The 57251-nt window shown below is 66.8% G+C and carries 51 protein-coding genes and 1 other RNA gene (1 of these 52 running past the window's edge); 30 read left to right on the forward strand and 22 right to left on the reverse strand.

Annotated features, from left to right (window positions below):
• Positions 1-227: transposase (locus tag H162_RS31445; RefSeq protein WP_040787835.1), on the forward strand; the 227-nt coding region annotated here is incomplete at its 5' end.
• A gap of 22 nt (positions 228-249) precedes the next feature.
• Here the strand turns inward: H162_RS31445 and H162_RS0120975 are convergent.
• From H162_RS0120975 to nhaR, 4 genes are all read right to left on the reverse strand, one after another.
• Positions 250-1809: an ATP-binding protein gene (locus H162_RS0120975; protein WP_020655461.1), complete on the reverse strand. Its 1560-nt coding sequence runs from the start codon at positions 1807-1809 to the stop codon at positions 250-252.
• An 8-nt stretch (positions 1810-1817) separates the two neighbouring features.
• A complete protein-coding gene (locus tag H162_RS0120980) occupies positions 1818-2621 on the reverse strand; it encodes an alpha/beta fold hydrolase (protein ID WP_026354901.1) in 804 nt (267 codons plus the stop codon).
• Positions 2622-2726: 105 nt separating this feature from the next.
• The gene (locus H162_RS0120985) at positions 2727-4067 is read right to left on the reverse strand and encodes a hemolysin family protein (protein ID WP_020655463.1); all 1341 of its coding nucleotides are present in this window, start codon (positions 4065-4067) and stop codon (positions 2727-2729) included.
• A 47-nt stretch (positions 4068-4114) separates the two neighbouring features.
• Positions 4115-5023, reverse strand: coding sequence for a transcriptional activator NhaR (nhaR, locus tag H162_RS0120990; RefSeq protein ID WP_020655464.1), 909 nt, complete (start codon positions 5021-5023; stop codon positions 4115-4117).
• 107 nt (positions 5024-5130) lie between these two features.
• On the opposite strand from nhaR, the gene H162_RS0120995 reads away from it, so the two are divergent.
• The 4 genes from H162_RS0120995 (at position 5131) to H162_RS0121010 (ending at position 8271) form a co-directional block, all read left to right on the forward strand.
• Positions 5131-6195 carry a DUF475 domain-containing protein gene (locus H162_RS0120995; RefSeq protein ID WP_020655465.1) on the forward strand — a complete coding sequence of 355 codons (1065 nt, stop codon included), beginning with the start codon at positions 5131-5133 and terminating at the stop codon, positions 6193-6195.
• Positions 6196-6344: 149 nt separating this feature from the next.
• Entirely contained in the window at positions 6345-6920 is a 576-nt protein-coding gene (locus tag H162_RS0121000; protein WP_020655466.1) for a TerD family protein, read from the forward strand.
• A 55-nt stretch (positions 6921-6975) separates the two neighbouring features.
• A complete protein-coding gene (locus tag H162_RS0121005; protein ID WP_020655467.1) occupies positions 6976-7671 on the forward strand; it encodes a TIGR00266 family protein in 696 nt (231 codons plus the stop codon).
• Between the two features lie 15 nt (positions 7672-7686).
• A complete protein-coding gene (locus tag H162_RS0121010) occupies positions 7687-8271 on the forward strand; it encodes a TerD family protein (RefSeq protein ID WP_020655468.1) in 585 nt (194 codons plus the stop codon).
• 87 nt (positions 8272-8358) lie between these two features.
• Here the strand turns inward: H162_RS0121010 and H162_RS0121015 are convergent, their stop codons facing one another.
• From H162_RS0121015 to H162_RS0121035, 5 genes are all read right to left on the reverse strand, one after another.
• A complete protein-coding gene (locus tag H162_RS0121015; protein WP_040787838.1) occupies positions 8359-8574 on the reverse strand; it encodes a helix-turn-helix transcriptional regulator in 216 nt (71 codons plus the stop codon).
• A gap of 2 nt (positions 8575-8576) precedes the next feature.
• Positions 8577-9017: a hypothetical protein gene (locus H162_RS0121020; RefSeq protein WP_020655470.1), complete on the reverse strand. Its 441-nt coding sequence runs from the start codon at positions 9015-9017 to the stop codon at positions 8577-8579.
• Positions 9018-9112: 95 nt separating this feature from the next.
• On the reverse strand, positions 9113-10000 hold the full coding sequence (locus H162_RS0121025) for a bile acid:sodium symporter family protein (protein WP_020655471.1): 888 nt from the start codon (positions 9998-10000) through the stop codon (positions 9113-9115).
• Between the two features lie 222 nt (positions 10001-10222).
• On the reverse strand, positions 10223-11965 hold the full coding sequence (gene ggt / locus H162_RS0121030; protein ID WP_026354903.1) for a gamma-glutamyltransferase: 1743 nt from the start codon (positions 11963-11965) through the stop codon (positions 10223-10225).
• A gap of 31 nt (positions 11966-11996) precedes the next feature.
• Positions 11997-12401 (reverse strand): hypothetical protein, encoded by a 405-nt coding sequence (locus H162_RS0121035; protein WP_156885728.1) that lies wholly within the window; start codon positions 12399-12401, stop codon positions 11997-11999.
• A 173-nt stretch (positions 12402-12574) separates the two neighbouring features.
• Here H162_RS0121035 and pstS point away from each other — a divergent pair, with 173 nt between their 5' ends.
• The 5 genes from pstS (at position 12575) to H162_RS0121060 (ending at position 23192) form a co-directional block, all read left to right on the forward strand.
• Positions 12575-13603, forward strand: a complete 1029-nt coding sequence (gene pstS / locus H162_RS0121040) for a phosphate ABC transporter substrate-binding protein PstS (RefSeq protein ID WP_020655474.1) — start codon at positions 12575-12577, stop codon at positions 13601-13603.
• A gap of 56 nt (positions 13604-13659) precedes the next feature.
• The gene (locus H162_RS0121045) at positions 13660-14310 is read left to right on the forward strand and encodes a winged helix-turn-helix transcriptional regulator (RefSeq protein WP_020655475.1); all 651 of its coding nucleotides are present in this window, start codon (positions 13660-13662) and stop codon (positions 14308-14310) included.
• Between the two features lie 67 nt (positions 14311-14377).
• A complete protein-coding gene (locus H162_RS0121050) occupies positions 14378-17077 on the forward strand; it encodes a bifunctional diguanylate cyclase/phosphodiesterase (protein ID WP_020655476.1) in 2700 nt (899 codons plus the stop codon).
• 212 nt (positions 17078-17289) lie between these two features.
• Positions 17290-22722, forward strand: coding sequence for a DUF4347 domain-containing protein (locus tag H162_RS35005; RefSeq protein WP_084677081.1), 5433 nt, complete (start codon positions 17290-17292; stop codon positions 22720-22722).
• 137 nt (positions 22723-22859) lie between these two features.
• Positions 22860-23192, forward strand: a complete 333-nt coding sequence (locus H162_RS0121060) for a hypothetical protein (protein WP_020655478.1) — start codon at positions 22860-22862, stop codon at positions 23190-23192.
• 22 nt (positions 23193-23214) lie between these two features.
• Here H162_RS0121060 and H162_RS0121065 read toward each other — a convergent pair whose 3' ends face one another.
• From H162_RS0121065 to ftsY, 11 genes are all read right to left on the reverse strand, one after another.
• Positions 23215-23508: a hypothetical protein gene (locus H162_RS0121065; RefSeq protein WP_020655479.1), complete on the reverse strand. Its 294-nt coding sequence runs from the start codon at positions 23506-23508 to the stop codon at positions 23215-23217.
• A 131-nt stretch (positions 23509-23639) separates the two neighbouring features.
• Positions 23640-24764 carry a TIGR03118 family protein gene (locus H162_RS0121070; protein ID WP_020655480.1) on the reverse strand — a complete coding sequence of 375 codons (1125 nt, stop codon included), beginning with the start codon at positions 24762-24764 and terminating at the stop codon, positions 23640-23642.
• A 74-nt stretch (positions 24765-24838) separates the two neighbouring features.
• On the reverse strand, positions 24839-25456 hold the full coding sequence (locus H162_RS31450) for a TorF family putative porin (RefSeq protein ID WP_020655481.1): 618 nt from the start codon (positions 25454-25456) through the stop codon (positions 24839-24841).
• Between the two features lie 11 nt (positions 25457-25467).
• Complete coding sequence (locus tag H162_RS31455; protein WP_020655482.1) at positions 25468-26859, reverse strand: S8 family peptidase; 1392 nt, start codon at positions 26857-26859, stop codon at positions 25468-25470.
• Positions 26856-27518, reverse strand: coding sequence for a zf-HC2 domain-containing protein (locus tag H162_RS0121085; protein ID WP_020655483.1), 663 nt, complete (start codon positions 27516-27518; stop codon positions 26856-26858). Before H162_RS0121085 ends, H162_RS31455 begins: the two co-directional genes overlap by 4 nt.
• Positions 27515-28093 (reverse strand): RNA polymerase sigma factor, encoded by a 579-nt coding sequence (locus tag H162_RS0121090; RefSeq protein WP_020655484.1) that lies wholly within the window; start codon positions 28091-28093, stop codon positions 27515-27517. The genes H162_RS0121085 and H162_RS0121090 overlap by 4 nt, the downstream gene beginning before the upstream one ends.
• A gap of 125 nt (positions 28094-28218) precedes the next feature.
• Positions 28219-28614, reverse strand: a complete 396-nt coding sequence (gene arfB, locus H162_RS0121095; RefSeq protein ID WP_020655485.1) for an alternative ribosome rescue aminoacyl-tRNA hydrolase ArfB — start codon at positions 28612-28614, stop codon at positions 28219-28221.
• 65 nt (positions 28615-28679) lie between these two features.
• Entirely contained in the window at positions 28680-29570 is an 891-nt protein-coding gene (gene rpoH, locus H162_RS0121100) for an RNA polymerase sigma factor RpoH (protein ID WP_040787840.1), read from the reverse strand.
• A 484-nt stretch (positions 29571-30054) separates the two neighbouring features.
• Positions 30055-30975, reverse strand: coding sequence for a permease-like cell division protein FtsX (gene ftsX / locus H162_RS0121105; protein WP_020655487.1), 921 nt, complete (start codon positions 30973-30975; stop codon positions 30055-30057).
• Complete coding sequence (locus tag H162_RS0121110; RefSeq protein WP_020655488.1) at positions 30972-31631, reverse strand: cell division ATP-binding protein FtsE; 660 nt, start codon at positions 31629-31631, stop codon at positions 30972-30974. Before H162_RS0121110 ends, ftsX begins: the two co-directional genes overlap by 4 nt.
• Before the next feature lie 5 nt (positions 31632-31636).
• The gene (gene ftsY, locus H162_RS0121115) at positions 31637-32758 is read right to left on the reverse strand and encodes a signal recognition particle-docking protein FtsY (protein ID WP_026354906.1); all 1122 of its coding nucleotides are present in this window, start codon (positions 32756-32758) and stop codon (positions 31637-31639) included.
• Between the two features lie 230 nt (positions 32759-32988).
• On the opposite strand from ftsY, the gene H162_RS0121120 reads away from it, so the two are divergent.
• Positions 32989-33183, forward strand: coding sequence for a hypothetical protein (locus H162_RS0121120; RefSeq protein ID WP_020655490.1), 195 nt, complete (start codon positions 32989-32991; stop codon positions 33181-33183).
• 106 nt (positions 33184-33289) lie between these two features.
• On the opposite strand, the gene H162_RS0121125 is transcribed toward H162_RS0121120, so the two are convergent.
• Positions 33290-34987, reverse strand: coding sequence for a thiamine pyrophosphate-binding protein (locus H162_RS0121125; protein ID WP_020655491.1), 1698 nt, complete (start codon positions 34985-34987; stop codon positions 33290-33292).
• 204 nt (positions 34988-35191) lie between these two features.
• On the opposite strand from H162_RS0121125, the gene H162_RS0121130 reads away from it, so the two are divergent.
• The 4 genes from H162_RS0121130 to H162_RS32805 all read left to right on the forward strand — a co-directional run bounded on the left by H162_RS0121130 (position 35192) and on the right by H162_RS32805 (position 38961).
• Positions 35192-36409, forward strand: a complete 1218-nt coding sequence (locus H162_RS0121130) for a zinc metalloprotease (protein ID WP_020655492.1) — start codon at positions 35192-35194, stop codon at positions 36407-36409.
• An RNA gene (gene rnpB / locus H162_RS32810) (RNase P RNA component class A) lies at positions 36408-36747 on the forward strand. The genes H162_RS0121130 and rnpB overlap by 2 nt, the downstream gene beginning before the upstream one ends.
• Positions 36748-36840: 93 nt before the next feature.
• The gene (glpK, locus tag H162_RS0121135) at positions 36841-38331 is read left to right on the forward strand and encodes a glycerol kinase GlpK (protein ID WP_020655493.1); all 1491 of its coding nucleotides are present in this window, start codon (positions 36841-36843) and stop codon (positions 38329-38331) included.
• 66 nt (positions 38332-38397) lie between these two features.
• A complete protein-coding gene (locus H162_RS32805; RefSeq protein ID WP_020655494.1) occupies positions 38398-38961 on the forward strand; it encodes a hypothetical protein in 564 nt (187 codons plus the stop codon).
• Between the two features lie 11 nt (positions 38962-38972).
• Here H162_RS32805 and H162_RS0121145 read toward each other — a convergent pair whose 3' ends face one another.
• Complete coding sequence (locus H162_RS0121145; protein WP_020655495.1) at positions 38973-39923, reverse strand: AAA family ATPase; 951 nt, start codon at positions 39921-39923, stop codon at positions 38973-38975.
• A 632-nt stretch (positions 39924-40555) separates the two neighbouring features.
• Between H162_RS0121145 and mraZ the strand changes: the two genes are divergently transcribed.
• The 15 genes from mraZ to ftsZ form a co-directional block, all read left to right on the forward strand.
• Positions 40556-40984: a division/cell wall cluster transcriptional repressor MraZ gene (gene mraZ / locus H162_RS0121150; protein WP_026354907.1), complete on the forward strand. Its 429-nt coding sequence runs from the start codon at positions 40556-40558 to the stop codon at positions 40982-40984.
• Positions 40971-41954, forward strand: coding sequence for a 16S rRNA (cytosine(1402)-N(4))-methyltransferase RsmH (gene rsmH, locus H162_RS0121155; RefSeq protein ID WP_371846867.1), 984 nt, complete (start codon positions 40971-40973; stop codon positions 41952-41954). Before mraZ ends, rsmH begins: the two co-directional genes overlap by 14 nt.
• The gene (ftsL, locus tag H162_RS0121160) at positions 41951-42223 is read left to right on the forward strand and encodes a cell division protein FtsL (RefSeq protein WP_020655498.1); all 273 of its coding nucleotides are present in this window, start codon (positions 41951-41953) and stop codon (positions 42221-42223) included. The genes rsmH and ftsL overlap by 4 nt, the downstream gene beginning before the upstream one ends.
• Entirely contained in the window at positions 42220-43995 is a 1776-nt protein-coding gene (locus H162_RS0121165) for a peptidoglycan D,D-transpeptidase FtsI family protein (protein ID WP_020655499.1), read from the forward strand. The genes ftsL and H162_RS0121165 overlap by 4 nt, the downstream gene beginning before the upstream one ends.
• Positions 43995-45530, forward strand: a complete 1536-nt coding sequence (locus H162_RS0121170; protein WP_020655500.1) for a UDP-N-acetylmuramoyl-L-alanyl-D-glutamate--2,6-diaminopimelate ligase — start codon at positions 43995-43997, stop codon at positions 45528-45530. The genes H162_RS0121165 and H162_RS0121170 overlap by 1 nt, the downstream gene beginning before the upstream one ends.
• A gap of 1 nt (position 45531) precedes the next feature.
• On the forward strand, positions 45532-46902 hold the full coding sequence (locus H162_RS0121175) for a UDP-N-acetylmuramoyl-tripeptide--D-alanyl-D-alanine ligase (protein WP_020655501.1): 1371 nt from the start codon (positions 45532-45534) through the stop codon (positions 46900-46902).
• 2 nt (positions 46903-46904) lie between these two features.
• Entirely contained in the window at positions 46905-48074 is a 1170-nt protein-coding gene (gene mraY, locus H162_RS0121180) for a phospho-N-acetylmuramoyl-pentapeptide-transferase (RefSeq protein ID WP_020655502.1), read from the forward strand.
• Positions 48074-49591 (forward strand): UDP-N-acetylmuramoyl-L-alanine--D-glutamate ligase, encoded by a 1518-nt coding sequence (gene murD / locus H162_RS0121185; RefSeq protein WP_020655503.1) that lies wholly within the window; start codon positions 48074-48076, stop codon positions 49589-49591. Before mraY ends, murD begins: the two co-directional genes overlap by 1 nt.
• Entirely contained in the window at positions 49591-50808 is a 1218-nt protein-coding gene (ftsW, locus tag H162_RS0121190) for a putative lipid II flippase FtsW (RefSeq protein ID WP_020655504.1), read from the forward strand. Before murD ends, ftsW begins: the two co-directional genes overlap by 1 nt.
• A complete protein-coding gene (murG, locus tag H162_RS0121195; RefSeq protein WP_020655505.1) occupies positions 50805-51887 on the forward strand; it encodes an undecaprenyldiphospho-muramoylpentapeptide beta-N-acetylglucosaminyltransferase in 1083 nt (360 codons plus the stop codon). The genes ftsW and murG overlap by 4 nt, the downstream gene beginning before the upstream one ends.
• Complete coding sequence (gene murC / locus H162_RS0121200; RefSeq protein WP_020655506.1) at positions 51884-53272, forward strand: UDP-N-acetylmuramate--L-alanine ligase; 1389 nt, start codon at positions 51884-51886, stop codon at positions 53270-53272. The genes murG and murC overlap by 4 nt, the downstream gene beginning before the upstream one ends.
• A 9-nt stretch (positions 53273-53281) precedes the next feature.
• Positions 53282-54262, forward strand: coding sequence for a D-alanine--D-alanine ligase (locus H162_RS0121205; RefSeq protein ID WP_026354909.1), 981 nt, complete (start codon positions 53282-53284; stop codon positions 54260-54262).
• Positions 54263-54268: 6 nt separating this feature from the next.
• The gene (locus tag H162_RS0121210) at positions 54269-55093 is read left to right on the forward strand and encodes a cell division protein FtsQ/DivIB (protein WP_020655508.1); all 825 of its coding nucleotides are present in this window, start codon (positions 54269-54271) and stop codon (positions 55091-55093) included.
• Positions 55094-55107: 14 nt separating this feature from the next.
• On the forward strand, positions 55108-56340 hold the full coding sequence (ftsA, locus tag H162_RS0121215) for a cell division protein FtsA (RefSeq protein WP_020655509.1): 1233 nt from the start codon (positions 55108-55110) through the stop codon (positions 56338-56340).
• A 131-nt stretch (positions 56341-56471) separates the two neighbouring features.
• Positions 56472-57251, forward strand: the 5' portion of a protein-coding gene (gene ftsZ, locus H162_RS0121220) for a cell division protein FtsZ (RefSeq protein WP_026354910.1). Its footprint extends 420 nt past the window's final position; only the first 780 of its 1200 coding nucleotides appear in the window; the start codon lies at positions 56472-56474; its stop codon lies beyond the right edge, outside the window.

The following is a 57251-nucleotide window of genomic DNA, read 5'->3' on the forward strand; positions in this document are numbered from 1 at the left end:
GTCCTCGCATGTCCAAGGCGGGCCCGGCGCATCTGCGCAAGCTTCTGTACATGCCTGCTGTTGTGGCCAGGCGCTGCAACCCACACATCAAAGCCCTGAACGACCGGCTGCTTGCCAAAGGCAAGTCCAAGATGGCGGCTATCGGTGCAGCAATGCGCAAACTGGCGCACCTGTGCTTCGGCGTTGTCCACTCCGGCAAGCCCTACGACCCAGAATTTGCGATGTAGGGCTTGACGGTGAAGACGGTATCTACGGTTCTCCGGCCAGCAGCTCCCGCAGCCGCTCCACATCGATCGGCTTGGTCAGGTGATGATCGAACCCCGCCTCGAACGCCTGCTGGCGGTCGCGGTCCTGGCCCCAGCCGGTCGCCGCGATCAGGGTCATGCCCTGTCCCCCGGGCGTCCCGCGCAGGCGCCGCGCCAGGTCGTAGCCGGTCATGTCCGGCAGCCCGATATCGAGCAGCGCCACCTCCGGCCCGAAGCTGGCGGCCGTTTCCAGCGCCGCCGCCGCCGTGTGCGCCACCCGCGCCTCGCAGCCGAACAGCTCCAGCGCCATGGCCAGCATGTCGGCCGCATCGGCGTTGTCGTCCACCACCAGGATGCGCGCCGGCGCCAGGCGGCGTTGGTCCGCCGGGGCCTCGTCCACGCGGGCGTCGTCCAGTGCCAGCGGCAGCAGCACCGTGAACGTGCTGCCTTGCCCCGGCCCGGCGCTGTCGGCGCGGATGCCGCCGCCGTGGAGCTCCACGATGCTGCGCACCAGCGCCAGCCCGATCCCCAGTCCGCCGCGCGAGCGCTCCAGCGCCGGCTCCAGCTGCGAGAACATGTCGAACACGGTTCCCAGCGCCTCGGGCGGAATGCCGATCCCGCTGTCGCGCACCGTGATCGCGGCCTGTCCGGCCTCGCGGGCCAGCTTGAGCTCGACCAGCCCGCCGTCCGGCGTGTACTTGGCCGCGTTCGCCAGCAGGTTCAGGACCACCTGCGACAGCCGCGTGGCGTCGCCGTCGACGACCACCGGCGCCTGGGTGAGCGACAGCCGCAGCGTGTGATGCGCGGCCTCCATGGTGGCCGCCATGTCCTGGGCGGCGCCGCGCACCACCGCGCCCAGTTCGACCGGTGCGCGGCGCAGCTGCATGCGGCCCTGGGTGATGCGCGAGATTTCCATCAGGTCGTCCACCAGGCGCGTCAGGTGGCGCAGCTGGCGGTCCACCGCCAGCAGCAGGCGCCCATCCAGGCCGTTCTCCGAGGTCAGCTTCAGCACGTCGAGCGCGCTGCGCATCGGCGCCAGCGGATTGCGCAGCTCGTGCGACAGGGTGGCCAGGAACTCGTCCTTGCGCCGGTCCGCCATCGACAGCTGGGCGTTCAGCGCCTGCAGCTGGATGTCGGCCGCGCGGCGCGCCTCCAGCGCCGCCTCGGCCGTCTTGCGCGCGGACAGCAGCTCGCGCTCGTAGGCGCGCCGGTCCGCGACCTTGAACAGCGCCCACTGGTCGAAGCTGGCGTCCCCCTGCTGGCGGCGCACGATGTTGACCAGCACCGGCAGGCGCTCGCCGTCCAGGTTGCGCAGGTCGACCTGGATCTCGGCCACCGAGCCCTGCACCTGCAGCAGCGGCAGGCAGTGGGTGTGGAAGAACAGGCGCGCGCCGACCGGCAGCAGCTCGGCCATGCGGCGCTTGCCGGCCAGCGCGGCTTCCTCGTGGCCGAACCAGTGGCAGGCGGTGGCGTTGGCGCGCAGGATCAGGCCGCTGGCGTCGGTCAGCAGGAGGGCGCAGGGCGCGCCCTCGAACAGGGCGTCGCTGTCGGGCAGCGCTTCCACCTGTGGACTCAGCGCAGCGCCTGCGCCAGGAAAGCGTCGATGGCGCGCGAGCTCTCCGTCGGCGCGCTCATGTGCGGGCAGTGACCGACGTTCTCGATCACCGTCAGGGTGCTGACCGGCAGGTGCCGGTGCAGCCAGTCGCCGACCTGCAGCGGGGCGATCAGGTCGTCGCTGCACTGCAGGATCAGCGCCGGCACCTGCGAGCGCGGCACGTCCTGGCGATGGTCGGACAGGAAGGTGACGCGTGCGAAGTGCTTGGCGATGTCGGGATCGTTGCGGCAGAAGCGGCTGGTCAGCTCGTCGCGCAGGTGGGGGCTGCCGGGCGCGCCCATGATGGCCGGCGCCAGGCTGCTCGACCAGCCCAGGTAGTTCGCCTCCATGGTCTCGAGCAGTTCGTCGATGTCGGCGCGGCTGAAGCCCCCGCGGTAGTCGCCGTCGTCGATGAAGCAGGGGGAGGGGCCGACCATCACCTGGGCCATGAAGCGCTGCGGCGCCTCGATCGTGGCCAGCAGCCCGATCATGGCGCCGACCGAATGGCCGACGAACACCACCGGGCCGGCGGCGCATTCGTCGAGGATCTCGAGCAGGTCGGCGGCATGGCCGTGCAGGCTGGCGTAGCGCTCGCGGTCGTAGGCCGCCAGGTCGGAGCCGCCGCTGCCCACCAGGTCGAAGGTGACGATGCGGAACCGCTCCGCGAAGGCGGGCGTGAGATAACGCCACATGGTCTGGTCGCAGCCGAAGCCATGCGCAAACACCATGGTGACCGGACCGGCGCCGGAGATGTGGACGTTATTTCGAATCTGAACGGACATGAACGTTCCTGGAAAGAGCTTCGAAATGGCAACAAATCCAGAATATCATGAAATTCCGGCAATGCAGGGCGCGTGGGAGCTTATCGTGCGCGGCCGTCTTCCGGTTCAGTCGAGATCGTCGTTTTCGTCGCCACGCCTGAGCCGCGGGATCACCTTCACCAGCAGGATGCGCGGCCCGTTCATCTTCTTGACCACCACGTCGAACTGCGGGAACTCGATGCGCTGCCCCTGTTTCGGGATGTCGCCCAGCTTGGCCATCAGCAGGCCGCCGACCGATTCGACGTCGTCCAGGCCCATTTCCTCGTTGTCGATATCGATGCCCAGCAGGCGCTCGAGCGAGAAGATCGGCAGGCTGGCCTTGCCGATATAGGTGCCGTCGGCCTGCTTCAGCCAGTCGTTCTCGTTCAGGCGGAATTCGTCGCGGATCTCGCCGACCATCGCGCCCAGCAGGTTGTCCAGGGTGATGAAGCCGACCGGGCGCTTGCCCTTCTCGCCGATCAGGGCGAAGTGCGGCGCGCCGCTGCGGAAGCGCCGGAAGATGTCCTGGGCCGGGGTGCGCGCCGAGATGGTCTCGACCGGGCGCAGGAACTGGGTCAGGTCGGTGACGGCCCGTCCCGCCTGCAGGGCGAAGTACAGGTCCTTCAGGTGGATCACGCCCAGCACTTCCTCGCCGTCGACGTCGAAGAAGGGATAGCGCGAGAAACGGTTGCGGCGCACCGTCTCCAGGTTCTGTTCCAGGCTGCGGCTGGCGTACAGCGCGCTCACTTCGTTGATCGGGCGCATCAGGTCGGACACCGCGAGCTGGCTGAAGTCGAGCGACTGCGCCAGGATGTTGCGCTCGTCATGGGTGAACTTCTCGCCCGGCTGGCTGGTGCGCAGGATCATCTTCAGCTCCTCCAGCGAGTAATGGACCTCGTGGCCGCCGGCGCCGGCCAGGCCGGCCAGGCGCAGCACCATGTTGGCGCTGGCGTTGAGCACCCAGATCGCCGGATACATCGCCCAGTAGAAGCCGTACAGCGGCAGCGCGCACCACAGTGCCACGGATTCCGGCACGCGGATCGCGAGCGATTTCGGCGCCAGTTCGCCCACCACGATGTGCAGGAAGGAGATCACCGAGAACGCCACCACGAAGGACACGCCGTGGATCACTTCCTGGGAAGTGACGCCGGCCAGGGCGAAGACGGGTTCGAGCAGGCTGGCGAAGGCCGGTTCGCCGACCCAGCCCAGGCCCAGCGAGGCCAGGGTGATGCCCAGCTGGCAGGCCGACAGGTAGGCGTCGAGCTGGCCGTGCACCGTGGCCAGGATGCGTCCGCGCATCCCTGCCGCCTTGGCGATGGCGCGGACACGGGTCTTGCGCAACGTGACGATACTGAACTCGGCCGCCACGAAGAAGCCATTCAGCGCCACCAGGAAGATGGCGAGAATGACGAATAAAAGGTTTTCCATAAACGCGTAAAGTTAACAAAAGGCAAAAGCCAGGACCATTGTACCGCTCATCCGCCGGACAGAACGCCCTTGTGCACGGCCGACAGGATCGCCTCCACTGCCGGGTGCTTGATCTTGCGCTCGTTCGAGATGGCGTAGAAGTGCTCGCGCACCTCCAGCACCTGTCCGGCAATTTCCGCGCCGAGCTGCTCCCTGACGTCGGCCTCCATCGAGGCCGGCGCGAAGAACAGGCCGAGGCCGCGCCGCCCGAAGGTATTCAGCAGGGCGTTGTCCTCGAACTCGCCGACCACGTCCGGCCGCACGGCATGGCGCTCGAACCATTCGTCGATCCTTCCCCGCAAGGCATTATTGCGCGTCGGAAGCAGGAAGGGCGCGCCGCTCAATGAAGCGGGGAAACCCGGTGAGTAGGCTTTCGCCAGCGCCGGCGCGCCGGCGACGATCATCCCGCTTTCCGACAGCAGGTGGCTGAACACCCGCAGGGTGGTGCCGGAGCGCACCGCGCGGTCGGTCAGCACGACGTCGAGTTTATGGAGCGCCAGGTCCCCCAGAAGTGCCTCAAACTGGTCTTCATAACATACAAGGCGTATCCGTTTGTCTAGCTGAGTGGTAATCTCCAGCAGGCGGTAGGCGGTGAGCTTGGGCAGCGAGTCCGAAATCCCGACGGTCAGGCGGATGCGCCCGCTGTCGGATTCGTTCAGGGCTTCCTGCATCTGCTCGCCGAGCAGGAAGATCTGGTCGGCATAGGACAAGGCCATGCGTCCGGCCTCGGTCAGGATCAGGCGCCGTCCCTGCTGGGTGAACAAGGCCTTGCCGAAGGCCTGCTCGAGCAGGGTCAGCTGGGTACTGACGGTCTGGACCGCGAGGTGCAGGCGTTCGGCCGCGCGCGTGATGCTGCCTTCCTTGGCGACCACCCAGAAGTAATACAGATGGCGGAAATTCGGGGGACTATGGTTCATGTCTTCCGTTTTTTAGAAGTAATTGTTCGATTATCTTCGCTTTTTCAATATCGTGCCCAGCCCTACACTCAGGGCTGTCAAATTTTTAACCGAGGGGGAAACACAATATGAAGCATTTCACAGGGTCATTCATCGTAAGCGTCATCTGCTTGACGCTCGCCGCATGGTGGGGTTACGACCATGGCGGCGTCGCCGGTGCGATCACCGCGCTGGGCGTTGCGGCCATCCTGTCCATCATGGAAGTCTCGCTGTCGTTCGACAATGCCGTAGTCAACGCCTCGGTCCTCAAGGGCTGGAATGAATTCTGGCTGAAGCTGTTCCTGGGCCTGGGCATGATCATCGCCGTGTTCGGCATGCGCCTGGTGTTCCCGCTGGTGATCGTGGCGGTGGCCGCCGACCTGGGCATCATGGACGTGTGGAACCTGGCGCTGACCGATCCGAAGTCGTTCTCCGGCCACCTGACCGAGCACCATGCTGAAGTCGCGGCATTCGGCGGCATGTTCCTGCTGCTGGTGTTCCTGAACTTCCTGCTGGATGACGAGAAGGAAACCCACTGGCTCGGCAACTTCGAGGGCAAGCTGGCCTCGCTCGGCAAGGTGTCCTCGATCTCGGTGATGATCGCGATCGCGGCCTTGATGTTCAGCATGACCTATGTCGAGGAAGCGCAGAAGATGGTGGTCCTGGTCGCCGGCCTGTGGGGCATCCTGGTCTACGTCGGCGTCGACATGCTCAGCAGCATTCTGGAAAAGAGCGAAGCAGAGGGCGGCGATGTCGGTGACATGGTCAAGCGCGGCGGTATCGGCGGCTTCCTGTACCTGGAAGTGCTGGATGCATCGTTCAGCTTCGACGGCGTGATCGGCGCCTTCGCGATCACCAGCGACGTCGTGATCATCATGCTGGGCCTGGCGATCGGTGCGATGTTCGTGCGTTCGATGACCGTGTTCCTGGTCAAGAAGGGCACCCTGGACGAGTTCGTCTACCTGGAGCACGGCGCGCACTATGCGATCGGTATCCTGGCCGTGATCATGCTGGCGAGTATGAAGTGGCACGTGCCTGAGCTGGTGACCGGCCTGACCGGTGTGGCCTTCATCGCGGCTTCGCTGTGGAGCTCGATCCGCTACAAGAAGCAGCAGGAAGCGCTGGAAGCCGCCGGCGAGAAACAGCTGGCGTAACGGTAACAAGTAACAAGGCAGGACATGCGGTGGCGCGGCCGGTACGGCAGCCCACCGCCGCAGGACCCGCGGCGAGCGGCAGAACACCAGCTCGCTGCGTGTATCACCCGGTGTTCAAGAGAAGTTTTACTTTTTAGGAGATCCACATCATGGCAATCAGTCTGCAAAAAGGCGGCAACGTCAACCTGTCGAAAGAAGCACCTGGCCTGACCCAGCTCAAGGTCGGCCTCGGCTGGGATACGCGCGCTACCGATGGCGCCGCCTTCGACCTCGACGGCGCCGTGTTTTTGCTGAATACGTCCGGCAAGGTTCGCTCGGACAGTGATTTCATCTTCTACAATAACCTGAAGTCGGCCGATGGCTCGGTGGAGCACTCGGGCGACAACCGCACCGGCCAGGGCGAAGGCGACGACGAAACCGTGTCGATCGACCTGAGCAGGGTGCCGGCCGATGTCGACAAGGTGGTGCTGGGCGTGACCATCCACGACGCGGAAACCCGCCGCCAGAACTTCGGCATGGTCGGCAAGGCCTTCATCCGCTGCGTCAATGCCGCGAATAATTCCGAGATCGCCCGCTACGACCTGTCGGAAGACAGCTCGACCGAAGCGGCGATGATCTTCGGCGAGGTGTACCGCAATGGCGCGGACTGGAAGTTCCGCGCGATCGGCCAGGGCTTCAACGGCGGCCTCGGACCACTCGCCAAGAACTACGGCGTCAACGTTTAACACAACAAGGAGGCGGCCTGCCGAGGGCGGGCCGCCATGCGAAAGGAAGTCCACCATGCCAGTATTTACCGTGACCGGGGATGTCGATCCCTTCCTGCACGTCTCGATGCGCCAGGGCGAAACCATCTATTGCGAATCGGATGCGATGGTGATGATGGAATCGACGCTCGACCTGAAGGGCAAGATGAAGGGCGGCCTGGGCAGCGCCCTGATGCGCACCTTCGCCAACGGCGAGTCGTTCTTCCAGCAGCACATCGAGGCGACCCGCGGCGCCGGCGACTGCCTGCTGTCGCCGACCCTGCCGGGCGCGATGCAGATCGTCGATGTCGGCCCGAACAACTACATCATCAGCGACGGCGCCTTCGTCGCGGCCAGTTCGGGCGTCGACCTGCGCGTGCGCACCCAGAGCGTGGGCAACGCCCTGTTCGCGCAGAGCGGCGGCTTCTTCGTTACCGAGACCTCGGGCAGCGGCCAGGTGGTGGTGTCGGGTTTCGGTTCGATGTCGGTGCTCGACGTCGAGCCGGGCAAGGATGCGATCATCGACAACGCCCACGTGGTGTGCTGGGACAGCACGCTGCGCTACGAGATCTCGATCACGACCGGCACCAGCGGCGGCTTCCTGGGTAACCTGATCAACAGCCAGACCAGCGGCGAGGGCATGGTATTGCGCTTCTCGGGCAAAGGGAAGGTTTATGTGTGTTCGCGCAACCGGAATGCATTCAAGGCCTGGATGCAGGCTCCGGCGCGCTAAAAGGAGGAATCATTTATGTCAGTTAATCTGCAAAAAGGCCAGAAGATCTCGCTGGACAAGGAAGCCGGTGCTTCCCTGAGCCGTGTGACGATGGGCCTGGGCTGGGACGCGGTCAAGTCGAAGGGCTTCTTCGGCTTCGGCGGCGGCAAGTCCGAAACCGTCGACCTGGACGCCTCCGTGGTGATGTTCGACGAATCGAACCGTCCGGTGGACGTGGTCTGGTTCCGCCAGCTCAAGAGCCGTGACGGCAGCGTCAGCCACAGCGGCGACAACCGCACCGGCGCGGGCGACGGCGACGACGAGCAGATCACGGTCGAGCTCAACAACGTGCCGGCCAACATCAAGGCGCTGGTGTTCACCGTGAACTGCTTCACGGGCCAGAACTTCTCGCAGGTCGACAACGCCTACTGCCGCCTGATCAACAGCGGCAACGGCCAGGAAGTCGCGCGCTTCAACCTGTCGGTGCAGGGTTCGCACTCGGCGCAGATCATGGCCAAGCTGTACCGCCACAGCGGCGAGTGGAAGATGCATGCGATCGGCGAAAACGGCATCGGCCGTACCTTCGACGACCTGATGCCGCAGATCACGCCGCACGTGTAAGCGCTCGAATCTGTAGTAAGTGTCTCCGCCGACTTACCGGGGCTTCGGCCCCGGTTTTTTTACGTCCGCGGATACGGTGCGCGCCGCTCACTCCGCGGCGTCGACGAGGGTGAACAGTTCTTCGACAGTCACGTCCAGCGCCCTCGACAGCTTCAGGGCGAGGATCGTCGACGGCACCATGTTGCCGGTCTCGATGGCGTTGATGGACTTGCGCGTGATGCCCGCGCGTTCTGCAAGCTCGGCCTGGGTCAGGTCGAGCCTGGCGCGCTGCACCTTCATCGTGGTTTTCAACTGCTCGGGCATGTTTAGCGGTCGTGGTACAGCAGGCTGGCAAAAAACACCGCCGTACCAGCCAGTATAGTCGTGACGGCCATCACCGCAAGCGGATAGGCAGGCTCGGCCCATGCCAGCAGCGGCGGCAGCAGGGCTTGCGCCGCCAGCATGCCGACGAAGCCGTTGCGCCAGGCACGGTGCAGGCTCGCCTGGCGCAACTCGTCGTTGACGATTGCCTGCATGTCGGCACTGGCCGGGTTTCCGCTGCTGCGTAGCGAGACGACGGCGATCACGATGAAAACGGGCAGCAGCGTGAACAGACTCTTCGACAGGCCCACCGTTTCCGGCCGAGACGAAGCGAGGGCCAGCAGGGCGCCAAGCCCCAATACGACGATGATCCCAAGGCTCAGCCACAGTTGACGGCGGGAGAGGCGAAGCAGCTTTTCCTGAGCGAGGTGGGAGATGGCGGGCATGATGGGTTTCCTGAAGAGTGATGATCGATAATGTAACACATATCACCCAAAAAGAAACCCATCAGTTACATGTGGCGGATGCAGTTCTCCAGCGCTCAGGCCGCAGTCGGCTCCGCCGCCACGGCCTTGCGCCTGCCCAGCACCAGCAGGCCGAAGGCGGTGGCCAGCACGTACATGCTGATCGAGTAGATCGCCGCCGGCACCATCAGCTGGAAGTCGCCCAGCACCGACACCGCGACGAAGATCGCCAGGGTCGAGTTGTGGATGCCGATCTCGTAGCCGATCGCGATGGCGTTCGGCTTGTCGAGGCCCAGCATGCGCGGCACGGAGTAGCCCAGGCCCAGGCTGAAGGCGTTGAAGGCGATCACGGCCAGGCCGATCGAGGCGAACGAGCTGGTCAGCGCGGTCCACTCCTTGGCGATCGCGATCAGGGCCAGCGCCGCCAGCACGACCATCGAGAAGATCTTCATCGGCTTGTCGGTGCGCGCGGCGAAGCCGGGTGCGCGGCTTTTCACGAGCATGCCGATCGCCACCGGCACCAGCACGATGCCGATCACTTCGATCACCTTACCGGTCTGCATCGGCACCACCTGGCCGCTGTTCGAGAAGGCGTCGATCGCGATGTTGGCGATCAGGGGCAGGCTGACGATCGAGAGCAGGGTGTTGATCGCGGTGAGCGAGATGTTCATCGCCACGTTGCCGCCGAACAGATGGCTGAACAGGTTGGCCGAGACGCCGCCCGGCGAGGCCGCCAGCAGCATCAGGCCGACCGCGAAGACCGGGGCCACGTCGAAGGCGAGCACCAGGCCGTAGCAGATCGCGGGCAGGACCAGGGCCTGCAGCACGAGGGCCAGCACGACCGCCTTCGGCTGGCCGAGCAGGCGCCGGAAGTCGGCCAGGGTGAGTGACAGCCCCAGCCCGAACATGATCAGGGCCAGGGCGCCGATCAACAGGGTGGGCAGCAGGGTGATGAAGTTGCTCATTGGGTGTCTCCTTGTTGTGTTTTATTGTGAGGGCGAGACAGCGGAATGCGCGGCCCCGCCGCGGGGACAGTGTAGTGCAAGCGGCGCCGCAAAAACCGCGGCTGAACTGGAGCAAGGCCTCTAGGGGCCGGCGCGCGAAGTCCCTGCCGCCAGTGGCGGTGACGACGTGTCGACGCTGCGGGACTGGCGTGCAAACGAACGCTGGCCTGCTTCCAGAGCCGCTCAGTGCCCGCGCTTCTGCACCAGCGCCGAGCCGACGCCGTGGCGCTTGCCTTCGCTGACGGCCGTCACGGTGCCGTCCGGGTTGAACACCAGCGCATTGGCCGCGCCGATCTCCTCGGGCGCGGCCTCCCAGCGGTGGCCAAAGCCTTCCAGCGCACGCGCCTGGGGGCTGCCGGGGAAGCCCGGCTCGATCGCGGTGGCCGCGCCATTGCGCTCGCTGATGCGCGGCGCGTCCAGGGCCTGGTCCATGCTCATGCCGAAGTCGACGTAGTTGACGATGGTCTGCAGCACCGTGGTGATGATGGTCGAACCGCCCGGACTGCCGATGCTGAAGGCCGGCTTGCCGTCCTTCAGCGCGATGGTCGGCGCCATGCTCGAGCGCGGGCGCTTGCCGGCTTCCGGCACGTTCGGGTGCGGCCCGCTGAAGTCGAAATCGGTCAGCTCGTTATTCAGCAGGAAGCCATAGCCCGGCACCACGATGCCGCTGCCGCCCCAGGATTCGATGGTGAAGGTGTAGGCGACCACGTTGCCGTCCTTGTCCGACACCGCCAGGTGGGTCGTGTGCGCGCTCTCGGGATGCAGGCGGTGCACGTGCGGGCGCAGGGGCACGCTCGGGTCCTGGTAGATATAGGGATCGCCCGCCGCCGCCACGGACGAAGCGGCGCGCTGCTTGACCAGCTTGCGGCGCTGCGCGGCGAATTCCTTCGACAGCAGGCCGGCCAGCGGCGCGTCGACGTATTCGGGATCGGCGAGGTAGGCATTGCGGTCGGCGAAGGCGAGGCGGCTGGCCTCGATGTACAGGTGCTCGGCCTGGGCGCGCGGCATCGCCTTCAGGTCGTAGCCCTCCAGGATGTTGAGCGCATGCGCGACCGTGGCGCCGCCGCTGCTGGGCAGCGGCATGCCGTAGATGTCGTAGCCGCGGTAGGTCGAATGCAGCGGGCGGCGGATGCGCGCTTCGTAGTTGGCCAGGTCGGCGAGCGTCATCCGGCCGGGGGCTACCCTGACGCCGGCGGCCACCGGCGGCCGGTTCACGGTGTCGACGATGGCGCGCGCGATCGGGCCCTCGTAGAAGGCTTTCACGCCGCCGGCCGCGATCTCGCGGTAGGCCTTGGCCATGCCGGGATTGCGCACCAGGGTGCCGGCCGGCAGGGCCTTGCCGTTGCGCAGGTAGAGCGCGCTGGTCGGCGCGAACAGCTGGAATTTCTTTTCGTTCCCGGCCGTCAGGTGGTGGAAGTTGTCGGTGACGGTGAAGCCGCGCGTAGCCACGTCGATGGCCGGCGCCAGCACCTGGCGGAAGTCCATGCTGCCGTAGCGGGTGAGGGCTTCGTGCCAGCCGCGCACCGTGCCCGGCACGCCGACCGCCGCGCCGCTGGCGATCGCGGTGTCGTAGTCGACCGGCTTGCCGTCCGACTGGAACACGGCGGGCGTGGCGCTGGCCGGCGCCGTCTCGCGGTGGTCGATGGTGATGACGCGCTTGTCTTTCGCCAGGTAGATGAGCATGAAGCCGCCGCCGCCGATGCCGCAGCTGAAGGGATCGGTCACGCCCAGGGTGGCGGCCGCCGCGACCGCCGCGTCGATCGCGTTGCCGCCCTTGTTCAGGATGGCGAGGGCCGCGTGCGAGGCCTGCTCGCTGATGGTGGCGACCGCGCCGCCGGTGCCGGTGGCCAGCGGCGTCTTCGCCGCCGCCGGCGCCTGCAGGACGATGGACAGCACCAGCCCGCACGCGAGCGCGAGTTCTCTCATGGGAAGCACTCCGCGATGCAAGCGCGAACGCTCACATCGAGTACATGTTGAAGGTCACCGGGTAGGACGCTGGACGGACTTCGGCCATGCCGCGCGGCGGCGCCACCAGCGAGCGGTCGAGCTCGATACGCGAGCCGCGCAGCGCCGGGTTGGTGTAGCCGGGCTGGCCCGGCACCAGGTAGAACGCCTGGGCCACGCTGCCGATGCGGATCGTGAAGCGGTAGGCGACCTGGCCGGCCCAGATGCAGCGTGCATTGTCGGGGCAGCGGCTGTCCTCGGCGCCGTCGTAGGTGACGCTCAGGCGCGGCGCCAGCATCACGCCCTGGCGCTCGGTGAGGTTGAAGCGCGCCTCGGGCAGGCGGTCATCGGTGGTGGCGCAGGCGCCCAGGGCGCCCAGGGCCAGGACGGTGGAGAGAACACGGAACAGGGAGCGCATGCTGTGTCGTCCAATCTGGTCGGGAATGGACATCATAGCAAAGTCGCAATCGCGTGGTCGCGCCGCAGCGTGTGCCGGCGTCATAAACCGGTCATATTCGACAGCTATTCTTTTCCATGTAGTCAAAAAGTAGCTGAGAAAACTCCAACAACCAGGAATAGGAATTCAAGCCAATGTTCAAGAAGATCCTCGCCGGCGCAGCCGCCGCGCTCGTGATGACGACCTCGTTCGCCGCTGACATGACCGGCGCGGGCGCTACCTTCCCGTACCCGATCTACGCCAAGTGGGCCGAGTCGTACAAGGCAGCCACCGGCAATGGCCTGAACTACCAGTCGGTCGGCTCGGGCGCCGGCATCAAGCAGATCAAGGCCAGGACGGTCGACTTCGGCGCATCCGACATGCCGCTCAAGCCTGAGGATCTGGAGAGCGATGGCCTGATGCAATTCCCGGCAATCATGGGCGGCGTGGTCGCCGTGGTCAACGTCGATGGCGTCAACCCGGGCCAGCTGAAGCTGACCGGTCCGGTGCTGGCCGACATCTACCTGGGCAAGATCACCAAGTGGAACGCTGCCGAGATCGCAGCCCTGAACCCGGGCGTGAAGCTGCCGGACGCCGACATCACCGTGGTGCACCGCGCCGACAGCTCGGGCACCTCCTTCCTGTTCACCGACTACCTGTCGAAGACCAGCGCCGACTGGAAGGGCAAGGTCGGCGCCGGCACCACCGTGAAGTGGGCGGTGGGCGTGGGCGGCAAGGGCAACGAAGGCGTGGCCGCCAACGTGCAGCGTATCAAGGGCGCGATCGGCTACGTCGAGTGGGCCTACGCCAAGAAGAACAAGCTGTCGCACACCCAGCTGAAGAACAAGGATGGCATGTTCCTGCAGCCGGACGACGAGAACTTCAAGGCCGCCGCCGCGAATGCCGAGTGGACCAAGGCCCCGGGCTTCGGCGTGGTGCTGACCGATCCGGCCGGCAAGCAGAGCTGGCCGATCACCGGCGTGTCCTACATCCTGATGCACAAGACCCAGGCTGACGCCGCCAAGGGCAAGGAAGTCGTGAAGTTCTTCGACTGGGCCTACAAGAACGGCGCCCCGGCAGCAGCCGAGCTGGACTACGTTCCGATGCCGGCCAACGTCGTCAAGCTGGTGCAGGATGCCTGGAAAGCGAACCTGAAGGACGGTTCGGGCAAGGCAATCTTCTAATCGCCTGCATGGCGAACCATCCGGCAGCTCGGCTGCCGGATTTTCTTTGGGCATCCATGACAACGGCCAATACGATCGTCCTGGTAGTCGACGACAAGCCCGCGATTGCCGAACTACTCAAGTTCTCGCTGCACGAGGACGAGTGGGTCTGGCATAGCGTGCCGAGCCTGGCGCAGGCCTGGGATTTCATCGGGCGCGAACGCCCGGAACTGTTGCTGCAGGAATCGATGCTGCGCCACGGCAGCGGCATGCGCCTGCTGGCGCGCCTGCGCGGCGAGCGCCGCCTGCGGGAGTGTCCCGTGATCCTGCTGGCGGCCGAGTGCGCCGACGGCGAGCGTGCGCAGCTGGCGGCGCTTCCCGCGCCGGCCACCGAATTCATCCCCCAGCCGCTTCCCGCCGAGGCGATCGATGCGCGCCTGCTGCGCTCAGGGCGGCTGGTGCTCGATCCGCTCAGCTGCAGCGTGCGGGTCGGCAATCACAAGGTCGAGGTGCGCCATGCCGAATACCGGCTGCTGCGTTTCCTGCTGTGCCATCCGGGCCAGGTGTTCTCGCGCGCCCAGCTGCTGGAACAGCTGTGGGAAGCGCACGACACCCTCGACCAGCGCACCGTGGATGTCCACGTGCTGCGCCTGCGCAAGGCGCTGGGACGCGCCAAGTCCTTGATCAAGACGGTGCGCGGCGCCGGTTACATGTTGGCGGCCAATTGATGTCACGAGGCTGACATCTTTGCTCATTAGACTTGCGGCGTCTTGCATTAATGAAACAAGCCGCTCCATGAGCAAACACCCCGGCCACGCACCCTTTCTCACCCACCGTTTCCTCGTCGTCGTCTGGCCGCTGCTGGCGCTGCTGGCCTGCGCCGCGCTGTGGATCGCCACCGTCCTGCGCGCCAATGCCGAGCATGCGCGCGCGGAAGGGCAGGTGCGCAAGGACGCCGGCGCCTACGCCGAAGCCTACGAGCAGTACATCACCCGGTCGGTCGGGCAGATGGACCAGATCACGATGCAGCTCAAGTTCAGCTGGGAGCATTCGCGCGACCCGGGCCTGCTGGACGAACTGCGGCGCGACGGCATGTTCACCGACAGCGCCTTCCACGTGGTCGCCGTGCTCGACAGCAGCGGCACGGTACGCTCGGCCACCAGGCCCGGGCTGGTGGGCGCCGACCTGTCGGCCGGCCAGTATTTCGCCCAGCACCGCAACCATATCTCGACCGCGCTGCGGGTCGGCGCCGCGCCGGCGCAGTTCGGCGCCGCCAACGAAGTGGTGCTGTTCACGCGCCGCCTCGACACCGACGACGACGAGTTCGACGGCATCGTGCTGATGGCGGTCGACGCCCGCTACTTCACGTCCTTCGTCAGCCCGGCCACCCTGGGCGCGGGCGGCGTGGTGACGCTGGCGAGCAGCGAAGGGCGGCTGCGCATCGCGCAGCGCAGCGACGGCGCCTCCTTCGTGGACGGGGTCGCCCTGCCGCGCCGCAGCGCCATGTGGGCCAGCGAGCGCGGCGTGCGCGTGACGGGGGGAAGCGATGGCTTCGCCGACGGCCAGGAACGGGTGCTGGGCTGGCGCCATTCGCCCGTCTATCCGCTGGTGGCGCTGGTCGGCCTGTCGCGCAGGAACAGCCTGGACGCGGCGCATACCTACTGGATCGACAGCCGCGACCGCGCCATCATGGCCACCGTCTTCCTGGCGCTGCTGGGCTTCGTCGGCGCCATGCTGGCGCGCCGCGCGGTGCTGCGCGAGCGCGAACAGGACGAGGTGCGGCGCGCCTACCGCACCGCCACCGAGAGCGGCAACGACGGCTTCTACATGGCGGCGGCGGTGCGCGGCCGCGATGGCGAGATCGAGGATTTCCGCATCGTCGACTGCAACGAGCGCGGCGCCTTCTTCTACGGCATGACGCGCAGCGAACTGGTCGGAGCCAGCCTGTCGCGGATCGACAGCGGGCTGTTCGGCGAAGAACTGCTGTCCACCTACAGCAAGGCGATGGAAACCGGCTTCTACGAGGACGACCGCATGATGCCGAGCGATAACCGCCTGAACATCAGCTGGGGCCGGCGTCGCCTGGTGCGGGTCGGGAACGGCCTGGCGGTGACCCTGCAGGACATCAGCGAGCGCAAGGCCCACGAATCGCAGCTGGAGCGCCTGGCCAACGAGGATGTCCTGACCGGACTGGCCACGCGCCATGCCTTCCTCGAGCAGATGCCGCGCGTGCTGGCCGCTGCCACCGCAAGCGAAACGGGACTGGCCCTGCTGTTCATCGACCTCGACGAATTCAAGCACGTGAACGATTCGCACGGCCACGCCACCGGCGACGTGCTGCTCAAGTCGGCGGCCCAGCGCCTGCTGTCGCTGCTGCGCCCGACCGACCAGGTGGCGCGCTTCGGCGGCGACGAATTCCTGGTGCTGCTGCATCCCTGCGACGGCGAGCGCCAGGCGGCCTCGGTGGCGGCGCGCATCGTCGAAGCCTTCGGCGTGCCTTTCCTGATCGGCGACGAACTGCATGCGGTGGGCGCCTCGATCGGCATCAGCATGTTCCCGCGCGACGGCCTGGATGCCGAGACCCTGGTGCGCCACAGCGATATCGCGATGTACGCCGGCAAGAACGAGGGCAAGGGCCAGTACCGCTTCTTCGACCCCTCGCTGTCGTCCAGCCTGAACTCGCGCACCCGCCTCAAGCAGCACATGCTGGAAGCGATCGGGGCCGACCAGTTCATGCTGTTCTACCAGCCGCGGGTCGATGCGCGCAGCGGCGAGCTGCTGAGCATGGAAGCGCTGCTGCGCTGGCAGCATCCGCAGCTGGGCCTGGTGTCGCCGGGAGAATTCATTCCGCTGGCGGAAAGCACGGGATTGATCGTGCGGATCGGCGAGATCGTCATCGACAAGGCCTGCGCCCAGCTGGCCGCCTGGCGCGCGGCCGGCGTGGCCCTGGTGCCGGTGTCGATCAATGTCTCGCCCAAGCAGTTCCTGCGCGGCGGCGTGCAGCGCCAGCTGAGTGCGGCGCTGGCGCGCCACGCGGTGCCGGCCAGCCTGATCGAGGTCGAGATCACCGAGTCGGCGATGATGGGCGACCAGGACGACATCCTGGCCGAACTGGCGGCGCTGCGTGCGCTCGGCGTCAAGCTGCACGTGGACGACTTCGGCACCGGCTACTCCTCGCTGTCGCAGCTGCAGCGCCTCAAGATGGACGTACTGAAAGTCGATCGCGCCTTCACCACCGAGCTGGCCAACTCGAAGGAGGGCAAGGTGTTCTTCCAGGCCATCGTGTCGATGGCGCATGCGCTGGGCATGTCGGTGGTCGCCGAAGGCGTGGAGACGGAAGAGCAGCTGGCCATCCTGCGCGGCCTCGACTGCAACGAGGTGCAGGGCTACTACATCGCGCGCCCGGTGCCGGCGCCGGACATGGCGCAGATGATGAAGCGCCGCTTCCTGCTGGACCTCGCCACGGAACCGGTCACGCCTGCATGCGTCGAGTAGTTAAATTGCAACATGATGCAGTATCAGGTATTTCTGTTGTGCAAGCAAACTCTGCCGGGATTTGTCCAGGCAGGTACGGTTCGGAAGAGAATAAGTCCCTGTAAATACAGGGATTTTTTTTTCGCCAATTTGTTACTAATTGCTTGAAACTGTTTTTCCTGGGAAACTTGTTCGACTATAATTTTAGTTACATTTATTCCAAGGAGACTTGCATGCGTGGCACCCGTGAAGTGATGTTTGTTGACCCGTCGGTCGCCGGTTGGGAATCGATTGTCGGGCAAGCGGGTGACACGGTCCGTGTCGTCGTGCTGGACAGCCGGCAGGATGGACTCATGCAGATCGCGGCGGCCCTGGCCACGGAACGCGGCCTGGGCGCCATCCACATCGTGTCGCACGGCGCCATCGGGCAGCTCAGCCTGGGCAGTGCCAGTGTCAGCGCCGACAACCTGGCGCAGTACGCGGCAACGCTGGCGCAGATCGGCCTCAGCCTGTCGGAATCCGGCGACATCCTGCTGTACGGCTGCGATGTCGGGCAGGGCGTGGCCGGCGACCGCTTCCTGCAGCAGCTGTCGCAGTACACCGGGGCCGATGTCGCGGCCTCGACCGGCCTGACCGGCGCGGCGGCGCTGGGCGGCGACTGGGAACTGGAAGCCCGGGTGGGGGCGGTTGAGGCCGCCAGCCTGGCAGCCAAGGGTTATGCGGGCACGCTGGCGATCGTCTCCGGTACCGACGGCAACGACCGGCTCGAGGGAACCGCCGGTGCGGACACGGTATCGGGCGGGGCCGGGGACGACACCCTGGTCAGCAGCGCCGGGGACGACACCCTGAACGGCGGCAGCGACGGCGCATATGGCGACACCGTCGACTACTCGAACGGTTCGAAAGGCGTCACGGTCAACCTGGCGGCGGGCACGGCAACCGACGGCTGGGGCAACACCGACACCCTGGTCGGCATCGAGCACATTACCGGGTCGAACTTCGCGGACAACCTGACCGGTTCGGCAGGCAGGAACTGGTTCCGCCCCGGCAAGGGGAACGATGCCGTCCAGGGCAACGGCGGCGACGACGTTGTCATGTACGAGGGCGGCGCCAACATCATCAATGTCAACCTGAAGACCGGCACCGCCTCCGGTATCGACATCGGCAGCGACACCCTGGGCGGCATCCGCAACCTCCACACCGGACTGGGCGCGGATATCATCCAGCTGTCCGACCTCGGCGGTTACGTCTTCGCGCGTAACGGCGATGACACCGTCACCGGCGGCGCCGGCAACGATCACGTCATCGGTGGCAGCGGCAACGACAAGATCAACGGCGGCGCGGGCCGTGATGCCGCCACTTACCAGGACGAGTACAACCACGGTACCGGGAAGGCCATTACCGGGGTGGGCGTCACGGTCAACCTCGTCACCGGCGTGGCCACCGACAACTGGGGAGATACCGATACTCTTGTCGACATCGAGGATGTCTCGGGGTCGCGGTTCAACGACACCATCACCGGCAACGCCGCGGACAACAGCCTGAATGGCCATCAAGGCAACGACACGCTGATCGGCGCCGACGGCAATGACTGGCTCGATGGCGGCGCCGGCAACGACAATCTGCAGGGCGGCCTGGGCAACGACGGACTCTCCGGGGGCGCGGGCGCCGACACGATCGATGGCGGCGAGGGCGCCTATGACTCCGCCAACTACGGAAACGACTACGACACGACGGTTCCGCTGAGCGGCCTGGGCGTGACGGTCAACCTGGCGACCGGCACGGCCACCGACAACTGGGGCAATACCGACCAGCTGATCGGTATCGAAAACGTGTCGGGCTCGCGCCTGGCCGACAGCCTCACCGGCAATGCCGGCAGCAACAGCCTGAATGGCGAGGGGGGGAACGACAATCTCCAGGGCGGCCTGGGCGACGATTCGTTCACCGGCAGCGCCGGTGCCGACAGGATCGATGGCGGTGACGGCAACGACTACGCCCACTACGGAAGCGACTACGACACGACGGTTCCGCTGAGTGGCCTGGGCGTGACGGTCAACCTCGCGGCCGGCACGGCCATCGACAACTGGGGCAACGCCGACACCCTGATCGGTATCGAGAACGTGACGGGCTCGCGCCTGGCCGACAGCCTCACCGGCAGTACCGGCAACAACAACCTGATTGGCAACGCGGGCAACGACACCATCTTCGCCGGCGCCGGCGACGACTGGCTCGATGGCGGCGACGGCGCCGACACCCTGCAGGGCGACGCCGGCCGGGACAGCTTCTCGGGAAGCGCGGGCAACGACAGGCTCGTCGGCGGCGACGGCCAGGACAGCGCCACCTACATGAACGACTACGGGCAAATTCCGGTCACGGGCGTCGGCGTGACCGTCAACCTGGCCACGGGCATCGCCACCGACAACTGGGGCAACACCGATACGCTGGCCGGCATCGAGGACGTGACAGGCTCGCGCTTCGGCGACACCATCACCGGCGACGCGGCGAACAACAACCTGTATGGGCACGCAGGCACCGACACGATTGTCGCCGGCAATGGCGACGACTGGCTCGATGGCGGATCCGGCAACGACAAGCTGCAGGGCGGCGTGGGCACCGACCGGATGAGCGGCGGCGCCGGCAACGACGCGCTCGACGGCGGCGACGGCCGGGACTCGGCCGATTACTGGAGCGACTATCGCGACGATGGCACCAATACCGGTCTCGGCGTGAAGGTCAACCTGGCGACCGGCGCCGCCACCGACAATTTCGGCAACACCGATACGCTCACGGGCATCGAGGACGTGGCCGGTTCGCGCTTCGCCGACACCATCACCGGCAGCGCCGCCGACAACAACCTGTGGGGCCGGGCCGGCAACGATACGATCGCCGCAGGCGACGGCAATGACTGGCTCGACGGGGAGGACGGCAGCGACAGCCTGCAGGGCGGCGCCGGCGACGACGGGCTGACCGGAGGAGCGGGCGCCGATACCATCAACGGCGGCGACGGCCGCGACCGGGTTCACTATCGTAACGACTATGGCGCGCTTCCTGTCACCGGCGTCGGGGTGACGGTCAACCTGGCCACCGGCGCCGCGACCGACAACTGGGGCAACGCCGACAAGCTCAGCGGTATCGAGGATGTCCATGGATCGCTCCTGGCGGACAGCATCACCGGAAGCACCCTGGACAACGGCCTGTCCGGCGATGACGGCAACGACACGATCGCCGCCGGCGCCGGCAATGACTGGCTCGACGGCGGCAACGGCAACGATAACCTGCAGGGCGGCGATGGCGACGATGGGCTCACCGGCGGGGCAGGGGCCGACACCATCGACGGCGGCAACGGCTACGACCGGGTCAACTATATCAACGACTTCGGCACGACCGTTCCAACTGGCCGCGGCGTGACGGTCAACCTGGCCACCGGTACCGCCACCGACAACTGGGGACATGCCGACAAGATCGTCGGCATCGAAAACGTAACGGGTTCGCGCCATGCCGACACCATTACCGGCAATGCCGGTCACAACAGCCTGAATGGCGATGAAGGCGACGACACGCTCATCGGCGGAGACGGCGACGACTCGCTCACTGGCGGCAACGGCAACGACAAGCTGCAGGGTGGCGCCGGCCGCGACTTCTTCTACGGCGGGGCCGGCAACGACACGATCGATGGCGGCGCCATTACCGACCTGATCCATTACTTCGACAGCAACACCGTCAACTATTACTCGTCGCTTTCCGGGGTCATGGTCAACCTCGCGACCGGCAAAGCGTATGATGGGTTCGGCGGCATCGATACCCTGAGCAACATCAATCGCGTGCTTGGCTCCGATTTCGACGACGCGCTGACCGGCAGCAGCCGGGCGGTACTGGAGACCTTTGTCGGCGGCAAGGGCGACGACGTCATCAACGGCGGCGCAGTCACCGACCGTTACAACGATACCAACGGCAACCGGCTCCTCTACAGCTCCGCCGAGGCCGCCGTAGTCGTCGACCTGGCGTCCGGCACCGCCACGGGGGGCGCCGGCAACGATACCCTGGCCAACATCACCCAGGTCTACGGCTCCAGCTTCAACGACACCCTGCGCGGCTCGAATACCGACCTGACCGAGCTGTTCGACGGCGGCGAGGGCGATGACCTGATCGACGGCCGCGGCGGCGACGACCAGGCGGGTTACTCGAGCTCGTTCGCGGCAGTCAATGTCAATCTGCGCACCGGTATGGCGAGCGACGGCATGGGCGGCACGGACCGCCTGGTCGACATCGAAGGGGTGCGCGGATCGAGCTTCAACGATACGCTGACTGGCGGCAATCCGGACAATGGCAGCAGCCCGGGTGAAGGCCTGGAGTTCTTCAGCGGCGAGGCGGGCGACGACTTCATCGATGGCGGCGCAGGCTTCGACCGCGCCGACTACACCACCTCGGCCGCGGCGGTCAGCGTGGTGCTGGGCGGCACGGTGGATGGCAGCGCCTCGGACGGCTTCGGCGGCGCCGACGTGCTGCGCAACATCGAAGCCGTGCGCGGCTCGTCCTTCGACGACACCCTGACCGGCAGCAACATCGCCACGCTCGAGTCCTTCGAAGGGAAGCGCGGCAATGACACCATCAATGGCATGGGCGGCATCGACCAGGTCGACTACCGCCATGCGGGCGGTGCGGTCAGCGTCAACCTGACCACCGGCGTGGCCACCGACGGCCAGGGCGGCACCGACAAGCTGTCGAACATCGAATGGGTACGCGGCTCGATCGCCAACAGCGACAGCCTGATGGGTAATTCGCTGGCCAACCGGCTCGAGGGCCTGGGCGGCAACGACTCGCTCAACGGGGCGGGCGGCGCCGACACCATGATCGGCGGCGACGGCAGCGATACCTATTATGTCGACAACGCCGGCGACGTCGTCACCGAAACCAGTGCGCTGTCGGCGGGCGGCATCGACCTGGTGGCGACCACGATCAGCTACATCCTGGGCGCGTATGTCGAGAACCTGCGACTGCAGGCGGGCGATATCAACGGCACCGGTAACACGCTGAACAACGTGATCTCCGCCGGCGCCGGCCTCAACGCCATCGACGGCGGCGCGGGCATCGACACGGTGTCGTTCGAGTACGCCACCGCCACCGCGACCTCGGGCACGGCCGGCGTGAACCTGGTCCTCGGCACGGCGGGAGCGCTGTCGACGGCCTCGGGCCTGTCGGGCGCCGATACGGTGAAGAATGTCGAGAACGTGATGGGCTCGAAGTACAACGATATCCTGTCCGGAAATTCCGGCGCCAACACGCTGAACGGCAATGCCGGCAACGATAGCCTGAACGGCGGAAGCGGCAACGACGTGCTGACCGGCGGTGCGGGAGCCGACCTGTTCACCTTCAGTTCGACCCTGAGCAACACCGCCAACCTCGACACGATCACCGACTTCGCCCTGGAAGACACGATCAGGCTGGAAAACGCCGTGTTCAAGATGCTGACGGCGACCGGCACGCTGGCGGCGGCCAACTTCAAGGTCGGCTCGGCGGCGCTCGATGCCGACGACTACATCCTGTACGAAAAGGAAACCGGCTACCTGTACTACGACGCCGACGGCGCCGGCGCCGGCGCCGCGGTCAAGTTCGCGCTCATCGGCGTGAACCTGGCCATCACCAACGCCGATTTCACGGTGATCTGACCAGGCAGGCGTGCGCCCCTGTTTCCCGGGGGCGCATCGCCAGCCAGGCAACAATCTTGTTATTTTTGTGGCAAAGCATCCCCTGAAACCCTATGATTGTCAGTCAGGCTTGTCGAGTCGATACTGGAGAGGGTCCAATGAAGCGCATTTCCTGTTTCCTGGCAGGTCTCTGCCTCCTGGCGGGCATGTCTTCCGCCATGGCGCAGCACATCGAGCTCAATTCTCCCTATGCAATCGAGAACTGCAGGGCCGGATGCTACCTGGTGAACAAGGCCGAGCCCATCTACTATGGAACGATCGCCCGCACCTACCGGATCTGCAGCGCCGACAACCAGGGCGGCGTGATCAGCGTCGACGGCCGGACCATGCGGATTCCCGGCACGGCGGGGAACGTGCGCTCATGCCGGGATATCCATGCGCTCAGCATTTCACTGACCGAAGGCGTGGTCGCCGTCGGCCTGCTGCCGTAGACGACCGCTGCGCACCCGGTCGTCAGCAGTAGATCGAGACGCCGCAGGCGGCGCTCGCCGCCATCCAGTACGACATCAGCAGGGACAGCCCGACGGCGCCGAGATAGCGGTTCTCGTGCGAAGTCAGCGCCAGCGCCGACAGCACCGGGTAGGCCAGGTGGGTGACCAGCATGAGGGTGCTCAGGCCTTCCGATTCCGGATCGCCGAAGGCGAGCATGCAGGCGCCCAGGATCGGGATCGCCGCCAGCAGCCCGACTCCATTGATCGCGCCGAAGACCAGGCTCTTCGACGTCTCGACAAACTGCTCGTAATCCATCGAGGTCTCCAGTGATTCCCGGATCAAGCCACCGGAAGCCGCTGCGATCAATCGCCGGGCGCCGCGGTACCGCTCCTTGATACCGCGGGGTGCAGGATCCGAGTCCGCATGCTGGAGAGGTGTATCCGCCATCATTGCAACTGGATCCTCCCGTACATGCCGCGTGCGCCATTGCCCGGACCTGCAGTGAAGAACAGGGCATTGCGCGGCTGGGCCTGGACGCCATTGCCGAAGGCGATGCCGTACAGGCCGTCGATCGCGATCGGCGTGCGGTCGCTCCTGCTGATGACACCGACCAGCTTGCCGTCGTGCGGGCTGAAGGCATGGATCCTGCCGTCGCCGCGGTTGGCCACCAGCAGCATGTTGCTGAAATCGCCGAAATCGGCCGGCGCGATCGTCATCCCCCAGGGGGCGTTCAGGACATTGCGGGGATCGACCAGGCGTCCGATGAAGGCGCCGCCGGTCGAGAACACGTTGATCAGGCCCAGGCCCGCGCCCGCCACGACGTCGGTGCCGTTCGCGGCGCGCTGCGCATAGCTCACGTACACGCGCTCGCCCACCGCCTGTATCCCGTAGGGCGCATAGTTGGCCGGCAGGCCGGGATCGACGAAGCCGCCGCCGGGCAAGGTCACGCGCTGGAAGGTGGCGTCATACACGTCGACCCCGCCGCGCCGGAAGTCGGTCGCATAGATGAAGTTCGCGCCCGAGGAAGCGCCGATCGCCAGGCCCTTGTAGACCGCGCCGTTGGCGCCGGTGTCGACCGCCGTCACCGCATTGGTGCGGTTGACCGCCGGCGACCAGCCGGAGATGGTGCCGCCTTCGCCGGCGAAGATGAAGGGGCTGGCGCCGGTGACGCCGTTCTGGGCCACCCGGAAGTCCTGGCTGCCGTTGAAGACGATGCCGGTCGGCCTGGCGGCGCCGCCGGTCCCGGCGGGTATCGCCACGATCAGGGTCTGCGGCACGCCATTGCCGTCGTACAGGGTGGAGGTCGAGCTGCCCTGGTTCGACACCCAGACGAAACCGGTCGGGTTGAAGGCGATGCCCCAGGCGTTGACCAGCCTCGGATCGGTGTTCGGGGCGCCGCCGGCGGCCTCCGTCACCAGGGTGGTGCTGGCGAAGGTGCTGTTCACGGTGGGCGGCATGACGATCTTGTCGTCATCGTCGTCGTCGCCACCGCAGGAAACCACTGCGACGGCGAGACCGACACCGATCAGGCCTGCCTTGAGCCAGGCGGCCGCTCTTTGATGGATGCGCATGATTGCTCCTGTCAGGTGGGGGAAGACTGAACGTTAATTCCGCCCGGGGCCCGAAAGGTTCAATCGGAGCGCCTTCAAAAGGCGACGCTGACGCTGGCCGCCAGCGCCCGCGCGCGCCGGGCGCCGCTGCCTGCTTCCCTCTGGCGCGCCAGCCAGGCCAGCTGGAAGCTGGCGTCGCCGGCGTCGAAGGCGAGCGCGAGGCGCAGGTCGACGCGCCCGCTCGGGCCGCCGCCGTAGCCGCCAAGCCGGCGCAGGTAGCCGGCATGGCCGACCAGCCGCAGCCGTTCGCCGAGCGGATGAAAGCCGTTCCATTCCAGATAGGCGCTGCGGCCGGCGCCGTAGTAGTCCGGCGAGAAGTAAGCCCTGACATTGGCGCGCACGGACGCCAGGCCGGCGTGGAACTCGTGGTAGTCGTAGCGGGAGTCGTGCACGAATGCCGTCCGGCTGACGCCGGCGTCCCAGCTCAGGCCCGAGGCCAGCCTGCGGGCGTAGCCGGCATAGGCGATCAGCTGGGCCCGCGACGGACTGGACGCCATCGACACCCGCGCCGCGAAGCCGCCCGCATACCAGCCGGCGGGGCTGTCGTAGTCGATGCGCAGCTGCGCCGAGGGGCGTCCCTCGCTGAGGGACAGGCCGCGCACGGAATATTCGGACACCAGGGACAGGTTGGCGCCGGGCTGGGCCTGCGCCATGCAGGACGCCGTCAGCAGGGCGGCGGCAAGGCAGCCGCGCGCGACGAGATGGTGCCCGCGGCCTTGCCGGTCGATGCTTCGCCCGCGCAGTATCCCGGCGCCGGCTGCCGGAGGGAAGGGGGGGACAAGGCGGAGCGCAGGGAGCATGGGCAGACGCAGGTTCCGGCGGCACGCGCCAGCAGCGCGCATGTGTCCATACTACCAGCTAACCCACCCTTGCGGCCCCGCTCTGCGGTATCGTGCTGCGCGGCCAGGCGCGCCTGCTCGCGCAGCGTCTGGTGCAGCACGGGCGCGCTGGCGCCGGGACGCAGCTCGACCAGCAGCGCGGCCAGTCCGCTGACGTGGGCCGCCGCATACGACGAGCCGGACACGAAGCCCCAGCGCCCGCCGGGCAGGCTGGTCGGGATATCGGTGCCGGGCGCGGCGATGGCGCCATGGGCTGCCGCGGGGGCGGCGGCGCTGGCCGCGATCACCCCGGGATGGGAGGCGGGAAACCCGCCCGCGGGGCGCTGCGGATCGATGGCGCCCACCACCAGCACGCCGCGCGCCAGCGCCGCGTCCAGCAAGGCCTGCAGCAGGCGGTCCGGCGGGCCGCCCAGGCTCAGGTTGATGATGCGCGCCTCATGCATCAGCGCAAAATTGATGGCCTTGCCCAGCGTAAAACTGCTGCAGCGGGCCGGCTTGCCCTCGGTCTCCCAGCAGGCGCGCAGCGCCATCAGGCGGGCGTCGGGTGCGATCCCGGCGATGCCGACGCCATTGTCGCGGCGCGCCGCGATGACGCCGGCGACCGCGGTGCCGTGCGCCTCGGCCACGGTGGCGCCAGCGTCGACCAGGTTCTCGTGCAGCGCGACCTGTCCGGCCAGGTCGGGGTGCTCGAGGTCGATCCCGCTGTCGATGACCGCCACCGTCACCTTGCGGCCGGTGCTGGCGCGGTGCAGCTCGGCGAGGCGCCAGTCGCGCGCCGCCGGCTGCAGGCGGAACAGCGGGTCGCCACCCTCCAGGCCCTGGAACAGGGAGACCGGCTGCGCCCACTCCACGCGCGGGTCGCGCGCCAGGGCCGCGAGCACGGGTTCGATCGGCTCCTTGCCGGCCCACTCCATCACGTAGCAGTCGACGCCGATGACCGGCATCGGCCAGTTGCTCACCAGCTTCAGGCCATGGGTGCGCGCCAGCTCGAGCGCCACCCGGCGCCGAGCCGCCTGGCCGCCATCGTTGGGGTAATTGCTGCCGTAGGCGGCGTCGGGCCGGTAATGCTGGGGCGGCAGACGCAGCATCACCAGCACCTGGCGGGCCACCGCGGCCTGCTCGGCATCGAGCGTCGCCTGCGGCGCGGGAAAGCCGGCGCGCGCCGCCGCGCAGGCGGCCGCGCACAGCAGCACGACGGCGCAGAGGAAGGCTTTCACGGCTGCTTCCCGCCGGCGAGCGGTTCGGCCAGCACCACCGCCGGCTCGGCGCGCAGGCGCGCCAGCGCAGGGGCGAGCGCGCCGCCCGGCACCGTGGCCAGGTAGGCATCGGTCGTGGTCGGGCCGTCGACGATGCGCACGCCGCTGGCGCGCACGATGCGGCGCAGCTCGCGTTCCGGGGTATCCGGACGGAAGACCAGCACCAGGTCGGGCAGGCTCGCCGCGCCGGCCCCGAGGGCGCGATAGGCATCCTTGTCCACTGGCGCAGGCGCCAGCAGCAGGCCGGCCAGCAGCGCGATCACGCCGAACTGGGCCGTCGCCACCCAGCGCAGCCAGTGGCCGTCGTTGGCGGCCAGGCGCCGGCGCCAGCGCCGCAGCAGCGTGACCGGCGCCGGCGCCAGGGCCGCCGCGGGCGGATCGAGCGCCGGCAGCAGGCGCGCCAGCGCGCGTTCCGGGTCGCACTCCGGCTCGGGCCGGGACGCCGCCGCGCGCATGCCGCGCAGCAGGTCGAGGTCGGCGCGGCACTGCGCGCAGTCTTGCAGGTGGCGCTCGACCAGGTCGCGCTCGGCGCTGGCCAGCGTTCCGTTCAGCAGCCAGGGCAGGGCTTCCTGGGCCGCCCGGTGCGCATCCTGTCCGGCCATGCCGGCATGCGGGCTCATGTTCGTTCCTCCAGTTGATCGGCGAGCAGCCGGGCCAGCCTGCGCCGCGCGTGGAGCAGGCGGGTCTTCACGGTGTTGACCGGGCAATCCATGACGTCGGCAATTTCCGCATAACCCATGTCATGGAAAAAGGTCAGCTGGAAAGCCGCGCGCTGGGCCAGCGGCAGCGTATCGAGCGCGGCATTGACGGCATCGCCGAGGCGCAATTGCTCGAACAGGCGCTCCGGCTGGCAGGACGGCTCGCCTTCCCATGTATCCGGGAAGGACTCGAGCGGTTCGTCGAGCGCGTGCAGGGCCTTGCAAGCCTTGCGGTAGGCAATCGCGAATATCCAGGTCGACACCTTGCAGCTGCCATTGAAGGTCGCCGCCTTCTGCCACACGGCGAGCATCGCATCGTTGGTGATCTCCTCGATCAGCTGTACATTGCGCGTCATGCGGTACAGGAAACGGCTAATCCGCGGGAAATAGAGCCGGTACAGGTTTTCGAAGGCGCAGCGGTCCCCGACCGCCACCTGGCCGATCAGCCAGGCTTCGTCCCGTAACGCCAGTTCCGAGTCGTGGTTCCGGCCGTTCACGTCCTTGTTCTCCGTTGTTTCCGGTGAATACCCCGTGGATGGGAAAAGGTTCACGGACGCAGCATCTGTGCGTCGATTGTCACACGAATCCAGGCAGCCGGAGAGGGATTCCGGCTGGACGGTTCTTATTCGCTGACCTTGCCGCGCAGCGCCTTGATCTGGCCGCTGCGGGACTTCCCGTCGAGGCGGCGGCGCTGCGAACCGCGGGTCGGTTTGGTAGGGCGGCGTACGAGCTGCACCTCGGCCGCCTTGTCGACCAGGGCCTGCAGGCGCCGCAGTGCGTCTTCCTTGTTCTGCTCCAGGCTGCGCGACTGCTGGGCCTTGAGGACGAGCACGCCTTCCTGGCTGAGGCGCGCATCGCGCAGGGCCAGCAGGCGGGCCTTGATGTGCTCGGGCAGCGACGAGGCGGCGATGTCGAAGCGCGCATGCACCGCGCACGAGACCTTGTTGACGTTCTGCCCGCCCGGACCCTGGGCCCGGATGGCGCTGAACTCGACTTCGGCCGGATCGATCGTGACCATGATTTCTCGTGAGTAAAAGAAAAAACCCCGCCGCAGCGGGGTTGCTTGGAAGGGCAGGCCGGCTGTTACACGAAGGCCGCCAGCGCACCCTTCATCTTCTTGAGCGCGGCCGATTCGATCTGGCGGATGCGCTCGGCAGACACGCCGAACTCTTCGGCCAGGGTGTGCAGGGTGGCGCCCGAACCGTCGTCGTTGGCCAGCCAGCGCGCCTCGACGATGCGGCGCGAACGCGGGTCCAGCTTCGACAGCGCGGTCTCCAGGCCTTCCGACTGCAGGCGGGTGACCTGTTCGGCCTCCAGCACCTTGGTCGGTTCCTGCAGGTCCGACGACAGGTAGGCGATCGGCGAGAACTTGTCGTCCTCGTCGTCCGACGGCGATTCGAGGGCGATGTCGCGGCCCGACAGGCGGGTTTCCATCTCGATCACTTCTTCGCGCTTGACGTCGAGCATGCGCGCCAGTTCGTCGACCTGGGCCGGCGACATGGCGTCCAGGCCCTGCTTGTTGCTGCGCAGGTTGAAGAACAGCTTGCGCTGCGCCTTGGTCGTCGCGACCTTGACCAGACGCCAGTTCTTCAGGATGTATTCATGCATCTCGGCCTTGATCCAGTGCATGGCGTACGACACCAGGCGGACGCCCTGGTTCGGGTCGAAACGCTTGACCGCCTTCATCAGGCCGATATTGCCTTCCTGGATCAGGTCGGCATGCGGGAGGCCGTAGCCCAGGTAGCCGCGCGCGATCGACACCACCAGGCGCAGGTGCGACAGCACCAGCTTTTGCGCGGCGTCGAGGTCGTTCTGGTCCCGCAGCCGTTTCGCCAGCGACACTTCTTCGTCGTGGGTCAGCATCGGCAGGCGGTTGACGGCCGAGATATAGGCGTCGATGTTGCCGAGATTGCCGGTGAAACCGAGTCCCAGAGCACGACTACTGGCCGGAACCAATGCGGATTGTGCGGACATATTCATTTCCTCGTAGGTAATCTTGCTGCATCCCAAGTTTGCCGCTTTTAACTGCTGAGCGACGCGTTTGTAGCGGCTTGGTACGTGGATGCTTTTCGCTTGCATTCGCTTTACTTGAACCATATATTAGCACTCTACTGAGGCGAGTGCTAGGAACCACCCCGGCGCTTAAGTCTTGCCAAAGTATTGCTCTAAGGCACTAAAATCTGGACGGTTTCAACTGTAGAACAGGGCCAGTATGCCCGCTTGACGCAACTCACGCGAGTCTGAAAAAGGACTGGAAAAAAACGCGGTCAGATACAGGGTACGGCGAGGAGCAGGCGTGCTCTGTTGGATGGCGCACGTTGCGATGGCCTCGCCTGTAGGACAATTTCGCGCGTTTTCGTAGGGAGGGGCAACTAAGCCTTTTCGCAGTCGGCCGCCCGCGGGAAAGGAATCGCCTGACGCGCCGCCAGCGGGCGCATCAGGCCATTCCTGAGGAAGCTCAACGCACCCGGGCCAGGTGTCTCTGCACCGACAGCATCGCTCCGATCAGCCCGAGCCCGGCGCTGATCGCCAGCAAGCCGGCAACCGGCAGGCCGCCGAGCGGCATCAGCTGGAAGTTCGATCCGTACAGCCGCGCGAACTCGGCGATCGCCCCGTTCAGCGGCGCCAGCGCCAGCGCCACCGCGCCCAGGGCCACCGCGCCGGCGCAGGCGCCGAGCAGGGCGCCGGTGTAGTAGAACGGCCGGTGGATGAAATTGTCGGTCGCGCCCAGCATCTTCGATACGGCGATCTCTTCCTTCTGCGTCAGCACCTGCAGGCGGACCGTGTTGAACACGACGGCGATCACGACGATGCCCAGCGTCAGCGCCAGCAGCAGCAGGGCCAGGCGCAGCACGCCCAGCAGGGCGGCGAGCCGCTTGACCCAGGCCGAGTCGACCTGGACCATGTCCACGCCCGGCAGGGCGCGCAGGCGCTCGGCGATCGTGTCGACCTGGCTGGCCGCGCCGGTGCTGGCGAAGCCGTCCAGCTTCATCACATAGCTGTCCGGCAAGGGATTCTCGCCCAGGGTCACCAGCACGTCGGCCAGGCCGCTGCGGTCCTTGAGGGCGGCCAGCGCTTCCTCGCGCGGCACGAAGTCGACGCTGGCCTTGCCTTGCGCCACGATCGCGCGGATCTGCGGCGCCAGCGCCTCGGCCTCGGCGCGGCTGGCCTCGGTCTTCATGAACAGGCTGATTTCCGGATCGACCGACAGCTGTTCGGACAGCGGCCGCACATTGTCGAGCAGGGTGATGCCGGCAAACGGCAGGGTCAGCGCGAACGCCACCACCAGCACGTTGAACAGGAAGCTGCCGGGCGCCTTGCGCACCGTCGCCAGGGCGGCGCCGAATGCGAAGCCGTGCTGGCGGAACCATGGGCTCATGCCTCACCTCCCACCAGCGCGCCCTGTTCGAGGCGGATCACGCGCGCCCCGCGGTCGAGCACTTCCTCGTCATGGGTCGAGATCACGCAGGTCACGCCGACCGCGTTGAAGGCGCGCAGGGCGTCGAGCACCTTGTCGGCCGCCACGCGGTCGAGGTTGGCGGTCGGCTCGTCGGCCAGGATGATCTGCGGGCGGTTGACGATGGCGCGCGCCACGGCGACGCGCTGCTGCTCGCCGCCGGACAGTTCCAGCGGCATGGCCTTGGCGCGGTCTTCCAGCCCGACCTTGTCGAGCGCGGCGCGCGCGCGCTGCTCGGCCTGGCCACGGGGCGCGCCCGTCACCAGCAGCGGCAGCATCACGTTGGCCAGGATCGAGCGGTCGTTCAGCAGGCGCTGGTGCTGGAAGATCAGCCCCAGGTTGCGGCGCAGGAAGGGGATGCCGGCCTTGCGGATGCGGCCGAGGTCCTGGCCGTTGACCAGCAGCTTGCCGCTGCTCGGGCGTTCGACGGCCGCGATCATCTTCATCAGGGTCGACTTGCCGGCGCCGGACGGACCGGCCAGGTAGACCAGCTCGCCCTTGTCGATGTTGAGCGTCACGTCGCGCAGGGCATAGGCATCGCTGGAATACTGCTTGGAAACAGACTGGAATTCGATCATGGGCCTTATCCGAGCAGCGCTTCGACGAATTCTTCCGCGTTAAACGGCTGCAAGTCCTCGAGCTTCTCGCCGACGCCGATGAAGTAGACCGGCACCGGACGGGTGCGCGCGATCGCGGCCAGTACGCCGCCCTTGGCGGTGCCGTCCAGCTTGGTGACGATCAGGCCGGTGAGCTGGAGCGCGTCGTCGAAGGCCTTGACCTGGGCCAGCGCGTTCTGGCCGGTGTTGCCGTCGATGACCAGCAGGAGCTCGTGCGGCGCGTCTTCCATGCCCTTGCCGATCACGCGCTTGATCTTCTTCAGCTCTTCCATCAGGTGCAGCTGGGTCGGCAGGCGGCCGGCGGTGTCGACCATGACCACGTCGACGCCGCGCGCCTTGCCGGACTGCACCGCGTCGAACGCGACCGCGGCCGGGTCGCCCGACTGCTGCGAGATCACGGTGACGTTGTTGCGCTGGCCCCAGACCATCAGCTGCTCGCGCGCGGCGGCGCGGAAGGTGTCGCCGGCGGCCAGCAGCACCGACTGGTCGAAGCCCTGCATGTGCTTGGCGAGCTTGCCGATGGTGGTGGTCTTGCCGGCGCCGTTGACGCCCGAGATCATCATCACCAGCGGTTCATGGCGGCCGAGCTCCAGGGGCTTCTGCAGCGGCAGCAGCATGTCGACCATGAGTTCCTTGAGCGCGGCCTTGACGGCGGCGGCGTCGAGCAGCTTGTCTTCCTTGACCTTGCGGCGCAGTTCGCCCAGCAGGTATTCGGTCGCATCCATGCCGGCGTCCGACATCAGCAGGGCGGCTTCGAGTTCCTCGTACAGGTCTTCGTCGATGCGCGCGCCGACGAACAGCAGCGACAGGTTGCTGGAGGTTTTCGACAGGCCCGCCTTCAGGCGCGCCATCCAGGATTTTTTCTTTTCGGCCTCGGTCGTGGGACGCTCGGCCGTTTCCGGGAACAGCTCGCCTTCCGGCAGGGCGACGGGAGCAGGCGCAGGCGCGGGCGCGGGCGCGGGAACCGGCGGGGGGGCGGGCTGCTCGGCGCGGGGCGCCGGCTCGGCGGCCGCAAGCTCAGGAACGCCGGGTTCGGCTGCGGGCGGGGTTTCCGGCGCAGCTTTTTTTCTCTTAAAGAAGCTAAACATAGTCTCGTGGCGGGGGGCTGCATGCAGGCCGGCGGACCGGCGCGATGAAAAAAGTAGCGAATATTTTACCAGAGCAGCAATACGAGCCCGTGCGGCGCGGGTGCCGGGGCAGCATGACACGAAAGTGTCAGATATCCGGCACAGCTCAACAGGACGCGGCTGGAAAATCAAAGCGAACTGATATACATTGACGGCAGAGAGAAAAAACCATTAATTACAACGGGGTCAACGTGAAAATCACGAACTTCCTCAAGCGCCTGGTGTTCGGAGACAAGGCCACCGACGGCAGCGCCGTCAACCTGCGCAACGTCGTTGTCTGGCTCTTCATCGCCATGGTGGCGGCCTTCCTGACCCACCCGGCGGGCGAACAGGTCAGCATGTTCGACAAACCCATCCCCCTGCCGGCCGAACTCGGCCTGGAATAAACCCCTGCCATCCTGCACGGGCGGTCTGCCGCCCGCGTGATTCCTGCCTGCGGCGCCCGCATGCGCCGGGCCGGCCGCCGGCTGCGCCGGCGGCTATCTCCCTGTCTCAGCCTTTGGCCGCCTCGGCGGTCTTGCGGATCGTCTCCAGCGTCGCGTTCGGCGTGATCAGGTTGCCGTCGTAGCGCAGCTCGATCACGGCCGGCAGCTGGTGCGCGTCGGCGTGGTCCAGGGCGCGGCGCAGCGCCGGTCCGAATGCTTCCGTCGTCTCGACGATTTCGCCGTGGCCGCCGTAGGCGCGCGCCAGCGCCGCGAAGTCCGGATTGTGCAGGCCGGTGCCGGACACGCGGCCCGGGTAGCTGCGCTCCTGGTGCATGCGGATGGTGCCGAACATGCTGTTGTTGAACACCAGGATCACGACACCCGCGCCGTACTGCACCGCGGTGGCCAGTTCCTGGCCGGTCATCATGAATTCGCCGTCGCCGGCGAAGGTCACGACGGTGCGCTGCGGCTGCACGATCTTGGCCGCCACGCCGGACGGCACGGCATAGCCCATTGCGCCGTTGGTCGGCGCCAGCTGGGTGCGCATGCCGCCGTAGCGGTAGAAGCGGTGCGCCCACGACGCGTAGTTGCCCGCGCCATTGGTGATGATCGCATCGCGCGGCAGCACGGCCATCAGTTCCTGCACCACCTGCCACAGGTCGAGCGGCGCCTTGCCTTCGCGGAAGATCGGCGGCTGGGCCTGGAAGGCGGCCAGGTCGGCCTTCGCCTCGGCGACGGTATGGCGCCAGGCGCCGGCATCGACCGGGGCCATCGCGGCCAGCATCGCGCAGGCCTGCGGCATGCCGCTGGCGATCATCAGTTCGCCCTGGTAGACGCTGCCCAGTTCCTCGGGATCCGGGTGGATGTGCACCAGGCGCTGCTGCGGCACGGGCGAGGCCAGCAGCGAGTAGCCGCCCGTCGTCATCTCGCCCAGGCGCGGGCCGATGGCGATGACGAGGTCGGCTTCCTTGACGCGCGCCGCCAGCTTCGGATTGATGCCGATGCCGACGTCGCCGATGTAGTTCGGATGGGTGTTGTCGAGCAGGTCCTGGAAGCGGAAGGTGCAGGCCACTGGCAGGTGGTTGGCTTCGGCGAAGCGCTGCAGGTCGGCGCAGGCCTGTTCGTTCCAGGTGCCGCCGCCGAGCAGCACGAGCGGGCGGCGGCTTTCGGCCAGCATCGCGCGCAGGGTGTCGATCTGGGCGGCGGACGGGGCGCCGTGCGCCGGCTGGTAGCGGCGGGTGTCGGCCACTTCGGCTTTCGTCACCAGCATGTCTTCCGGCAGCGCCAGCACCACCGGGCCCGGACGGCCGCTGGTGGCGACCTGGAAGGCGCGCGCGATGTATTCGGGGATGCGGTCGGCGCGGTCGATCTGGGCCACCCACTTGGCCATCTGGCCGTACATGCGGCGGTAGTCGATTTCCTGGAAGGCTTCGCGGTCGACGAAGTCGTTGCCGACCTGGCCGATGAACAGGATCATCGGGGTCGAATCCTGGTAGGCGGTGTGCACGCCGATCGAGGCGTTGGTGGCGCCGGGGCCGCGGGTGACGAAGCAGATGCCCGGCTTGCCGGTGAGCTTGCCGTAGGCCTCGGCCATGAACGCCGCGCCGCCTTCCTGGCGGTTGATCACGAAACGGATCTGCGAATCGTGCAGCGCGTCGAGCACATCGAGGTAGCTTTCGCCCGGCACGCCGAAGGCGGTGTCGACGCCGTGGATGTGGAGCGCATCGACCAGGATCTGGCCGCCGGTACGGGAAGGGTGCGTCATGGTTCGGTCATCCTTGTAGGTTTGGCATCCGGGCATTCTATGCGAGCTGTCCAGCGCAGGCTTTTGAAATGGCGACACCAAATTTCAGAAATCCCGGCCCCGGGGCGGCGGTCCTCTCCAGCTTGATAGCACCCGCAATATTTCTGTAGACAGTAGATGTTCGACGGGATAGTCTTGACTATTTGATATCTACCCGGAGTCGACATGCACAAGCCGAAGCGCCGCCAGCTGCTGGGAGCCTTGGCATGGCTGGGCGCCGGGCCGGCGCTGGCGCAGGTGGGGCCGTCCGACCGGGTGCGGGTCTACCTGGTGCCGCTCGACGATTTTTCCGAGGGCCTGGCCGGCAACATGGCGCGGGCGCTGGAGCAGGACATGAACATCCGCATCAAGTCCTCGCTGCGCCTGCCGCCATTGGACATTCCGGTGCTGCCTGGCACCGGCCAGTACGCGGGCGAGGAGTTGCTGGTGCGCGCGGCCGCGGCGTCCAAGCGCCTGCCGGGCCTGCTTCCCTCGACCTATCGCGTATTCCTGACCACGCGCGACCTGAATGCGCAAGCGGGGAATTTCCGCTTCCAGTTCTCGATGCACATGCCCACCCTGAACAGCTCGGTCGTATCGAGCGCCCGGCTGCGCGACGGCGACGAGGACAGTGCGCAGCCGAGCGAGCACACCGCCCAGCGCATGCTCAAGATGGTCAAGCGCGCGGTCGGCGAACTGCACCTGGGCTGGCGCCGTTCGACCGACCGTCACGACCTGATGTATGCGCCCTTGATGAGCCTGCGCGACGTCGACCGCATCGGCATCGCGCACCAGCCGGCGGAGGGCGGCGCCGCTCCCGCCGGGGCCTTCGACAGCCTGCTGGCGCAGGCGCGCGATGCCGTGGCGGACAATGCGCAGCTCGCCAAGCTGGCGGGCCTGCTGCTCATGGCCGGCGTCATGCGCGGGGCGGCATCGAGACCGGAGACGGAACTGGTCGGCGACTGGATCATCGCCCGCCACGCCGGGCAGATCCGGGGAATCGCGGCCGCTGCGCTGCCCTTGGTGAGCACGCTCATGCTGTACAAGGGCAGCGAATTGTTGCGCGAAGAGTCAGCGGTGATGGCGGTTCTGGCCCTGCTGTTCGCGGCCTCCGCGTGGCTGTTTGTCGACGTCTTTGGCAGCACCTTCCGCTACAACGACAAGGCCGTCGAATTGCGCCGGCTGTTTCGCCCTCCCAAGGTCCTTGCCCTGCAGTCGGCGAAGGTCGAGCGCCATCCCGCCCGCAAGCTGTTCACCATACGCGACGGCGCCGGCAATGCGATCCGCTTCCATGCCGCTTATCGGACGGGCGCGGTGCCGCTGGTGAATTATTTGCTCGGACGCGACGCGCCGGTCGACGAATCCGGCAGCGCCGGGCCGCCATCGGTTACAATGATGCCGTGAAGCAGGCCAGACAGTCGCTGGCTGGCACTTTCGGGTGTCGGCGGGAGGAAGGTCCGGACTCCACAGAGCGGGGTGACGGTTAACGGCCGTCCGCTGAAAGCCTTCCGGCGCAAGCCGGGGGTATAAGGCGAGGAATAGGGCCACAGAGACGAGCGTATTCAGTTACGGTGAAACGCGGTAACCTCCACCTGGAGCAATTCCAAATAGGCACGCGTTGATGTTGCTCGCGGAGCGTGCGGGTAGGAAGCTTGAGCGCAGGAGTAATCCTGCGCCTAGAGGAATGGCTGTCCAAGCGGGTAACCGCTACACAGAATCCGGCCTATCGGCCTGCTTTACTTGAATTCCCGGCGGCGTCAGAATCTATCTCGGTAGGCACGCCAGCAGCGACTCCCGCCTGTCGAGATAGGTTCCTAGTGCCCGGAGGGACAACGATGCAGTACATCCTTGCCCTCGACCAGGGCACCACCAGTTCGCGCGCCATCGTCTTCGACCACGAAGGCTTGCCGGTGGCGAGCTGCCAGCGCGAGTTTCCCCAGCATTTTCCCCAGCCCGGATGGGTCGAGCACGACGCCCTCGACATCTGGCACAGCCAGCTCGCCTGCGCGCGCGACGCGGTGCGCCAGGCTGGCATCGACCCTGCGCAGATCGCGGCGATCGGCATCGCCAACCAGCGCGAGACCACGCTCCTGTGGGACCGCGCCACCGGCGAGCCGGTGGCGCCCGCCATCGTCTGGCAGGACCGCCGCACCGCGCCGGCCTGCGACCTGCTGCGCGAAGCGGGCAGGGCGGCGATGATCGGGCAGCGCACCGGGCTCGAAGTCGACGCCTATTTTTCCGCCACCAAGCTGCAATGGCTGCTCGAGCACGTGCCCGGCGCCCGCGCCCGCGCCCGCGCCGGGCGCGGCGAACTGGCCTTCGGCACGGTCGACAGCTGGCTGGTGTTCCGCCTGTGCGGGCGCCATGTCACCGACGTCAGCAACGCCTCGCGCACGATGCTGTTCAACATCCACCGCCTGCGCTGGGACGACGAGCTGCTGGCGCTGTTCGATATCCCGAGGGCGGTGCTGCCCGAGGTCGTGGCCAGCGCGGAAGTGGTGGGGCTGGCGGCCGAGGAATGGTTCGGCCATGCGATCCCGATCGCCGGCATCGCGGGCGACCAGCAGGCCGCCACCTTCGGCCAGGCCTGCCACCGCAAGGGCCTGGTCAAGAACACCTACGGCACCGGCTGCTTCATGCTGATGCATGCCGGCGACACGCCGCCGGTCTCGCACAACCGCCTGCTGGCGACGGTCGGCTGGACCGTGAACGGCGCCACCGCCTACCTGCTCGAGGGCAGCGTGTTCATGGGCGGCGCCACGGTGCAATGGCTGCGCGACGGCCTCGGCATCATCAGGCAGTCGGCGGATGTCGAGCCGCTCGCCGCCAGCGTGCCGGACAGCGGCGGCGTGATGCTGGTGCCGGCCTTCACCGGCCTCGGCGCGCCGCACTGGGACCCGTATGCGCGCGGCACCATCGTCGGCATGACGCGCGGCACCACCGCCGCCCACATCGCGCGCGCCGCCGTGGAAGCGATCGCCTACCAGAGCGCCGAACTGCTGGCGGCGATGCAGAAGGATGCCGCCTGCGCGGTGCTGGAGATGCGCGCCGATGGCGGCGCGGCCCGCAACGACCAGCTGATGCAGTTCCAGGCCGACCTGCTCGGCATCCCCGTGGTGCGCCCGCGCGTGAACGAGACCACCGCGCTGGGCGCGGCCTATCTGGCCGGACTGGCCGTCGGCTACTGGGAATCGCCGGCCGACATCGCGCGCCAGTGGCAGGCCGAGCGGCGCTACGAACCGATGATGGACGCAGGGCGGCGCGCCGAACTGCTGGCGCGCTGGGCGCGCGCGGTGGAGCACGCGAAATCCTGGGCTGTGCCGTAAGTCCGGCGAATCTGCTATGGTTGGGCAGCGCCCGGATGGCGGCGCGACCGATGGAGGACGCGCGCGATGTATTTCGACATCCCTGCAGTGGGCCTGGCACCTTACCTGACCTTGCTCGGCATTACCCTGCTGGCCGCCGCCTTGCCGATGCTGCTGGCCCGCAAGAAGTCGCTCAAGGCCAACCTGAGGAATGGCGCCACGGCCGGCGCGCTGGTGTTGCCCGTGACCCTGCTGCTGGGGATGGGCGTGACCAGCAACTCCCTCATCGTGCAGGATGGCCAGGTCCAGGTGCGCGCCAGCTACTTCTACGAATATGCGCGCGACATCGCCGAGTTCGACCTGGCGCGCGCGCGCCACGGCAGCTATGCGTCGATCGCGCCGGCGCGGATCGGTTTGCGCGACAACGGCATCCAGCTGCCCGGCTATGCGGCGGGGCGCTTCACGGCCGAAGACCGGCAGCCGCTGTTCGTGGCCCTGACCAGCACGGACAAGGTGGTCTATCTGCCGGCAAGGAAGGGGCAATCGCTGCTGGTGAGCGTCGACGATGCCGAGCACCTGCTCGAGACGCTGCATCGGCGGGCGGCCCTCGACCGGGCGGCGGCGCCCCTCCGGCTCAGCAGCAAGGACTGAGCGGAAGCCGGTCAGAACCCGATGCGCGACTTGCCCGGCAGCGGGCGCAGGCGGATGTCTTCGACCGTAATGTGGCTGCGGCCATCCGCCACCGCATAGCCGAGGCTGTCGAGCAGGGTCTTGCGCAGGTCGCGCGGCGAGACCGGGGCCAGTTTGTCGAGCACGCTCTCCGCCAGCCGGTCGTCGAAACCGCCCAGGTTCAGTTCGGCCACCAGGGCCCGGACCATGCGCTGGGCGATGCCGGCCGCCTGTTCCGGCGTGGGCTTCGGCACTTCGTACACCGCCATGCGGTTCAGGAGCGGAGAAGGAATGCCCTCGGTCGAATTCGCGGTGAGGACCCAGAAGATCTGGCTGGCGTCGAGGTCGACGTCGATGAATTCGTCGCGGAAGGCCTTCGAGGTTTCGGGCTCCAGCAACTGGTAGAGGGCGGCCAGCGGATCGGACTGGCTCGAACCGGTGGCCTTTTCCACTTCGTCGAGCACCACCACCGGGTTGGCGTACTGGCCGCGCACCAGGCGTTCGGCCACCTTGCCGCACTTGGCGCCGCGCCAGCTGGCCGAGCTGCCGGTGATGACGAAGCCGGCCGACAGCGCATTCATGCTGATCAGCTCGCACTCGGTCTGCATCGCCTTCGCCAGGCGCTTGGCGAAATGGGTCTTGCCCACGCCGGGGCCGCCCAGCAGCAGGATGGGCATGACATTGAAGCCCTTGTCGCCGGCATGGGCCAGCCGCAGGTAGCGTGCCAGGTCGTCCAGCACTTCATCGAAATTGGGACACTCCTCGAACAGGGGATCGAGGGCCTCGATGGAAGAGGGGGTGGTGACGAAGCGCTCGGCTCCGGTTTCCAGCATGCGCTCGTAAAACGCTTCGAGCTCCGGGGAGCGGCCGCGATTGCGGTCGAGCGCTTCCTGGACTTCGATCAGGTCGTAGACCGCGCGGGTACGGGCGAGGGTGATGCTCACGACTGTCTCCTTGGGAGGGGAACCTCGAAAAACCTACTGCGCGTTGCACTGTCGGCGGGGCCGCCGAGGCCTGCGATGCTCGCTGTACTTCTCGTACAGCTGCGCTTCTCGGCCAACATTGCTGCCGCTCGCGACGGTTTTTCGAGCTTCCCACAAGCGGACACGAATCCGCCAGACTAGCTCGTCCAATCGGCTGCGCCAGCCTGCCGGGCGAGCCAAAGGCAGGTGGGTCATCGCCTTGGGTTCATCCTAACTCGTCCTGAAGGGAGCTGCAATTGTAAGTATTGCAATTGTGCGCCGGACCAGTTGTTTCTGTGCGTCAATTTCCGCGTAACTATTGATATTGCTCAAACAGAAACATCGTCTGTACAACTCAGGCGCCACCTGCACTTCCTTGCCTAAGTGCCTAATTTTACGAGACATTTTGGCATTACATGCCCACAACACCTGTTGCTAAGTCATTGGTTTCATTAGCAAATTTCGACTTTGGCAAGTGTGAATTCGCTTGACCGTCAACATTGCTTCCACTAAAGTGGGAAACAGTGTGAAAAAGTGTCGATTTGTGGGAGGAAATCCCGTTTTTTGGCGCCTAAAAACAGAACATTCGAAACTCTCCAAAGCTAGGTAAATACGTGTTTCAGGGCGCGTCAGCGATTAATCTCGATGCAAAAGGGCGGATGTCAATACCCGCCAAGCATCGCGACGCCCTCACGCAACAATGTGAAGGCCGTATGACGCTTACCAAACATCCACACGGTTGCCTGCTTTTTTTTCCCCGACCCGTCTGGGAAGAACACCGCAAGCAGATTGCGGCGTGGCCGATGTCCGCGCGCGCGTGGCAGCGCATTTTCCTCGGGAACGCCTGCGATGTCGAGCTGGACAGCGCCGGCCGGGTACTCATTTCGCCCGAGCTGCGCACTGCCGTCGGGCTCGACAAGGAAGTGATGATGCTCGGCATGGGCACCCACTTCGAAATCTGGAATGCCGCCAAGCTGGCCGAGGACGAGGCCGAAGCCGTCTCTGGTGGCATGCCCGATGTCCTTTCCAATTTCTCCTTCTGAGGCGCCGATGACGGAAACTCTCACGGTGCCCGGATTCCAGCATCGAACGGTACTGCTGGATGAAGCAGTCGACGCGCTCAACCTCGAGGGCGCGCGTGCCTCCGGTACTTATATAGATGGCACCTTCGGCCGCGGCGGCCACAGCCGGCTGCTGCTGTCGCGCCTGAGCGACAGCGGCCGCCTGTTCGCGTTCGACAAGGATCCGCAGGCGATCGCCACTGCGGAGGCCGTCGGCGACCCCCGTTTTGCCATTGTGCATGACAGTTTCGCCACGATGCACGACGCGCTGGCCGCGCGCGGCGTCAATCAGGTCGATGGAATCCTCCTCGACCTCGGTATCTCGTCGCCCCAGGTGGACGACGCCAGCCGCGGTTTCAGCTTCCGCCAGGACGGCCCGCTCGACATGCGCATGGATACCACGCGCGGCATGTCGGCGGCGGAATGGATCGCAACCGCACCGGAACAACAACTTGAAAAGGTCATTCGCGATTATGGAGAAGAACGGTATGCTTTTCAGATTGCAAAGGCGATTGTTGCTCGCCGCGCAATCGAGCCAATTTCAGGCACACGACAGCTTGCCGCAATCGTGGCAGACGCGGTCAAGACCAGGGAAAAGGGCAAGGATCCGGCAACCAGGACCTTTCAGGCTGTCCGGATTTTCATCAATAAAGAGCTTGAGGACCTCGAGGCAGGTCTGAGCGCCGCCTATGCCATGCTGGCGCCGGGTGCGCGCATGTCGGTGATCAGCTTCCACTCGCTCGAGGACCGGATGGTGAAGCAGTTCTTCGCCTCCAAGGTCAAGGTCGCCCAGCCCGACCGCCGCCTGCCGATCCGCGCCGTCGACCTGCCGCAGCCGCTGATGAAGCTGATCGCCAAGATCAAGCCGTCGGACGAGGAAGTCGATGCCAATCCGCGCGCCCGTTCGGCGGTGCTGCGCGTGGCCGAGCGCCTGCCCGGAGAGGCTGCATGAGCAGTAAGCTGAATATCCTGCTGGCCGCGCTGCTGGTCGGGTGCGCCTTGTCGGTCGTGAACGCGCGCTACCAGGCGCGCCACCTCCTGATCGAACTGGAGCGCCTGACGCAGCAGTCGCGCCAGCTCGATATCGACTGGGCCCAGCTCCAGCTCGACCAGTCGACCCTGGGCAAGAACGAACGTATCGAATCACGCGCACGCACGGAACTGAACATGACGCCGTTGACCCCGGCCCGTACCCAATACCTGACGGAAGGCGGTCGATGACCCGCGGCGCCAAGGCAGGCGGCGCGCGCGTCGCTGCATCGAAGGGCGTGGCTTTTTCGAAAAGCCCGCTGCTGGCCGTGCGCCTGCCGGACTGGCGTTCGCGCCTGGTCCTGTTCGTGCTGTTCGCCGCCTTCGCGGCGCTCGGCGTGCGCGCCATGTGGCTGCAGGGCATGTCGACCCAGTTCCTGCAAAAGCAGGGCAAGAGCCGCTACGAGCGCACGCTCGAACTGCCGGCCTTCCGCGGCCGCATCCTCGACCGCAACGGCGAGGTGCTGGCCTCCTCGCTGCCGGTCAAGGCCGTGTGGGCGATCCCCGAGGACGTGCTCAAGGCGCCGCCGGAAAAGATTCAAGAGCTGGCGCGCCTGCTCGAGATGCCCGAGACCGACCTGCGCAAGAAGCTCGACTCCGACCGCACCTTCGTCTACCTGAAGCGCCAGGTCGAGATGCCGGTCATCGCCCGGATCGAGAAGCTCAAGATCGACGGCATCGACACCCGCAAGGAATACAAGCGCTTCTACCCGCAGGGCGAAGTGATGACCCACCTGGTGGGCTTCACCAACGTCGAGGACAAGGGCCAGGAGGGCATGGAGCTGCAGTACCAGAAGGAGCTGATGGGCGTGCCGGGCAGCCGCCGCGTGATCAAGGACCGCCTGGGACACATCGCGGAAGACCTGGGCATGTTCCGCGAACCGCACCAGGGCAAGGACCTGGTGCTGTCGGTCGACAGCAAGCTGCAGTACATCGCCTTCACCAGCATCAAGAACGCGGTCGAGAAGTTCGAGGCCAAGGCCGGCGCCGCCGTGGTGCTGGACGTGAAGACCGGCGAAGTGCTGGCGCTGGCGAACTACCCGACCTACAACCCGAACGACCGCTCCAAGCTGACCGGCGAGCAGCTGCGCAACCGCGTGATCACCGACACCTTCGAGCCGGGTTCCACGATCAAGCCGATCACCGTCGCGCTCGGGCTCGAGACCAGGCGCATCACGCCCGAGACGGTGTGGGACGTCTCGCCCGGCTACACCATCATCGGCGGGCGCCGCATCCGCGACACCCACAACTACGGGATCCAGACGACCGGCGGCCTGATCCAGAAATCGTCGAACATCGGCATGACCAGGATCGCCGCGATGATCCCGCAGCAGGAGATGTGGGAGATCTATACCAAGGTCGGCTTCGGCCAGGCGCCGCGCTTCGGCTTCCCGGGCGCCGCCGCCGGCCGCGTGCGTCCCTGGAAGTCGTGGAAACCGATCGAATACGCGAACATGTCCTTCGGCCACGGCCTGTCGGTGTCGCTGCTGCAGCTGGCGCGTTCGTACATGATCTTCGCCCGCAACGGCGACATCATCCCGCTGTCCTTCACCAAGGTGGACGAGGAGCCGATCGGCCAGCAGGTGATCTCGCCGAAGACCGCGGCCCAGGTGCGCACCATGCTCGAATCCGTGGTCAGCCCGCAAGGCACCGCGTCCAAGGCGCAGGTGGCCGGCTACCGCATCGGCGGCAAGACCGGCACCGCGGAAAAGATCGTCAACGGCCGCTATTCGCGGACCAATAACATCGGCTACTTCGCCGGCATCGCGCCGATGTCGCAGCCGCGCTTCATCATCGCCGTCATGGTCGACGACCCGAGCGGGCCGCTGCGAACCGGCGGCAGCGTCGCCGCGCCGACCGCCGCCGACCTGGCGTCGAGCGCGCTGCGGGCCGCGAACGTACCGCCCGACTCCTCGGTCACCGACATCATCATTCCGGAAAATCCCCTAGAGGAGAGCATGTGATGGCCCTGAGCCTGAACGACATCTGCCAGTGGATCCGCGCCGCCGCACCAGGCGGCCGTCTCGTTTCGGACTCCCGCCGCGTCGCCAGGGGCGACGTGTTCTTCGCCTATCCGGGCGAGGCCGCGGACGGTCGCAACTACATCGGCGCGGCGGTGGCCGCCGGCGCCGCGGCAGTGGTCTACGAAGAAAATGGTTATTCCTGGGACGAGGCGCTGGCAGTGCCGCGCCTGGCCGTTCCCGAGCTGAAGAAGAATGCGGGCCCGATCGCCCACGCCCTGCTCGGCCAGCCGGACAGCGGCATGTTCACCGTCGCCGTCACCGGCACCAACGGCAAGACCTCGTGCGCGGTGTGGACCGGCCAGGCGCTGGCGCGCCTCGGCGAGACCGCGGCCGTGATCGGCACGCTCGGCGTCGGCCTGGTCAAGGGCAAGGCCGAACCGGCTTTCGACGCCACCGGCTACACCACCCCCGACGCGGTGCTGCTGGCGCAGAAGCTGGCCGACCTGCGCAAGGCCGGCGCCACCTCGCTGGCGATCGAAGCCTCGTCGATCGGCCTGGTCCAGGACCGCGCCGCCGGCATGCATTTCGACGCCGCGATCTTCACCAACCTGACCCGCGACCACCTCGACTTCCATGGCGACATGGAGGCCTACGAGGCGGCCAAGGTCAAGCTGTTCGAATGGGAAGGCCTGAAGACGGCCATCGTCAACCTCGACGATCCGGCCGGCCAGCGCCTGGTGGCGCACCTGCGCGCCAGCTTCCCGGCGCTGTCCGTGACCGGCTACACCCTCAAGGGCGCGGCGGAGCAGCCGGCCATCGAAGGCGTGGCCATCCTGCGTGCGAGCGGCATGCGCAGCCGGCATGCCGGCACCGAATTCCAGGTCGATACGCCAGGCGGCGGCGCCACCCTCAAGACCCGGCTGGTGGGCCACTACAACGTCAGCAATGCGCTGGCGGTGCTGGGCGCGCTGCTGGCCAAGGGCGTGGCGCTGAAGAGCGCGGTCGAGGCCATCGAGGCGCTGGCGCCGGCCCCGGGCCGCATGCAGCAGATCGGCGGCCAGGACGCGCCGATGGTCGTGATCGACTACGCGCACACGCCGGATGCGCTGGAAAAGACGCTGGAAGCCTTGCGCCAGGTGGCCCTCGACCGCGGCGGCCAGCTGTGGTGCGTGTTCGGCTGCGGCGGCGACCGCGATCCGGGCAAGCGTCCTCAGATGGGCGAGATCGCGCAGGCGGCCGACCATGTGCTGGTCACCAGCGACAATCCGCGCAGCGAGGAGCCGTCGGCCATCATCGCCCAGATCGTCGCGGGCATGGACCCGAAGCATCCGCATTCGCGATGCCAGGCGGTCGAAGACCGCGCCGCGGCCATCCTGCTGGCCGTGAAGCAGGCCGCCAAACAGGACGTGATCCTGCTGGCGGGGAAGGGCCATGAGCCGTACCAGGAAATCAAGGGACGGAAGATGCCGTTCTCGGACGCCGATCACGCCTCGCTGGCGCTGACGGCGCGCCTTACGATGTTGAGGACTCATTAAGATGCAAGCTTCGCTGGCACAACTCATCGCGTCGATCCCCGGTGCGCGCCTGGTCGGCGCGGACGTCGGGTTCGACGGCGTTTCGACCGACAGCCGCACGGCGAATGCCGGCGCGCTGTTCGTCGCGTTGCGCGGCGAGACCTTCGATGCCCACAACTTCCTCGACCAGGTCGCCGCGCGCGGCGTGGCGGCGGTGGTGGTGCAGCAGCTGCCGGAGGGCTGGACCCTGCCGGCGATCGTGGTGCCGGACACCCTGGCGGCGCTGGGAAAGATCGCGCATCACTGGCGCAGCCAGTTCGCGTTGCCGCTGATCGGCGTCACCGGCAGCAATGGCAAGACCACGGTCAAGGAGATGATCGCCGCGATCCTGGCGGCCGCCGTGGGCGAGGACGCGCGCCTGGCGACCCGGGGTAACCTGAACAACGAGATCGGCGTGCCCTTGACCCTGTTCCGCCTGGGTGCGCAGCACCGCGCGGCGGTGATCGAGCTGGGCATGAACCATCCGGGCGAGATCGGCCGCCTGTCGGCCATCGCGGCGCCGACCGTGGGGCTGGTCAACAATGCGCAGCGCGAGCACCAGGAATTCATGCACACCGTCGAGGCGGTGGCGCGCGAGAATGGCTCGGTGCTGCAGGCGCTGCCCGCCGACGGCGTGGGCGTGTTCCCGGGCGACGATACCTATACGGACCTGTGGCGGTCGCTGACGCCGTGCCCGGTCCTCACTTTCGGCCTGAGCGAGGCCTGCGACGTGCGCGCCACCTATGCCGGCACCGGTTTCGGCAGCGAGCTGCGGGTGAGTGCGCGCGGCGCGCAGTTTACGCTGAAGCTGGCCGCAGCCGGCGAACACAACGTGCGCAACGCGCTGGCCGCGATGGCCTGCGCTTTCGCGGCCGGCGTCAGCCAGGACGCCATCGTGCGCGGCCTGGAAGCCTTCGCCCCGGTCGGCGGCCGCCTGCAGCGCAAGCAGGCCGCCAACGGCGCCACCGTCATCGACGACACCTACAACGCCAACCCCGACTCCATGCGCGCCGCGATCGACGTGCTGGCGGCCTATCCGGCCCCGCGCATCCTGGTCGTGGGCGACATGGGCGAAGTGGGCGCGCAGGGAAAGGAATTTCACGAAGAAATCGGTGCCTACGCAAACAGCCGCGGCATCGAGACCGTGCTCGCGACCGGCGAGCTGGCGCGCCACCTGGCCGCGTCGGGAGCACAGCATTACGAGCAGTTCGAGGATTTATTGGCAGCACTGGATGAAAAACTGGGCGGCAATACCGACGCGACTGTCCTGGTGAAGGGCTCGCGCTTCATGAAGATGGAGCGCGTGGTCCAGCACCTGACCGGATCAATCAACATTGGCAAGGACGCCCATTAATCATGCTTCTCTGGCTTGCTCAGTACTTCCAGGACTACATCGGTCCGCTGCGCGTATTTAACTACATCACCTTCCGCGCCGTGTTCGCGACCATCACCGCGATCACGATCGGCCTCATTTGCGGCCCGGCGGTGATCCGCAAGCTGACCGAACTGAAGGTCGGCCAGGCGGTGCGCACCTATGGCCCGCAAAGCCACCTGACCAAGCACGGCACCCCGACCATGGGCGGCGTGCTGGTCCTGATCTCGATCGGCATCTCGACCCTGCTGTGGTGCGACCTGTCGAACCGCCTGATCTGGCCGGTGCTGGTCGTGACCATGGGCTTCGGCGCGATCGGCTGGGTCGACGACTACCGCAAGGTGGTCTACAAGGACCCGGAAGGCATGCGCTCGGGCGAGAAGTATTTCTGGATGTCGCTGATCGGCATCGCGTCCGCGCTGTACCTGGCGTTCTCGGTCTCGGCCGCGAACCCGTGGGAAGTCGCGCAGCTGTTCTACGCCTGGGTGCAGTCCGGCTTCTCGATGAGCCTGCCGCCGAAGGCCGACCTGATCGTCCCGTTCTTCAAGTCGATCAGCTATCCGCTGGGCGTGTGGGGCTTCATCGCGCTGACCTATTGCGTCATCGTCGGCGCCAGCAACGCGGTCAACTTCACCGACGGCCTGGACGGCCTGGCGATCATGCCGACCGTGATGGTCGGCGGCGCGCTCGGCCTGTTCGCCTACCTGACCGGCAGCGTCACCTTCGCGAAATACCTGCTCATCCCCTACATCCCGGGCGCCGGCGAAATCCTGATCTTCTGCGGCGCGATGGCCGGCGCGGGCCTGGCCTTCCTCTGGTTTAACGCGCATCCGGCCCAGATGTTCATGGGCGACGTCGGCGCGCTGGCGCTGGGCGGCGCGCTCGGCACCATCGCCGTCATCGTGCGCCAGGAGATCGTGCTGTTCATCATGGGCGGCGTGTTCGTGGCCGAGACCCTGTCGGTGATCATCCAGGTCAGCTGGTTCAAGTACACCAAGAAGCGCTACGGCGCCGGCCGCCGCGTATTCCTGATGGCGCCGTTGCACCACCATTTTGAACAAAAGGGCTGGAAAGAGACCAAGGTCGTCGTCCGCTTCTGGATCGTGACCATGATGCTCGTCCTTGTTGGCTTGTCGACTCTGAAACTGCGCTGATGAACTACGAAGGCAAATCCGCACTGGTACTGGGCCTTGGCGAATCGGGGCTGGCAATGGCGCAATGGCTGGCGCGCTGCGGCGCGCGCGTGCGCGTCGCCGATACCCGCACCGAGCCGCAGCGCCTGTTCGCCCTGCGCCAGGCGGTGCCCACGGCCGAATTCGCCGGCGGCGAATTCACGGCCGACTTGCTGGACGGGGTCGATTTCGTCGCCGTCAGCCCGGGCCTGGCCCCGCAGCGCGAACTGGCGTCGATCGCGCCGGCGGCGCTGGCGCGCCACGTGCCGGTCTGGGGCGAGATCGAGCTGTTCGCCCAGGCCCTGGCCCACCTGCGCCAGGAACGCGGCTATGCCCCGAAAGTCATCGCCATCACCGGCACCAACGGCAAGACCACCGTCACCAGCCTGACCGGCCTGCTGTGCCGCCGCGCCGGCCTGTCCACCCGCGTGGCCGGCAACATCAGCCCGGCCGCGCTGGACGTGCTGCGCGAAGTGCTCGATAGCGACGACCTGCCGCAGGCCTGGGTGCTCGAACTGTCGAGCTTCCAGCTGCACACCACCTTCAGCCTGCAGGCCGACGCGGCCACGGTGCTGAACCTGACCCAGGACCACCTCGACTGGCACGGCAGCATGGATGCCTACGCGGCCGACAAGGCGCGCATCTTCGGCGCCGACACCGTGCGCGTGCTCAATCGCGACGACGCGCTCGTGATGCGCATGGTCGCCGTCGACACCCCGAGCGTCACCTTCGGCACGGGCGAACCCGAGGAGCCGAACAGCTTCGGCCTGGTCAACGAGCGCGGCGTGCTGTGGCTCGCCACCGCCGTCGCCGGAGAAGAACCGGAAAAGAAGCGAAGGAAGGGCCGCGCGGAGGCGCTTCCGACCGAGGCGCCCGAGCCGGTCGAGGTGACCGTGAACCGCCTGATGCCGGCCGATGCGCTGCGCATCCGCGGCCTGCACAACGCCTCGAACGCGCTGGCCGCGCTGGCCCTGTGCCGCGCCTGCGGCCTGCCGCTGGCGCCGCTGCTGCACGGCCTGCGCGAATACGCGGGCGAGCCGCACCGCGTCGAGCTGGTCGCGAGCATCGACAACGTCGACTTCTACGACGACAGCAAGGGCACCAACGTCGGCGCCACCGTCGCCGCGCTGGAAGGCCTGGGCAAGGCCTTCACCGGGGAAGACCAGCAGATCGTGCTGATCGCCGGCGGCGACGGCAAGGGCCAGGACTTCGCGCCGCTGGCGCTCCCGAGCTCGCGCTACGTGCGCGCGGTGCTCCTGATCGGCCGCGACGCGCCGGCCGTGCGCGCCGCCATCGAACCGACCGGCGTGCCGGTGTTCGACCTCGCCAGCCTGCCGGAAGCCGTGCGCCGCGCGGCCGGCCTGGCGAAAGCGGGGGATGCCGTGCTGCTGTCACCGGCCTGCGCCAGCCTGGACATGTTCACCAACTACGCGCACCGCGCGCAGGTGTTCGTCGACGCCGTGCGTGAAATCGCGCTCGAGAAGGGGCAGGAGATCTGATGGCGTTCCAGATTCCCTTCAAGTTCTCCGGTTCCTCCAAGGACGTCCCGATCGCGGCCGGCAGCCGTCCGTCCAGGATGATGGAGTACGACCAGCCGCTGGTCTGGGTCACCCTGATCCTGATGCTGTTCGGAATGGTGATGGTGTACTCGGCCTCGATCGCGCTGCCCGACTCGCCCAAGTTCGCCTGGCTGGGCGACCGCAACGAATATTTCCTGGAGCGCCAGTTCGGCTTCATCGTGGTGTCCGTCATCGCCGCCGCGCTGGTGTTCCGCATCCCGATCGCGCAGTGGCAGAAATGGGCGCCGATGATGTTCATCGGCACCCTGGTCCTGCTGATGCTGGTCCTGATCCCGGGCGTGGGCGTGTCGGTCAACGGCGCGCGCCGCTGGCTGTCGCTGAAGGTGTTCAACCTGCAGCCGTCCGAGCTGATGAAGATCGCGGTGGTCCTGTACGCGGCCGACTTCACCGTGCGCAAGCAGGAATACATGCACAAGCTGACCAAGGGCTTCGTGCCGATGATGGTCGCGATCGGCCTGGTCGGCGGCCTGCTGCTGATGGAACCCGACCTCGGCGCCTTCGGCGTGATCGTCTGCATCGCGATGGGCATCCTGTTCCTGGGCGGGGTCAACATCGTCTGGTTCGGCGGCATCGGCGCGCTGCTGGTGGTGATCTTCACCTCGATCATCGCGCTGTCGCCGTTCCGCCGCGCGCGCATGTTCGCCTACCTCGACCCGTGGCAGGAGGACAATGCGCTGGACAAGGCGTACCAGCTGACCCACTCCCTGATCGCGTTCGGCCGCGGCGAGTTCTTCGGCGTCGGCCTGGGCGGCTCGGTCGAGAAGCTGCACTACCTGCCGGAAGCGCACACCGACTTCATCATGGCCGTGATCGGCGAAGAGCTCGGCCTGGTCGGCGTGCTGGCCGTGATCGCGCTGTTCTACTGGCTGGTCAAGCGCGCCTTCGACATCGGCCGCCAGGCGATCGCCCTCGACCAGACCTTCGCCGGCCTGGCCGCGAAGGGCATCGGCATCTGGATCGGCGTGCAGACCTTCATCAACATGGGCGTCAACCTCGGCCTGCTGCCGACCAAGGGCCTGACCCTTCCCTTGATGAGCTATGGCGGTTCCGGCGTATTGATCAACTGCGTGGGCCTGGCGATCCTGCTGCGCATCGACTACGAGAACCGCGTGCGGATGAAGGGAGGCCGCACATGAAGCGCCTGATGATCATGGCGGCGGGCACCGGCGGCCACATCTTCCCCGGCATCGCGATCGCGCAGACCATGCGCGCGCGCGGCTGGGAAGTGTCGTGGCTGGGCACCGCGCACGGCATGGAAAAGGACCTGGTGCCGAAGGCCGGCATCGCGATGGACACCATCGACTTCGCCGGCCTGCGCGGCAAGGGCCTGGCCCACACCATCACCGGCGCGTTCAAGATGGCGGCCAGCTTCGCCAGCTGCCGCCGCTACCTGAGCCTGCGCAAGCCGGACGTGGTGCTGGGCATGGGCGGCTACGTGACCGTGCCGGGCGGGATGATGGCGCGCACGCGCGGCGTGCCGCTGGCGCTGGTGAATGCCGACGCCGCGCTGCTGTTGTCGAACAAGACCCTGACCCCGATCGCGCAGCGCGTGCTGTTCGGCTTCCCGGCCGATTTCGGCAGCGCGGCCGGCAAGGCGGTCGTCACCGGCAACCCGGTGCGCAGGGAAATCCTCGACCTGCCGGCGCCGGCCCAGCGCTTCGCCGGCCGCAGCGGTCCGCTGCGGGTGCTGGTGATGGGCGGCAGCCTGGGCGCCAAGGTGCTGAACGACAGCGTGCCGGCGGCGCTGGCCCTGATCGACCCGGCGCTGCGCCCGGTCGTGACCCACCAGTCGGGCAAGAAGAACATCGAGGCGCTGCGCGCGGCCTATGCCGGCGCCGGTGTCAACGCGAACGTGGTCGACTTCATTGATGACATGGCCGCGGCCTACGCCGGGGCCGACCTGGTGATCTGCCGCGCCGGCGCGATCACGGTGTCGGAACTGACGGCGGCGGGCGTGGCCAGCGTGCTGGTGCCTTTCGTGGCCAGCACCACCAGCCACCAGCGCGACAACGCGGTATGGATGCATCAACAGAAAGCGGCAGTGCACCTGCCGCAGGGCGAACTGAATCCGCAGCGGCTGGCAAGCCTGCTGCAAACGACGACACGCGACGACTGCCTGGCGATGGCGCAGGCGGCGCGGCAGGCAGGCAAGCGCGACGCCAACGAGGCGATCGCACAGGTACTGGAACAATTGGCGGGAATAAGGGCACGATGAAGCACAAGATCAAGAACATCCATTTCGTCGGCATCGGCGGCAGCGGCATGAGCGGCATCGCCGAGGTGCTGCTGAATCTCGGCTACCGCGTCTCGGGTTCCGACCTGAACAGCAACGCGGCCAGCCAGCGCCTGGCGGAGCTGGGCGCGCGCGTCGAACTGGGCCACAAGGCCGAGAACGTGGCGGGCGCCGACGTGGTCGTGACCTCGACCGCCGTCAACGAGGCCAACCCGGAAGTCGTGGCGGCCCGCGCCGCCAAGGTGCCGGTGGTGCCGCGCGCGATCATGCTGGGCGAACTGATGCGCCTGAAGCGCGGCATCGCGATCGCCGGCACCCACGGCAAGACCACCACCACCAGCCTGGTGGCCTCGGTGCTGGCCCAGGGCGGCCTGGATCCCACCTTCGTCATCGGCGGGCGCCTGAACAGCGCCGGCGCGAACGCCAAGCTGGGCTCGGGCGAGTACATCGTGGCCGAGGCCGACGAGTCGGACGCGTCGTTCCTGAACCTGACGCCGATGATCGAAGTGATCACCAACATCGACGCCGACCACATGGAGACCTACGAGCACGACTTCGAGAAGCTGAAGGGCGCGTTCGTGAACTTCACCCACCGCCTGCCGTTCTACGGCCGCGTGATGATGTGCATCGACGACCGCCACGTGCGCGACATCCTGCCGCAGGTGACCAAGCCGGTGACGACCTACGGCTTCTCGGAAGAGGCCGAAGTGCGCGCCATCGACGCCTACGCGGACGGCGTGCACATGCACTTCACGGTGCGCCAGGACGGCTATCCGGACGCCAGGTTCGTGCTGAACCAGCCGGGCATGCACAATGTGCTCAACGCCTGCTCGGCGATCGCGATCGCGCGCGAGATCGGCATTCCCGACGCCGCCACCGCCCAGGGCCTGCTGGAATTCCGCGGCGTGGGCCGCCGCTTCACCCGCTACGGCGAGGTCCAGCTGCCGGCCGGCGGCAGCTTCACCCTGGTCGACGACTTCGGCCACCACCCGGTCGAGACCGAGGTGACCCTGGCCGCCGCCCGCGCCGCCTATCCGGGCCGGCGCCTGGTGCTGGCCTTCCAGCCGCACCGCTACAGCCGCACGCGCGACCTGTTCGAGGACTTCGTGAAGGTCCTCGGCACGCCCGACGTGCTGCTGCTGTCCGATGTCTACCCGGCCGGCGAAGCGCCGATCGTGGCCGCCGACGGCCGCGCCCTGGCGCGCGCGCTGCGCACCGCCGGCAAGACCGAACCGATTTTCGTGGAGGCGATCGCCGACATGCCCGCCGCCATCCTGAACGTGGCGCGCGACGGCGACGTCGTCCTCACCATGGGCGCAGGCTCGATCAGCGGCGTCCCCAATCAACTGACCAATGCAAAGGCTTAATTCGTGAACGTGTCCACCACTCCTACCATTGACGCGGCTTCTTTCGGCAAGGTCGGCGTGCTGTTCGGCGGCCGCTCCGCCGAACGTGACGTATCGATCATGTCCGGCACCGGCGTGCTGGAAGCCCTGAAGAGCCGCGGCATCGACGCCCACCCGTTCGATCCGGGCACCCAGAGCCTGGCCGACCTGGCGGCGCAGAACTTCGACCGCGTGTTCATCGCGCTGCACGGCCGCTACGGCGAGGACGGCAGCCTGCAGGGCGCGCTCGAGCAGCTCGGCATCCCGTATACCGGCTCCGGCGTGATGGCGTCCGCGGTCGGCATGGACAAGATCACCACCAAGAAGATCTGGCTGATGCACGGCGTGCCGACGCCGGGCTACGCCGCGATCGGCGCGAACACCGACCTGGATAAGGTGGTGGCCGAGGTCGGCCTGCCGCTGATCGTCAAGCCGCCCCTGGAAGGCTCGACCATCGGCATCACCAAGGTCACCAGAGCGGAAGAACTGAAGGCCGCCGTGGAACTGGCCGCCGGCTTCGACGAAGTGGTGCTGGCCGAGGAATTCGTCACCGGCCGCGAGTTCACCGTCGCCGTGCTGGGCACGGGCGCGAAGGCGCGTGCGCTGCCGATCGTCGAGATCGTGGCCCCGGAAGGCAACTACGACTACCAGAACAAGTATTTCAGCGACGACACGCAGTACCACTGCCCGGCCCAGCTTTCTCCCGAACTGACCGAGGAGATCCAGCGCCACTCGGTGGAAGCCTACCGCGCGCTCGGCTGCGAGGGCTGGGGCCGGGTCGACGTGCTGGTGCGCGAGAGCGACAACCGTCCGTTCCTGCTCGAGGTGAACACCTCGCCGGGCATGACCACCCATTCGCTGGTGCCGATGGCCGCGCGCGCGGTGGGCATCAGCTACGAGGACCTGTGCATCGAGATCCTGCGCTCGGCGCGGATCAAGATGGGCAACAGAATGGCAAAAGCAGAGGGATAAGAAGCCATGTGGCATGACGTCCGGGCCCTGAATGCTACCGCCAGCGCCACCATGGCGCTGACGGTGCTCGCCTGTATCGCGTCGTTCGTGTGGTGGCTGTCGCAGCTGCCCATGTTCTCGTTGCGCGAGGTGACGGTGGAGAGCATGTACCAGATCGACCTGCGGCACGTGAACGAACTCACGGTGCGCAACGGCGTGATCGGCAAGATCCGCGGGAATTTCTTCACCGCCGACCTGGAGCAGGTGAGGACGACCTTCGAGACGGTGCCGTGGGTGCGCCGGGCAACCGTGCGCCGCGAGTGGCCGAATCAGCTGATCGTGGAGGTGGAAGAACACGAGGCGATCGGCACCTGGGGCGAGGATGGCCGCCTGCTGTCGGTCAAGGGCGATGTGTTCACCGCCAACATCGCCGAAGCCGACGACGAATACGAGCTGCCGGCCTTCTCCGGACCGGTCGGCAGCGAGAAGGAAGTGCTGTCCCGCTTCTCGGAACTGCGCGCGCTGTTCGCGCCGGTGAAGCTGGTGCCGCGCGAAGTCAGCCTGTCCAGCCGCTACGCCTGGACCGTGAAGCTGGACAACGGCATGAGCGTGGAACTGGGGCGCGAGCAGGACCGCGCCACGCTGAAGAATCGCGTGCAGCGCCTGGTCGGCGTCTACCCGCAGCTGGTCGCCAGGCTGCAGGAGGGACGCATCGACACCATCGACATGCGCTATCCGAACGGATTGGCGCTGTCGTCGGCGGCGCTGAACGTGCCCCTTGACGCCACCAAGCCGGTCAAGGCGGCAAAGAAAAAAACGACTCCGACCAACAAAACAACCAAGCAAACCTAAGCAGGCGAACAGCAATGACAAAAGACGCGAAAAACCTGATCGTCGGCCTCGACATCGGCACCTCGAAGGTGGTGGCGGTCGTGGCGGAGGTGATGTCCGACGGACGCCACGAGGTGATCGGCCTCGGTCAGCACGAGTCGAAAGGATTGAAGAAGGGCGTGGTCGTCAACATCGAGGCCACCGTCGAGTCGATCCAGCGCGCCCTCGAGGAGGCGGAGCTGATGGCCGACTGCAAGATCCGCAACGTCTATGCAGGCATCGCCGGCAGCCATATCCGTTCGTTCAATTCGAGCGGCATGGTCGCGATCAAGGACAAGGAAGTCACCGCGACCGACGTGGCGCGCGTGATCGAAACGGCCAAGGCGGTCAATATTCCGACCGACCAGCAGCTGCTGCACACCGTGCCGCAGGAATTCATCGTCGACAACCAGGAAGACGTGCGCGAGCCGATCGGCATGAGCGGCATCCGCCTGGAAGTGCGCGTGCACATCGTCACCGGCGCGGTGTCGGCGGTCCAGAATATCGTGAAATGCGTGCGCCGCTGCGGCCTCGAGGTGTCGGACCTGATCCTGCAGCCGATGGCCTCGGCCGACTCGGTGCTGACCGTCGACGAGAAGGAACTCGGCGTGGTCCTGATCGACATCGGCGGCGGCACCACCGACATCGCCGTGTTCTCGGACGGCGCGATCCGCCACACCGCGGTGATCCCGATCGCCGGCGACCAGATCACCAGCGACATCGCGATGGCGCTGCGCACCCCGACCGGCGAAGCCGAAGATATCAAGATCCGTTATGGCGTGGCCAAGCAGGTGCTGGCCGACCCGGGCGAGACGCTCGAAGTGCCGGGACTCGGCGACCGCGGCCCGCGCGCCCTGTCGCGCCAGGCGCTGGCGGCCGTGATCGAGCCGCGCGTCGAAGAACTGTTCGCGATGGTGCACCAGGTGGTGCGCGAATCCGGCTACGAAGGCGTGCTCTCGTCGGGCATCGTCCTCACCGGCGGCAGCTCGATCATGCCGGGCATGATCGAGATGGCAGAAGACATTTTCCTCAAGCCGGCGCGCCTTGGCACGCCGGACTATCGCGGCCAGCTGGCCGACGTGGTGCGCAGCCCCCGCTACGCCACCGTGCTCGGCCTGCTGCTGGAAGCGAAGAAGCAGTATCTGCGCGGTCACATCGTCACGCGCCAGGATGGCTCGGTGAAGGCAGTGTGGCAGCGGATGAAGGAATGGATAGCAGGGAATTTTTAAGTAAGTAGTGGTAAAAAATTCGTCACGGGTTAAAGATTTTTCAATACAATCGCAGTTACCGGCACGAGGCGCTACAGCGAGCACGCTAAAGCCTCGGCCCGGAACCGCATTTTGAATATTAGGAGTTCATCATGGAGTTCGATATGGTCGATAACGCAGCACTGGGAACCGTTATCAAAGTCGTCGGCGTCGGTGGCGCTGGCGGCAATGCGGTTCAACACATGATCAATAAAGGTGTGTCCGGTGTCGAGTTCATCGCCGCAAACACGGACGCACAGGCTCTGGCTGCGTCGAGCGCCAACAACATCATCCAGATCGGCGAGTCCGGCCTGGGCGCCGGCATGCGTCCGGAAGTTGGCCGCCAGCTGGCCGAGCAATCGCGCTCGCGCATCGAAGATGCGCTGCGCGGCGCGCACATGGTCTTCATCGCCGCCGGCATGGGCGGCGGCACCGGCACCGGCGCTGCGCCGATCGTGGCCGAAGTCGCCAAGACCATGGGCGCGCTGACCGTCGCCGTGGTCTCCAAGCCGTTCTCCTACGAAGGCGGCAAGTGCATGGAAATCGCCGAGGCCGGCCTCGACGAACTGACCAAGCACGTCGACTCGCTGATCGTGATCCTGAACGAGAAGCTCGAGGACATCTACGAAGACGAGAGCATGCTGGACTGGATGAAGCATGCCGACGACGTCCTGAACAACGCGGTGGCCGGCATCGCCGAGATCATCAACGTGCCGGGCCACATCAACGTCGACTTCAACGACGTCAAGACGATCATGGGCGAGCAGGGCAAGGCCATGATGGGCACCGCAACCGCCTCGGGCGTGGACCGTGCGCGCATCGCTGCCGAACAGGCCGTGGCGTCGCCGCTGCTGGACGGCATCGACCTGTCGGGCGCGAAGGGCGTGCTGGTC

It is taken from the genome of Massilia niastensis DSM 21313, from assembly GCF_000382345.1.
Lineage (GTDB): Bacteria > Pseudomonadota > Gammaproteobacteria > Burkholderiales > Burkholderiaceae_D > Telluria > Telluria niastensis.

Excerpts from the sequence above, each read along its gene's own strand:
- H162_RS0120980 (WP_026354901.1), bottom strand. The coding sequence starts at position 2,621 with ATGTCCGTTCAGATTCGAAATAACGTCCACATCTCCGGCGCCGGTCCG.
- H162_RS0120985 (WP_020655463.1), bottom strand. The coding sequence starts at position 4,067 with ATGGAAAACCTTTTATTCGTCATTCTCGCCATCTTCCTGGTGGCGCTG.
- nhaR (WP_020655464.1), bottom strand. The coding sequence starts at position 5,023 with ATGAACCATAGTCCCCCGAATTTCCGCCATCTGTATTACTTCTGGGTG.
- H162_RS0120995 (WP_020655465.1), top strand. The coding sequence starts at position 5,131 with ATGAAGCATTTCACAGGGTCATTCATCGTAAGCGTCATCTGCTTGACG.
- H162_RS0121000 (WP_020655466.1), top strand. The coding sequence starts at position 6,345 with ATGGCAATCAGTCTGCAAAAAGGCGGCAACGTCAACCTGTCGAAAGAA.
- H162_RS0121005 (WP_020655467.1), top strand. The coding sequence starts at position 6,976 with ATGCCAGTATTTACCGTGACCGGGGATGTCGATCCCTTCCTGCACGTC.
- H162_RS0121010 (WP_020655468.1), top strand. The coding sequence starts at position 7,687 with ATGTCAGTTAATCTGCAAAAAGGCCAGAAGATCTCGCTGGACAAGGAA.
- H162_RS0121015 (WP_040787838.1), bottom strand. The coding sequence starts at position 8,574 with ATGCCCGAGCAGTTGAAAACCACGATGAAGGTGCAGCGCGCCAGGCTC.
- H162_RS0121020 (WP_020655470.1), bottom strand. The coding sequence starts at position 9,017 with ATGCCCGCCATCTCCCACCTCGCTCAGGAAAAGCTGCTTCGCCTCTCC.
- H162_RS0121025 (WP_020655471.1), bottom strand. The coding sequence starts at position 10,000 with ATGAGCAACTTCATCACCCTGCTGCCCACCCTGTTGATCGGCGCCCTG.
- ggt (WP_026354903.1), bottom strand. The coding sequence starts at position 11,965 with ATGAGAGAACTCGCGCTCGCGTGCGGGCTGGTGCTGTCCATCGTCCTG.
- H162_RS0121035 (WP_156885728.1), bottom strand. The coding sequence starts at position 12,401 with ATGCGCTCCCTGTTCCGTGTTCTCTCCACCGTCCTGGCCCTGGGCGCC.
- pstS (WP_020655474.1), top strand. The coding sequence starts at position 12,575 with ATGTTCAAGAAGATCCTCGCCGGCGCAGCCGCCGCGCTCGTGATGACG.
- H162_RS0121045 (WP_020655475.1), top strand. The coding sequence starts at position 13,660 with ATGACAACGGCCAATACGATCGTCCTGGTAGTCGACGACAAGCCCGCG.
- H162_RS0121050 (WP_020655476.1), top strand. The coding sequence starts at position 14,378 with ATGAGCAAACACCCCGGCCACGCACCCTTTCTCACCCACCGTTTCCTC.
- H162_RS35005 (WP_084677081.1), top strand. The coding sequence starts at position 17,290 with ATGCGTGGCACCCGTGAAGTGATGTTTGTTGACCCGTCGGTCGCCGGT.
- H162_RS0121060 (WP_020655478.1), top strand. The coding sequence starts at position 22,860 with ATGAAGCGCATTTCCTGTTTCCTGGCAGGTCTCTGCCTCCTGGCGGGC.
- H162_RS0121065 (WP_020655479.1), bottom strand. The coding sequence starts at position 23,508 with ATGGATTACGAGCAGTTTGTCGAGACGTCGAAGAGCCTGGTCTTCGGC.
- H162_RS0121070 (WP_020655480.1), bottom strand. The coding sequence starts at position 24,764 with ATGCGCATCCATCAAAGAGCGGCCGCCTGGCTCAAGGCAGGCCTGATC.
- H162_RS31450 (WP_020655481.1), bottom strand. The coding sequence starts at position 25,456 with ATGGCGCAGGCCCAGCCCGGCGCCAACCTGTCCCTGGTGTCCGAATAT.
- H162_RS0121085 (WP_020655483.1), bottom strand. The coding sequence starts at position 27,518 with ATGAGCCCGCATGCCGGCATGGCCGGACAGGATGCGCACCGGGCGGCC.
- arfB (WP_020655485.1), bottom strand. The coding sequence starts at position 28,614 with ATGGTCACGATCGATCCGGCCGAAGTCGAGTTCAGCGCCATCCGGGCC.
- rpoH (WP_040787840.1), bottom strand. The coding sequence starts at position 29,570 with ATGTCCGCACAATCCGCATTGGTTCCGGCCAGTAGTCGTGCTCTGGGA.
- ftsX (WP_020655487.1), bottom strand. The coding sequence starts at position 30,975 with ATGAGCCCATGGTTCCGCCAGCACGGCTTCGCATTCGGCGCCGCCCTG.
- H162_RS0121110 (WP_020655488.1), bottom strand. The coding sequence starts at position 31,631 with ATGATCGAATTCCAGTCTGTTTCCAAGCAGTATTCCAGCGATGCCTAT.
- ftsY (WP_026354906.1), bottom strand. The coding sequence starts at position 32,758 with ATGTTTAGCTTCTTTAAGAGAAAAAAAGCTGCGCCGGAAACCCCGCCC.
- H162_RS0121125 (WP_020655491.1), bottom strand. The coding sequence starts at position 34,987 with ATGACGCACCCTTCCCGTACCGGCGGCCAGATCCTGGTCGATGCGCTC.
- H162_RS0121130 (WP_020655492.1), top strand. The coding sequence starts at position 35,192 with ATGCACAAGCCGAAGCGCCGCCAGCTGCTGGGAGCCTTGGCATGGCTG.
- glpK (WP_020655493.1), top strand. The coding sequence starts at position 36,841 with ATGCAGTACATCCTTGCCCTCGACCAGGGCACCACCAGTTCGCGCGCC.
- H162_RS32805 (WP_020655494.1), top strand. The coding sequence starts at position 38,398 with ATGTATTTCGACATCCCTGCAGTGGGCCTGGCACCTTACCTGACCTTG.
- ftsL (WP_020655498.1), top strand. The coding sequence starts at position 41,951 with ATGAGCAGTAAGCTGAATATCCTGCTGGCCGCGCTGCTGGTCGGGTGC.
- H162_RS0121165 (WP_020655499.1), top strand. The coding sequence starts at position 42,220 with ATGACCCGCGGCGCCAAGGCAGGCGGCGCGCGCGTCGCTGCATCGAAG.
- H162_RS0121170 (WP_020655500.1), top strand. The coding sequence starts at position 43,995 with ATGGCCCTGAGCCTGAACGACATCTGCCAGTGGATCCGCGCCGCCGCA.
- H162_RS0121175 (WP_020655501.1), top strand. The coding sequence starts at position 45,532 with ATGCAAGCTTCGCTGGCACAACTCATCGCGTCGATCCCCGGTGCGCGC.
- mraY (WP_020655502.1), top strand. The coding sequence starts at position 46,905 with ATGCTTCTCTGGCTTGCTCAGTACTTCCAGGACTACATCGGTCCGCTG.
- murD (WP_020655503.1), top strand. The coding sequence starts at position 48,074 with ATGAACTACGAAGGCAAATCCGCACTGGTACTGGGCCTTGGCGAATCG.
- ftsW (WP_020655504.1), top strand. The coding sequence starts at position 49,591 with ATGGCGTTCCAGATTCCCTTCAAGTTCTCCGGTTCCTCCAAGGACGTC.
- murG (WP_020655505.1), top strand. The coding sequence starts at position 50,805 with ATGAAGCGCCTGATGATCATGGCGGCGGGCACCGGCGGCCACATCTTC.
- murC (WP_020655506.1), top strand. The coding sequence starts at position 51,884 with ATGAAGCACAAGATCAAGAACATCCATTTCGTCGGCATCGGCGGCAGC.
- H162_RS0121210 (WP_020655508.1), top strand. The coding sequence starts at position 54,269 with ATGTGGCATGACGTCCGGGCCCTGAATGCTACCGCCAGCGCCACCATG.
- ftsA (WP_020655509.1), top strand. The coding sequence starts at position 55,108 with ATGACAAAAGACGCGAAAAACCTGATCGTCGGCCTCGACATCGGCACC.